The 57029-nt window shown below is 66.6% G+C and carries 49 protein-coding genes and 1 pseudogene; 33 read left to right on the plus strand and 17 right to left on the minus strand.

The genetic code is table 11. From position 1 onward, the window contains the following. Positions 1 to 83 precede the first annotated feature (83 nt). Positions 84 to 989 (minus strand): choline sulfate utilization transcriptional regulator, encoded by a 906-nt coding sequence (locus VK92_RS25275; RefSeq protein WP_042976344.1) that lies wholly within the window; start codon positions 987 to 989, stop codon positions 84 to 86. A gap of 299 nt (positions 990 to 1288) precedes the next feature. Between VK92_RS25275 and betC the strand changes: the two genes are divergently transcribed. From betC to VK92_RS25300, 5 genes are all read left to right on the plus strand, one after another. Then, positions 1289 to 2824, plus strand: coding sequence for a choline-sulfatase (betC, locus tag VK92_RS25280; protein WP_021161480.1), 1536 nt, complete (start codon positions 1289 to 1291; stop codon positions 2822 to 2824). 45 nt (positions 2825 to 2869) lie between these two features. After that, the gene (choX, locus tag VK92_RS25285) at positions 2870 to 3838 is read left to right on the plus strand and encodes a choline ABC transporter substrate-binding protein (RefSeq protein WP_048024814.1); all 969 of its coding nucleotides are present in this window, start codon (positions 2870 to 2872) and stop codon (positions 3836 to 3838) included. A 260-nt stretch (positions 3839 to 4098) separates the two neighbouring features. Beyond that, positions 4099 to 5238, plus strand: a complete 1140-nt coding sequence (locus VK92_RS25290; protein ID WP_021161478.1) for a porin — start codon at positions 4099 to 4101, stop codon at positions 5236 to 5238. A gap of 385 nt (positions 5239 to 5623) precedes the next feature. Continuing rightward, on the plus strand, positions 5624 to 7036 hold the full coding sequence (gene cysS, locus VK92_RS25295; protein ID WP_048024816.1) for a cysteine--tRNA ligase: 1413 nt from the start codon (positions 5624 to 5626) through the stop codon (positions 7034 to 7036). Positions 7037 to 7286: 250 nt separating this feature from the next. Further along, positions 7287 to 8537, plus strand: coding sequence for an MFS transporter (locus VK92_RS25300; protein ID WP_048024876.1), 1251 nt, complete (start codon positions 7287 to 7289; stop codon positions 8535 to 8537). A gap of 6 nt (positions 8538 to 8543) precedes the next feature. Here the strand turns inward: VK92_RS25300 and VK92_RS25305 are convergent, their stop codons facing one another. From VK92_RS25305 to VK92_RS25325, 5 genes are all read right to left on the minus strand, one after another. Next, positions 8544 to 8906 (minus strand): YbjQ family protein, encoded by a 363-nt coding sequence (locus tag VK92_RS25305; protein WP_048024817.1) that lies wholly within the window; start codon positions 8904 to 8906, stop codon positions 8544 to 8546. A gap of 175 nt (positions 8907 to 9081) precedes the next feature. Next, positions 9082 to 10335, minus strand: a complete 1254-nt coding sequence (locus VK92_RS25310; protein WP_048024819.1) for a M20/M25/M40 family metallo-hydrolase — start codon at positions 10333 to 10335, stop codon at positions 9082 to 9084. Between the two features lie 79 nt (positions 10336 to 10414). Next, positions 10415 to 12127, minus strand: a complete 1713-nt coding sequence (locus VK92_RS25315; protein WP_048024821.1) for a M36 family metallopeptidase — start codon at positions 12125 to 12127, stop codon at positions 10415 to 10417. 497 nt (positions 12128 to 12624) lie between these two features. Further along, on the minus strand, positions 12625 to 13569 hold the full coding sequence (locus VK92_RS25320) for a GlxA family transcriptional regulator (RefSeq protein ID WP_021161470.1): 945 nt from the start codon (positions 13567 to 13569) through the stop codon (positions 12625 to 12627). Positions 13570 to 13657: 88 nt separating this feature from the next. Then, positions 13658 to 14620, minus strand: a complete 963-nt coding sequence (locus tag VK92_RS25325) for a helix-turn-helix domain-containing protein (RefSeq protein ID WP_048024823.1) — start codon at positions 14618 to 14620, stop codon at positions 13658 to 13660. A gap of 244 nt (positions 14621 to 14864) precedes the next feature. Here VK92_RS25325 and VK92_RS25330 point away from each other — a divergent pair, with 244 nt between their 5' ends. From VK92_RS25330 to VK92_RS25360, 7 genes are all read left to right on the plus strand, one after another. Then, positions 14865 to 16022, plus strand: coding sequence for an amine dehydrogenase large subunit (locus VK92_RS25330; protein ID WP_048024824.1), 1158 nt, complete (start codon positions 14865 to 14867; stop codon positions 16020 to 16022). 7 nt (positions 16023 to 16029) lie between these two features. Beyond that, complete coding sequence (locus VK92_RS25335; RefSeq protein ID WP_048024826.1) at positions 16030 to 16584, plus strand: MauE/DoxX family redox-associated membrane protein; 555 nt, start codon at positions 16030 to 16032, stop codon at positions 16582 to 16584. Beyond that, positions 16581 to 17207, plus strand: a complete 627-nt coding sequence (gene mauD, locus VK92_RS25340) for a methylamine dehydrogenase accessory protein MauD (protein WP_021161465.1) — start codon at positions 16581 to 16583, stop codon at positions 17205 to 17207. The genes VK92_RS25335 and mauD overlap by 4 nt, the downstream gene beginning before the upstream one ends. Positions 17208 to 17246: 39 nt before the next feature. After that, positions 17247 to 17783 (plus strand): methylamine dehydrogenase light chain, encoded by a 537-nt coding sequence (locus VK92_RS25345; protein WP_021161464.1) that lies wholly within the window; start codon positions 17247 to 17249, stop codon positions 17781 to 17783. Then, positions 17780 to 18280: a c-type cytochrome gene (locus VK92_RS25350; protein ID WP_048024828.1), complete on the plus strand. Its 501-nt coding sequence runs from the start codon at positions 17780 to 17782 to the stop codon at positions 18278 to 18280. The genes VK92_RS25345 and VK92_RS25350 overlap by 4 nt, the downstream gene beginning before the upstream one ends. Positions 18281 to 18381: 101 nt before the next feature. Further along, positions 18382 to 18822, plus strand: coding sequence for a c-type cytochrome (locus tag VK92_RS25355; protein WP_205713655.1), 441 nt, complete (start codon positions 18382 to 18384; stop codon positions 18820 to 18822). A gap of 33 nt (positions 18823 to 18855) precedes the next feature. Then, complete coding sequence (locus tag VK92_RS25360) at positions 18856 to 20361, plus strand: aldehyde dehydrogenase family protein (RefSeq protein ID WP_048024833.1); 1506 nt, start codon at positions 18856 to 18858, stop codon at positions 20359 to 20361. A gap of 273 nt (positions 20362 to 20634) precedes the next feature. Here VK92_RS25360 and VK92_RS25370 read toward each other — a convergent pair whose 3' ends face one another. Next, positions 20635 to 21078: a DMT family transporter gene (locus VK92_RS25370; protein WP_048024836.1), complete on the minus strand. Its 444-nt coding sequence runs from the start codon at positions 21076 to 21078 to the stop codon at positions 20635 to 20637. Between the two features lie 121 nt (positions 21079 to 21199). On the opposite strand from VK92_RS25370, the gene VK92_RS25375 reads away from it, so the two are divergent. Beyond that, the gene (locus VK92_RS25375) at positions 21200 to 22099 is read left to right on the plus strand and encodes a LysR family transcriptional regulator (RefSeq protein WP_048024837.1); all 900 of its coding nucleotides are present in this window, start codon (positions 21200 to 21202) and stop codon (positions 22097 to 22099) included. An 86-nt stretch (positions 22100 to 22185) separates the two neighbouring features. Here the strand turns inward: VK92_RS25375 and VK92_RS25380 are convergent, their stop codons facing one another. Continuing rightward, positions 22186 to 23769: an isocitrate lyase gene (locus VK92_RS25380; RefSeq protein ID WP_048024839.1), complete on the minus strand. Its 1584-nt coding sequence runs from the start codon at positions 23767 to 23769 to the stop codon at positions 22186 to 22188. 611 nt (positions 23770 to 24380) lie between these two features. On the opposite strand from VK92_RS25380, the gene VK92_RS25385 reads away from it, so the two are divergent. From VK92_RS25385 to VK92_RS25410, 6 genes are all read left to right on the plus strand, one after another. Further along, on the plus strand, positions 24381 to 25334 hold the full coding sequence (locus tag VK92_RS25385) for a choline ABC transporter substrate-binding protein (RefSeq protein ID WP_021161455.1): 954 nt from the start codon (positions 24381 to 24383) through the stop codon (positions 25332 to 25334). Positions 25335 to 25413: 79 nt separating this feature from the next. Next, entirely contained in the window at positions 25414 to 26343 is a 930-nt protein-coding gene (locus VK92_RS25390; protein ID WP_021161454.1) for a 3-keto-5-aminohexanoate cleavage protein, read from the plus strand. Positions 26344 to 26431: 88 nt separating this feature from the next. After that, positions 26432 to 27397 (plus strand): L-carnitine dehydrogenase, encoded by a 966-nt coding sequence (locus VK92_RS25395; RefSeq protein ID WP_048024841.1) that lies wholly within the window; start codon positions 26432 to 26434, stop codon positions 27395 to 27397. A gap of 37 nt (positions 27398 to 27434) precedes the next feature. Next, a complete protein-coding gene (locus tag VK92_RS25400) occupies positions 27435 to 27923 on the plus strand; it encodes a thioesterase family protein (protein WP_048024843.1) in 489 nt (162 codons plus the stop codon). Between the two features lie 33 nt (positions 27924 to 27956). Beyond that, positions 27957 to 28913, plus strand: a complete 957-nt coding sequence (locus VK92_RS25405) for an alpha/beta hydrolase (RefSeq protein WP_048024844.1) — start codon at positions 27957 to 27959, stop codon at positions 28911 to 28913. Between the two features lie 22 nt (positions 28914 to 28935). Beyond that, positions 28936 to 30129 carry a TauD/TfdA family dioxygenase gene (locus tag VK92_RS25410; RefSeq protein WP_048024846.1) on the plus strand — a complete coding sequence of 398 codons (1194 nt, stop codon included), beginning with the start codon at positions 28936 to 28938 and terminating at the stop codon, positions 30127 to 30129. Between the two features lie 291 nt (positions 30130 to 30420). On the opposite strand, the gene VK92_RS25415 is transcribed toward VK92_RS25410, so the two are convergent. The 3 genes from VK92_RS25415 to VK92_RS25425 form a co-directional block, all read right to left on the minus strand. Continuing rightward, the gene (locus VK92_RS25415) at positions 30421 to 31482 is read right to left on the minus strand and encodes a porin (RefSeq protein WP_048024848.1); all 1062 of its coding nucleotides are present in this window, start codon (positions 31480 to 31482) and stop codon (positions 30421 to 30423) included. A 423-nt stretch (positions 31483 to 31905) separates the two neighbouring features. Then, positions 31906 to 33393, minus strand: coding sequence for a sulfatase family protein (locus tag VK92_RS25420; RefSeq protein ID WP_165589156.1), 1488 nt, complete (start codon positions 33391 to 33393; stop codon positions 31906 to 31908). A 187-nt stretch (positions 33394 to 33580) separates the two neighbouring features. After that, positions 33581 to 34960 carry a formylglycine-generating enzyme family protein gene (locus VK92_RS25425; RefSeq protein WP_231600659.1) on the minus strand — a complete coding sequence of 460 codons (1380 nt, stop codon included), beginning with the start codon at positions 34958 to 34960 and terminating at the stop codon, positions 33581 to 33583. A gap of 209 nt (positions 34961 to 35169) precedes the next feature. On the opposite strand from VK92_RS25425, the gene VK92_RS25430 reads away from it, so the two are divergent. After that, positions 35170 to 35523, plus strand: a complete 354-nt coding sequence (locus VK92_RS25430; protein WP_053076293.1) for a TetR family transcriptional regulator C-terminal domain-containing protein — start codon at positions 35170 to 35172, stop codon at positions 35521 to 35523. Between the two features lie 249 nt (positions 35524 to 35772). On the opposite strand, the gene VK92_RS25435 is transcribed toward VK92_RS25430, so the two are convergent. The 4 genes from VK92_RS25435 to VK92_RS25450 all read right to left on the minus strand — a co-directional run bounded on the left by VK92_RS25435 (position 35773) and on the right by VK92_RS25450 (position 40379). Beyond that, positions 35773 to 37725: an acyltransferase family protein gene (locus tag VK92_RS25435; protein ID WP_082160885.1), complete on the minus strand. Its 1953-nt coding sequence runs from the start codon at positions 37723 to 37725 to the stop codon at positions 35773 to 35775. A gap of 695 nt (positions 37726 to 38420) precedes the next feature. Then, positions 38421 to 38720: a DUF4148 domain-containing protein gene (locus VK92_RS25440; protein ID WP_021161448.1), complete on the minus strand. Its 300-nt coding sequence runs from the start codon at positions 38718 to 38720 to the stop codon at positions 38421 to 38423. Between the two features lie 214 nt (positions 38721 to 38934). After that, the gene (locus VK92_RS25445; RefSeq protein WP_048024883.1) at positions 38935 to 39921 is read right to left on the minus strand and encodes an oxidoreductase; all 987 of its coding nucleotides are present in this window, start codon (positions 39919 to 39921) and stop codon (positions 38935 to 38937) included. 167 nt (positions 39922 to 40088) lie between these two features. Further along, complete coding sequence (locus tag VK92_RS25450; protein WP_021161446.1) at positions 40089 to 40379, minus strand: DUF3331 domain-containing protein; 291 nt, start codon at positions 40377 to 40379, stop codon at positions 40089 to 40091. A 665-nt stretch (positions 40380 to 41044) separates the two neighbouring features. On the opposite strand from VK92_RS25450, the gene VK92_RS25455 reads away from it, so the two are divergent. The 9 genes from VK92_RS25455 (at position 41045) to VK92_RS25495 (ending at position 50311) form a co-directional block, all read left to right on the plus strand. Continuing rightward, positions 41045 to 41809, plus strand: a complete 765-nt coding sequence (locus tag VK92_RS25455) for an SDR family oxidoreductase (RefSeq protein ID WP_048024851.1) — start codon at positions 41045 to 41047, stop codon at positions 41807 to 41809. A 42-nt stretch (positions 41810 to 41851) separates the two neighbouring features. Then, the gene (locus VK92_RS25460; protein WP_027789693.1) at positions 41852 to 42694 is read left to right on the plus strand and encodes an ureidoglycolate lyase; all 843 of its coding nucleotides are present in this window, start codon (positions 41852 to 41854) and stop codon (positions 42692 to 42694) included. 23 nt (positions 42695 to 42717) lie between these two features. Then, a complete protein-coding gene (locus VK92_RS25465) occupies positions 42718 to 43995 on the plus strand; it encodes an L-fuconate dehydratase (protein ID WP_048024853.1) in 1278 nt (425 codons plus the stop codon). A 59-nt stretch (positions 43996 to 44054) separates the two neighbouring features. Beyond that, positions 44055 to 44831 (plus strand): SDR family oxidoreductase, encoded by a 777-nt coding sequence (locus VK92_RS25470; protein WP_048024854.1) that lies wholly within the window; start codon positions 44055 to 44057, stop codon positions 44829 to 44831. 12 nt (positions 44832 to 44843) lie between these two features. Further along, the gene (locus tag VK92_RS25475) at positions 44844 to 46382 is read left to right on the plus strand and encodes a sugar ABC transporter ATP-binding protein (RefSeq protein ID WP_048024856.1); all 1539 of its coding nucleotides are present in this window, start codon (positions 44844 to 44846) and stop codon (positions 46380 to 46382) included. Positions 46383 to 46413: 31 nt separating this feature from the next. Beyond that, positions 46414 to 47451 (plus strand): ABC transporter permease, encoded by a 1038-nt coding sequence (locus VK92_RS25480; RefSeq protein ID WP_021161440.1) that lies wholly within the window; start codon positions 46414 to 46416, stop codon positions 47449 to 47451. A gap of 100 nt (positions 47452 to 47551) precedes the next feature. Continuing rightward, positions 47552 to 48493, plus strand: a complete 942-nt coding sequence (locus VK92_RS25485; protein WP_021161439.1) for an ABC transporter substrate-binding protein — start codon at positions 47552 to 47554, stop codon at positions 48491 to 48493. Between the two features lie 91 nt (positions 48494 to 48584). Then, complete coding sequence (locus VK92_RS25490) at positions 48585 to 49475, plus strand: amidohydrolase family protein (RefSeq protein WP_048024859.1); 891 nt, start codon at positions 48585 to 48587, stop codon at positions 49473 to 49475. 68 nt (positions 49476 to 49543) lie between these two features. Then, positions 49544 to 50311, plus strand: a complete 768-nt coding sequence (locus VK92_RS25495; RefSeq protein WP_048024861.1) for a FadR/GntR family transcriptional regulator — start codon at positions 49544 to 49546, stop codon at positions 50309 to 50311. Between the two features lie 23 nt (positions 50312 to 50334). On the opposite strand, the gene VK92_RS25500 is transcribed toward VK92_RS25495, so the two are convergent. Both VK92_RS25500 and VK92_RS25505 read right to left on the minus strand, forming a co-directional pair. Beyond that, positions 50335 to 51576 carry an NAD(P)/FAD-dependent oxidoreductase gene (locus VK92_RS25500; RefSeq protein WP_048024863.1) on the minus strand — a complete coding sequence of 414 codons (1242 nt, stop codon included), beginning with the start codon at positions 51574 to 51576 and terminating at the stop codon, positions 50335 to 50337. A 142-nt stretch (positions 51577 to 51718) separates the two neighbouring features. Next, positions 51719 to 53080: a hypothetical protein gene (locus tag VK92_RS25505; RefSeq protein WP_231600661.1), complete on the minus strand. Its 1362-nt coding sequence runs from the start codon at positions 53078 to 53080 to the stop codon at positions 51719 to 51721. A 523-nt stretch (positions 53081 to 53603) separates the two neighbouring features. On the opposite strand from VK92_RS25505, the gene VK92_RS25510 reads away from it, so the two are divergent. From VK92_RS25510 to VK92_RS25525, 4 genes and pseudogenes are all read left to right on the plus strand, one after another. Then, positions 53604 to 54317, plus strand: coding sequence for a YfiR family protein (locus tag VK92_RS25510; RefSeq protein WP_048024867.1), 714 nt, complete (start codon positions 53604 to 53606; stop codon positions 54315 to 54317). A gap of 32 nt (positions 54318 to 54349) precedes the next feature. After that, complete coding sequence (locus VK92_RS25515; protein ID WP_225740334.1) at positions 54350 to 55582, plus strand: diguanylate cyclase domain-containing protein; 1233 nt, start codon at positions 54350 to 54352, stop codon at positions 55580 to 55582. 85 nt (positions 55583 to 55667) lie between these two features. Further along, positions 55668 to 56177, plus strand: coding sequence for an OmpA family protein (locus VK92_RS25520; RefSeq protein ID WP_048024871.1), 510 nt, complete (start codon positions 55668 to 55670; stop codon positions 56175 to 56177). Positions 56178 to 56570: 393 nt separating this feature from the next. Further along, positions 56571 to 57029 (plus strand): annotated as a pseudogene (locus tag VK92_RS25525) (phage late control D family protein); the annotation flags it as partial.

Genomic DNA, 57029 nt, shown 5'->3' on the forward strand with positions numbered 1-57029 from the left:
GCGTCAGGCGGGGCGGGCGCGGCCGGTCCAGCGGGCGTCAGGCGGGCATCAGGCCCGTAGCCGCCGGCCGGACGGACGGCCGTTCAGGCCGGCGCGCACGCGTCGAGCAGCCAGCGCCGGAACACGTGGGTCGCGTCCGGCTCGGGCCGCTGCGGCGGCCGCACGAGGAAGTAACCGCGCGGCGTGACGACCGGCGCGTCGACGAGCTTCACGAGCTGCCCGGACGCGACGAGTTCGTCGACGAGCGGCGCCCAGCCGAGCGCAACGCCTTCGCCGAGCAGCGCCGCATGGATCACGAGCGCATAGCTGTTGAAGGTCACGCCGCGCGCGGCGGCTGCCGTATCGAGGCCGTGCGCGTCGAACCAGCCGGACCACGACAGCCAGCGCTCGGGGCGCGTCGGCTGCACGTGCAGCAGCGGCAACGCGAGCAGGTGATCGGCCCGGGCGACGTGCGGGTGCGCGTCGCGGAACGCGGGCGAGCACACGGGCGTGACCGATTCCGGAAAGAGTCGCGCGGCCGTGCACGACGGCCAGTGGCCGTCGCCGAACAGGATCGCGATGTCGCCGTGGTCGCGCTGCGCGTCGTAATCCTGCGACGTGACGACCCGCACGTCGACATCCGGCATCACGCGCTTCAGCCCGGCCAGGCGCGGCATCAACCAGTAGGTGGCGAAGCCGAAGTCGGTGACGATCGTGAGCGCGCCGTGCTCGCGGCGCGCCCGCAGGGTCGCGGTGGCGCCGCGCAGCGTGTCGAGGCTCAGCCGCACCGCTTCGTACAGGCACTCGCCGTCGGCCGTCAGCGTGACACCGCGCGGGCTGCGCTCGAACAGCGGCACGCCCAGTTCGGCCTCGAGCTGGAACACCTGCTGGCTCACGGCCGGCTGGGTGGAGCCGAGCTCGCGCGCGGCGGCCGTGAAGCTCGCGAGCCGGGCAGCCGATTCGAACGCGCGCAGCGCCTGCATCGACGGTAACGGTTCGGATTTCGACATAAGTCCCTCTAATGGCCCCATAAGGGCCGGACGCCTTCCCGCGCGAATTCGGGCAGGCGATAGTGCATCGGACGGTGCGGCACACGTGCTGCACGGGCTGCTTCACAGGCTGCTACACAGGCTGCTTCACGCCCCGCTTCGCATTCCGCGCCACGGGTGGCACGCAACGCATTCCGCGATTCTAGCCAGCGCGGCGTGCCCGCGCGGCACTTTCGTCGGGCCGTTTCCGTCATGCCGGACGTCTCGCTGCGCGAGCGGCGTGCCGTTCCATTCGAACACCGTTTTCCCCACGACTGCCGATGACGAACCCGACACCCAACATCCTGATCCTGATGGCCGACCAGCTTACGCCGTTCGCGCTGCCGGCCTACGGCAACCGCGTCGCGCGCACGCCGACGCTGGACCGTCTCGCCGCGCAAGGCGTGGTGTTCGACGCCGCGTATTGCGCGAGCCCGCTGTGCGCGCCGTCGCGTTTTTCGCTGCTGACCGGCAAGCTGCCGTCGGGGATCGGCGCCTACGATAACGCCGCCGAATTGCCGGCGCAAACGCTGACGTTCGCGCACTACCTGCGCGCGGGCGGCTACCGGACGATGCTGTCCGGCAAGATGCACTTCTGCGGGCCCGACCAGTTGCACGGCTTCGAGGAGCGGCTCACGACCGACATCTATCCGGCCGATTTCGGCTGGGTGCCCGACTGGGACAGCCCGGCGGAGCGGCCGAGCTGGTATCACAACATGAGCTCGGTGCTCGACGCGGGCCCGTGCGTGCGCACCAACCAGCTCGATTTCGACGACGAGGTCACGTTCGCCGCGAAGCAGAAGCTGTACGACGTCGCGCGCGAGCGGGCGGCCGGGCACGATGCGCGGCCGTTCTGCATGGTCGTGTCGCTGACCCATCCGCACGACCCGTATGCGATCACGCGCGAATACTGGGATCTCTATCGCGACGACGAGATCGACCTGCCGGCCGTGCGCCTCGACGCGGCGGAAAGCGATCCGCATTCGCAGCGGCTGCGCTTCGTCTGCGAGAACGACCGGACGCCGCCCACCGACGCACAGATCCGCGCCGCACGTCGCGCGTACTACGGTGCAACCTCGTATGTCGACACGCAGTTCGGCAGTGTGCTGGCCGCGCTCGAACAGTGCGGATTCGCCGACGACACGATCGTGATCGTCACGTCCGACCACGGCGACATGCTCGGCGAACGCGGGCTCTGGTACAAGATGACGTTCTTCGAGGGCGGCTGCCGCGTGCCGCTGATCGTGCATGCGCCGGGCCGCTTCGGCGCCGCGCGCGTGCGCGGGCCGGTGTCGCACGTCGACCTGCTGCCGACGCTCGTCGACCTGGCCGGCGCCGCCCCCGCCGGCGGCTGGCCGGACCCCGTCGACGGGGCAAGCCTCGTGCCGCACCTGAACGGCACGCCGGCGCACGATGTTGCGCTCGGCGAATACCTCGCGGAAGGTGCGGTCGCGCCGGTCGTGATGATCCGCAGCGGCGACTGGAAGTACGTGCATTGCCCGGCCGATCCCGACCAGCTCTATCACCTCGGCGACGACCCGCGCGAGCTGACGAACCTCGCCGGCACGCCGGAAGCCGCGGACGTGCTGGCCGCGTTCCGTGCGCAAGCCGCGCAGCGCTGGAACCTGCCCGAACTGGACCGCCAGGTGCGTGCGAGTCAGCGGCGCCGGCGTTTCCATTACGCGGCGACGACGCAGGGCCGCATCCACGCGTGGGACTGGCAGCCGTTCACCGACGCGAGCCAGCGCTACATGCGCAATCACATCGAACTCGACACGCTCGAGGCGATGGCGCGCTTTCCGCGCATCGGGCGTTGAGCGCCCCGCATCGCGATCATTGAAGAACGACGGAGGAAGCGAACCATGAAACGGCAACGCAATGCAGCAATCCGAAGGATCGGCGCGGCGCTCGCCGCCGCCGCGTGCGTGGCGGCGACGCAGCCTGCGCACGCGGCCGACCCGCAGACGTGCGGCGACGTGAAGATGGCGGCGCCCGGCTGGACCGACATCGATGCGACGAATGCGATGGCGGGCGTCGTGCTGAAGGCGCTCGGCTATCGGCAGGACGTGGCGAACCTGTCGGTGCCGATCACGTACCAGGGGCTCAAGAAAGGGCAGGTCGACGTGTTCCTCGGCAACTGGATGCCCGCGCAGGCGCCGCTCGTGAAGCCGTTCGTCGACGAGAAGTCGATCGACGTGCTGCACGCGAACCTGAGCGGCGCGAAGTTCACGCTCGCGGTGCCCGACTACGTGGCCGCCGCCGGCGTGCATACGTTCGCCGATCTCGCGCGCTACGCCGACCGCTTCGGCGGCAAGATCTACGGGATCGAGCCCGGCGCGCCCGCGAACCAGAACATCAAGCGGATGCTCGCCGACCATGCGCTCGGCGCGGCAAACTGGTCGCTCGTCGAATCGAGCGAGACGGGCATGCTCACGCAGGTCGAGCGCGCGGTGCGCGACAAGCGGTGGATCGTGTTCCTGGCCTGGGAGCCGCATCTGATGAACACGAAGTTCCACCTGACCTACCTGTCGGGCGGCGATGCGTATTTCGGCCCGAACTACGGCGGGGCGACCGTCAATACCGTTACGCGCGCCGGGTTCGCCGGCCAGTGCGCGAACCTGGCGCGGCTGTTCCGGCAGATGACGTTCTCCGTCGACGTCGAGAACCGGATGATCGCCGACATGCTCGACCACAAGACGTCGCCCGCGCTCGCGGCGCAGCGTGCGCTGAAATCCGCCCCGGCGCTGGTTGCCGGCTGGCTGGACGGCGTGACGACGGCGGCCGGCGCACCGGGCCTGCCGGCCGTGCGCGCGGCCCTCGACGGGCGCTGATTCCCTCCTTCCGGGCGGCCGGTTTTTACCGGGCCGCCCGTCTACGTGTTTTCCCGAGCGGGTCGCATCGTGACCATTTGGTGTCGCCTTCAGACGGGTGACGCGAAATATGGGTTTGTATTTTTCGCCAATGGCTGCGTTATTGCGGAAAACGAAATGCCGAAGCCAGCGGGCGTACCGAATTCGAATCCACCGGCGCATCGCGGCACGCGCCGGGACGAGATTCTTTCCATCGAACGGTTCAGGGAGGGTGGTCGACAATGAAGCACACCAAAGTTGCCGTAGCCGCTGCGCTTGCATGCGCGGCCTGCGTGCCCGCCATCGGGCATGCGCAGAGCAGTGTGACGCTGTACGGGATTCTCGACGCAGGCATCACGTACGTGAACAACACTGGCGGCTCGCACGTGGTCAAGTTCGACGACGGCGTCGCGTACGGAAACCGTTTCGGCCTGAAGGGCACGGAAGACCTCGGCGGCGGCCTGAAGGCCGTGTTCACCCTCGAGAGCGGCTTCCGCCTCGGCACCGGGCAGCTCGGCTTCGGCGGCGCCGAATTCGGCCGGCAGGCGTATGTCGGCCTGCAGAACGACTGGGGCACGCTGTCGTTCGGCAACCAGCTCGACATCACGAACGAACTCGTGTCGATCTACAACATCTCCGCGTGGGGCAGCGGTTATGCGATCCACCAGGGCGACTTCGACCGCTTCAACGGCGACCGCCTGCCGAATTCGGTGAAGTTCCTGTCGAACGACCTCAGCGGCTTCAAGTTCGGCGCGATGTACTCGTTCGGCAACGTCGCCGGCAATTTCCACCGCAACAGCGCGTGGAGCGCGGGCGCGAGCTTCACGAAGGGCGACTTCTCGATCGGCGCCGCGTACACGCGCCTGAACAACCCGAACGGCATCTATGCGTTCGACCCGTACGCGATGATCGGCACGCACACGTTCCTCGGCCAGCAGACGGTGACCGTCGATCCGGCGACCGGCGCACGCACCGACCTGTTCGCGAACACGCCGATGGACGTCGACAGCCAGGGCACGTTCGGCATCGGCTCGAGCTACACGATCGGCAAGCTGACGCTCGACGCCAACTTCTCGTACACGACGATCAAGGGTTTCGGCCAGTCGTCGCACATGCAGGTGTATGAAGGCGGCGGCCTGTACCAGTTCACGCCGGCGCTGAGCCTGATCGCGGGCTACCAGCACACGCGCTTCGAAGGCCATCACTGGAACCAGGGCACGGCGGGCCTGCATTACCTGCTGTCGAAGCGTACCGACGTGTATATCTCCGGCGATTACCTGCGCGCGTCGCAAGGCGTCGATGCGGTGGTCGGCTACAGCTTCACGCCGTCGACGACGCAGACGCAGGCCGACGTGCGGATCGGGATGCGGCATTCGTTCTGAGCGGGGTGGTGTGAGGTTGTGACGTCTTCAGCGAGGTCTCTCTTTGGCGCGAACCGAGGTTCGCGCTTTTTTTTGCCTGACGGGGTTGAGCGGGCACGAGAGCCGTCCGGTCAAGGCCCGCTGCCGGGCCGCCGCACCGGGATCGTCGCCGGGCGACTGCCCGACGGTATTGACCGGTGCCGTCTATAGACGCTAGCATCGTCCCCATGCTTGATCGCGCCCATTTCCTCTCGTCGCTGCTCCGCGCATGTTGTCAGAACGTGCCAGGGGGAAGTTGCGTCCAGCGAACTCGCTGAACATTCAAGCAATCGCCTTCCGGCCGCCTGTGATGCAAGACAGGCGGCCTTTTTGTTTTTGGGCCGACACCTTCGGACGGAGAAACTCGATGCCGCTTGCGCTGTATGACACCTGGTCGCGTACCGTGCGCCCGTTCACGCCAATCCGGGCCGGGCAGGTCGGCATGTACTGCTGCGGCCCCACGGTCTACGACGACGCCCACATCGGCAACCTGAGAACCTACGTGTTCGAGGATCTCCTGCGCCGCGTACTGGTGCGCAACGGATACGAGGTGCGGCACGTCGTCAACATCACCGACGTCGGCCACCTGACTTCGGATGCGGACGAAGGCGAAGACAAGATGGAAAAGGGCAGCCGCCGGACCGGCGAATCGGCGTGGGCCATCGCCCGGCGCTACACCGACGCTTTCGTGCGGGACTGGCGCGCGCTCCACCTGCTCGAGCCGACGGTCTGGTGCCGCGCCACGGATCACATCGCCGAACAGATCGCGTTCATCGATACGCTCGACCGGGGCGGCTACGTCTATCGCACGGACGACGGCCTCTACTTCGACACCAGTCGGCAGGACGACTACGGTTATCTCGCGCGGCTCGACCGCGCGGGGTTGCAGGCGGGCAAGCGGGTCGCGCTGGGCGACAAGCGGAGCATCACGGATTTTGCGTTGTGGAAGTTCAGCCCGGCCGGCGTCAAGCGGCAGATGGAATGGGACAGCCCGTGGGGGCGCGGCTTTCCGGGCTGGCATATCGAATGCTCGGCGATGTCGGCGAAGTATCTCGGGACGTGGTTCGATATCCATTGCGGCGGCGAGGATCATATCGCCGTGCACCACAGCAACGAGATCGCGCAGACGCGGGCGGCCCACGGCACGAACCTCGCGAATTACTGGATGCACGGGCACTTCCTGACGCTCGATGCCGATACGAAGATGTCGAAGTCGAGCGGCGATTTCGTTCGTCTGCAGACCTTGCAGAGCAGGAATATCGACCCGCTCGCGTACCGTTACCTGTGCCTGACGGCCCATTACCGGAGCAAGCTGCATTTCACGTGGGCGTCGCTCGACGCCGCGCACACCGCGCTGAACCGGCTTCGGCACCTGTATGCCGGCTGGCCGGACGGAGGGCGCGTCGATGCGGATTTCGCCGCGCGATTCGACGCCGAAGTGAACGAGGACCTGAATCTGCCCAGGGCGCTCGCGGTGCTCTGGGATCTGGTCAGGAGCAACCTGCCCCCCGCGACGCTGAAAGCGACCGTGGACAGCTTCGACACCGTGCTGGGCCTCGGTTTGCGCGCATGGAGGCCGGTTGCACCCGACATTCCGGAACACGTTCGCGGGCTGCTCGCCGAACGCGAGCGCGCGAGAGCGGACAAGGACTGGGTGCAGGCCGACCGGATACGGGAAGCATTGAGCGCGCAGGGTTGGCGAGTCGAGGACACCCCGGAAGGTCAACGCCTGTTCGGCATCGCCGGCGGCGCGGCCGACGAGGGCGTTCCGCCCCGGTGAAGCCCGCGGCCGCCAGCATCGGAAAATCCCGTGCCCGAGCCGCCATCCGGCGGCCGCGATCGACGCGGCCGCCGGATGCGTTGCCCCCCGCGTCCGCTCGATGTTGCCGGCCACGTCCCCGGCCCGTTTTGCGCGCTTGGCATATCATCGCGATTTCGCCGCGTCCGTACCGTTGTCGCGCGCATGCGTCGGCGTGCGCCTTCGCTTTCCCGAACGGTGCCGGCGTGCCGCGCCGACCGCCGAGACCTCGATGACCGACTCCGTGCCCGATCCCAGTCCCTTATCCCCGTTGCCCGCCAACCTGTTCCGTCACGCACCGTTCCAGCGCTTCTGGGGCACGCGCGTGATGTCTTCCCTGGCTTTCCAGATCCTGTCGGTTGCAATCGGGTGGTACGTCTACGCGCTCACGCACAGCGCGTTCGCACTCGGTCTCGTCGGCCTCGCGCAGTTCGTGCCGATGTTCGCGCTGACGCTCGTCGTCGGGCAGGTGGCCGACCGCTACGACCGCCGGCGCATCGCGACGATCTGCCAGGCCGTCGAGGCGCTGGCCGCCGGCGTGTTCCTGCTCGGTGCCGCGCAAGGATGGCTGGCCGCGCCGGCCGTGTATGCGCTCGCGGCGATCGTCGGCACGGCCCGCGCGTTCGAGTCGCCGTCGGTGTCGTCGCTGCTGCCGGCCGTCGTGCCGCGCAGCGACCTGCCGCGCGCGACCGCGTTGTCGACCTCGGCGAACCAGGCCGCGCAGATTCTCGGGCCCGCGTTCGGCGGGCTGCTGTATGGCGTCGGCGCGCCCGTCGCGTTCGGCACGAGCGTCGTCGCGTTCGCGGTCGCGGCGGTGTTGAGCGGCACGATTCCGCTGCGCGGCGCGCCGCCCGCGCGCGAACCGGTGACGCTCCGTTCGGTGTTTTCAGGCATCGCATTCATCCGGCGCGAACCGGCGATCCTCGGCGCGCTGTCGCTCGACCTGTTCGCGGTGCTGTTCGGCGGCGCGACCGCGCTGCTGCCGATCTACGCACGCGACATCCTGCAGGTCGGGCCGTGGGGGCTCGGCGCGTTGCGCGCGGCGCCGGCGGTCGGCGCACTCGCGGGCACGCTGTGGCTCACGCGCTTTCCGCTCAAGGGGCGGCCCGGCCGCGCGATGTTCGGCGGCGTGATCGCGTTCGGCATCGCAACGATCGTGTTCGGGCTGTCGAGAAATTTCGTGTTGTCGCTCGTCGCGCTGGCGGCGCTCGGCGCATCGGACGTGGTGAGCGTCGTCGTGCGCCTGTCGCTCGTGCAGCTGCGCACGCCCGACGACATGCTCGGCCGTGTGAGTGCCGTCAACTCGCTGTTCATCGGCACGTCGAATCAACTCGGCGAATTCGAATCGGGTGTGACGGCTGCATGGTGGGGCGCGCCGGCCGCGATCGTCGTCGGCGGTGCGGCGACGATCGCCGTCGCGCTCACGTGGATGCGGCTGTTCCCGCAGCTCACGACGATGAAGTCGCTCGAGCGCGACGCGTGACGGGCGTCACGCGTCCTGCGTCACGCGCACGGCCGTGCCGTAGCAGATGACTTCCGTGACACCCGCGCCGATCTCGGTCGAGTCGTAGCGCATCGCGACGATCGCGTTCGCGCCGAGCTTGCCTGCGTCGGCGAGCATCTTGTCGAAGGCCTGCTGGCGGGCTTTTTCGCACAGCGACGTGTACAGCGTGATGTTGCCGCCGAAGATCGTCTGCAGCGATGCGCCGAACGAACCGACGATCGAGCGCGAGCGCACGACGATGCCCTGGACGACGCCGAGCGAGCGAACGGTCGTGTGGCCGGGCAGGTCGAACGCGGTCGTGACCCGGGTGGGCGACAGGTCGTCGACGGAGCGGGAGAAATCGGTCATGGCGGGAAGCGTGTAGCGAAGTGGTCGAACGGGGATTCTATCCGGACGACGCGGCGTACCGGGTTCGACGACGGGTCGGCGCCGCGACCGCGGAGAACGCTTCGCGACGCAAGCGTATGCAAGCCGCGAGCATACGCTTCCGTCATTTCCGGACGAACAGCCCGGCCGCGCGCCGTCAGCGCTTCACGGTCGCACTGCCGTTGCCGCCGAGATCGACCGCGTAGGCCAGCGCCAGCTTGCCGAACTTCAATGCATGGTTCGCCTGCCGATCCGAATTCTCCAGCGTGTCGTTCACGGTATGGATATACGGACTGTCGTTCTGATCGGCCTCGAACGGGAACGACGCCGGATACCCTTGCGCATTCCACGACGCATGATCCGAGCACGCATACCCGCACTGCGACGTGCCGATCGCGAGTTCCGGCAGGTAGGTCTTCGCTAGGTTCGTCAGGTAGGTGTTCTGCGACGCGTTCGTGTAGTCGGTGATCAGGTAGATGTCCTTCGGGTCGCCCTTGTAGTTCGTCATGTCGAGCTGCAGCACGCCGACCACGTTCACGTTTTGCGCACGAAACTGCTTCGCGATCGCCTTCGAGCCGAGCAGGCCGGCTTCCTCGGCCGCGTATCCGACGAACTTGATCGTCCGCTTCGGCCGATAGTTGTTCGCCAGCAGCACGCGCAGCGCTTCGGTGAGGCTGGCGATGCCTGACGCATCGTCGTCCGCGCCGGGCGAGCGCGTGTTTTCCGTCGTGCGCCCGACCGTCGAATCGAGGTGGCCGCCCAGCACGACGGTGCCCGCGGCCGGATCGCTGCCGCGGATCGTCAGGATCACGGATTTCTGCGGAAAGCCCGTGTGCGCGAACTGCTCGACGGTGATGTCGGCGCGCGAACCGGCCAGCTGCTTCCACTGCAGCGCGAGCCAGTCCGATGCGGCGACGCCGTGCGACGTCGTGTAGTAACGGTTCGTGAAGCCGGACAGCGACGTGATCGTGCCGACGATGTTGCTGGCCTGCAACTGCTGGATCCACGTGCCGATCTGCGGCGCGTTCGAAACCTGGTACGTGGAAGCCGCGGCCTGCTTCGCGAGCGGCGTCGGCAACGGCTGCAGTGCCTGGCGCGCGTCGTCGAACGAGTCGTGCACGACGTAGCCGGGCCCGTGGCCGCGCGTATGGTGGACGGCGTGGGCCAGCTCGCCGAGCCGCGAATCGTCGATCTCGACGACGTGTACGGTCTCGCGGCTCGCCGCGCCGTCGGCCGCCTTGCCGGCATCGAGGGTCGTGCTGTATTGCGCGGTGGCGCTTGCGTCGATGCGTTGCAACTGGCGGAATGCCGCGTCGCCGAGCGTGATCCACACCGGCGTCGCGTGCGCGGCGGCGGTCAGCAGCATCCCGCCCAGCGCGGCGCTCAGGCGGGTGAGTTTCAGAGTAGGCATGTTCGATCTCGTGAGGATGGCGATGTCGATGAAGGGGGCGCGTCACAGGTCGTGCGATGCGCCCCCGCCTGCTGCGGAATTACGACTTCTTCGGTACGGTCACGCCGTACGTGCAACTCTGGTTGTACGCATTGCCGATCGCGGTGAGCTGCGCGTTGCTGTAGCCGAGCGCGGACGCCGCCGTCAGCACCGCCTGCGCGGCGGCTTTCTGGTTGGTCGAGCTGTTGGTCATCGACAGCCCCTTCAGGAACGCCTTGTCCATCGCCTGCGCGCCGATCGCGTCGCGCGCGACGAGGTTGCACGAGGCCCAGTACTGGCCGGCCGTATGGATCTCCGCGCCGCGTGCCTGCGCATAGGTGCGCCCGACGTTCCAGTTGGTCACGCGGCCGCCCCAGAACTCGTTGTGGCCGTCCCAGTTGTAGACCCAGTGGTACTGCGCATCCGACGGGCTCCACTGGTTGAAGTCGCGGCTGTACGCGGCGGCGAGATAGTCGCCGGTGCCTTCCGACAACCCTTCCTGCTGCGACAGGCCGCCGTTCGTCACCCAGTCGTGGATGCCGTGGCCGAGTTCGTGGATCACGACGTCCGCATCCTCCGCGTCGTCGACGCCGCCTTGCCCGAAGGTCAGCCGGCCGCTGCTCGACGAGTACGACGAGTTGTCGTCGCCCGATTCGCCGTGCGGGTCGTACTGCACGCCGCCCGTGTACTGGTACGGCAGCGCCTTGATGCCGAGCGTCTGGTTCACGTAACGGAGGAACGTGTCGATGTGGTAGTACGCGTTCACCGCCTCGAAATACAGGTTGCCGCGCGTGAATTCGAATGCGGGGGTCGACTGCACGGGACACGCGTTGTCGCGCGGCGCGTCGAAATCGACGCATGCCGCATACGGGCCCGACAATGAATAACGCGCACCCGACTGCGCGAGATCCTTCAGCGTCACGCGCACGCGCGCGGCGGTGAGTTGCGACGAATCGGCGTCGTTGCTGTCCTTGTAGCCCGTGCTGCCGTAGCTGCTTTTGGTCGGCGACAGCGGGTCGGGCCGGAACACGAAGCCCGTGCCGTCGGTCGCGTAGAGCGCCTTGTCCTCGGCGCGCAGCACTTCGCCGCTGCCTGAGTCGATCAGCAGTTCCCAGTCGCCTTTCGGACCGTCGTTCGGGCGGCCGCGCACTTTCCACGCGGTATGCGTGCCGGCCTTGTCGACGAAGGCGACGAGCTGCGCATCCTGGTTCGTGAAGCCGCTCACGCCGAGATACGCGCGTGCGCGGTCGAGCGCCTGCTGCTGGTCGACGGCCTGCGCCTTGCCCGACTTCGCGACCACGCCGTTGATCGTGTTGCTCGCGACGTACAGGATGCGGCCGTCCTTCGCGACCGTCACCGCGATATCGCTGCCGTACACGGGCAATCCGGCTGCCTGCTGCTGCAGGCGCACGACGGTGAACTCGGCGTCGCTGCGCTCCGACGTGACGACGAGGCTCGCGAGCGCGGTCGCGTCGAGCCCGAGTTGCGCGGCCTGCGACGCGACGAAGTCGCGCGCGGTGGCGGCGGGCGTCGCGGCGGCCTTCTTCGCGCGATAGGCGGGGTTGTACAACGTGACCGCCACGCCGTCCGCGCGGAACTGCCCGGCGGCCGTATCCGCCTTGGCGGCCGGCGGCGCGACGCCGCGTGTCAGGCTTTCGCGCAGGCTCGTTGCTTGCGGATTCGAGACTTTCGTATCGGCCGCGGTGCCGCCGACGATGCCGAAACCGAGCGCGAGACCCAGGGCGAGCGGCAGTGCTTTGCGTGATGTCTGCATACGTGATCCTCATCTCAACGGTTGGACACGCCCGCGCGTTCGTGGCGCGCAGGCACGACACGGCCCGCGCGCCGGCTCGATCGAGCCGGTGCGGCGAAGCGGTGTGGGGAGCGTCGACTGACTAAGGAAACCTAAATGTCAGGTCGAAAAGAAACTGGCGGGATTGGACGGCGAGAAGCAGGAGGACGCGCGCGCGAAGCGGCGAACGAAGAATCGAACGGCAGGCAGGTGCGGCGACGGCGAATCGAGCATCGTCATGTCATACCCCTCGGATCGAATCGATATCGGTGGCAGCCTGCCGCGATGCGGCATGCAAGTTGTTAGGCTGCCTATCTAACTTTTTTTGGTATGTTACAGAATATTTTCAACGACATTCCAGTTTATTTTCGATGACCTCTTCAGTCCGTCGATCAATCGTCGGCATTGTTCAGCGAGCGGCGGGAAACGCTGCCGGAACGCGCAATTCCGCGCGGGATTGTGCTTGAAACCCGCGACGATCAGCGCGTCGCGCGACGGTCGCTGCGCGGGCTCAGGCCGAATCGCGCGCGATACGTGCGCGAGAAATGCGACGGCGATTCGAACCCGCACGCGACGCACACCGACGTGATGCTCATGTCGGTCTGCTGCAGCAGTTCACGCGCGCGATCGAGCCGCAGGTTCAGGTAGAAATGCGTCGGCGTGTCGTTCAGCGTCGCGCTGAACAGGCGTTCGAGCTGGCGCCGCGTGATCGACACCTCCTGCGCGAGCGCATCGGAGCCGAGCGGGTTTTCCATGTGCCGCTGCATCGTGCCGATCACCTGGATCAGCTTGCGGTTGTGCACGCCGTAGCGCGCGGCGATCTCGAGCCGCTGGCTGTCCGAGCGCTGCCGGATCCGGCTGACCACGAACTGCTCGGAGATCGCCGCCGCGAGATCGGCACCGTGCCGCCGCCCGATCAGGTCGAGCATCATGTCGATCGACGCGGTGCCGCCCGCGCACGTGATGCGCCGGTCGTCGATCTCGAACAGCTCCTGCGTCGCGTTCAGGCCGGGGTAGCGTTCCCGGAACGCGGCCAGTGCTTCCCAGTGCAGCGTGAGCGGCTGCGACGCGTCGAACAGCCCGGCTTCCGCGAGCACGAAGCTGCCCGTGTCGATGCCGCCGAGCGTTGCACCATGACGGTGCTGGCGGCGCAGCCAGTCGCCGATCGCGCGCGTGTAGCACACGAGCGGATCGAAGCCGGCGACGACGAACACCGTATCGACCGTTTCGACCTCCGCGCATGCGGCTTCGGCGGCGACCGGAATGCCGTTGCTCGCGGCGACGGGCGCGCCGTCGGCGCTGATCACGTGCCAGCGATAGAGCTCCGTGCGAAAGCGGTTCGCGACGCGCAGCGGTTCGACCGCGGACATGAAGCCGAGCGCGGAAAAGCCGGGCAGCAGCAGGAAGTGGAAATCCTCGGGCATCGGGGCAGGCAATGGAATCCGGTGGTCGTCGCGTGTCGCGCGGGGCGGCGAACGGTCAGCCGGAGATTATCGCGGGTTTTGCGCGGCCTCAGCGCGTTTTTGCGCCGCGCGCGGAACGGCGCGCGGTGGTCGACGGCAACTCGCCGAATTGCGCCTTGTAGGCGTTCGCGAAATGCCCGAGATGGATGAAGCCCCAGCGTGCGGCCGCGTCGCTGATCGGCAGGTCGGCCTGCCGCGTGTCGAGCAGCATCCGCCGCACTTGCGACAGGCGCAGCGATCGCACGTAATGCAACGGGCTGGTCTGCACGACCGACTGGAAACTGTTCTGCATCGTGCGCCGGCTCACGCGCAATTGCGTGCACAGGCTCAGCACGTCGACCGGTGCCTCGGGATGGTCGATCACGTAGTCGTGCACGCGGCGCACGATGTCGGCGCGGCATGCATGCGTGAGACGGTTCGGCGGCTCGGGAATCCGGTACGTGAGGAGATCGACGAGCACGTTGCCGATCTCGCCGCGCAGTTCGCGCTGCGCGCGTGCGTCGCGGAAGGTATCGGGTGCCGACAATACACGCTCGAGGTGCGTCGCGATCTGCACGCTCGCGCGCATCAGCACCGCGGTGGGCATGTCGACGACGCCGCGCCGCAACGTGACTTCGTCGAGGCGGACGTCGGCCGCATCCTCGATCTGCTGCATCAGTTCGCCATTGGCGACGACTCCGATCAGCGACATGTCGTCGGGCGAGTGCAGCTCGAACGGGGTGCCGCCGCGCGCCAGCACCATCGTGCCGCGTTCGATGCGCGCACCGCCGAATGCGAACGCACCCGCGCCGGTGAGCGGCATGCCGAACACCGTCTGGTCGTGCGGCAACCTTCCGCGCTGGATGATGCGAACGTTGGCGGCTTCCTGGAACAGCTGCACGCTGTCCAGCACCGCATGCTTGACCGCGCTGCGATACGCGCCGGAGCCGATCTGGTCGTAGCGCTGGTTCCAGCCGCGCAGCGCCTCGGCATGCCGGTCCGCGTTGTCGAACCTCTCGTGAAACACGAACACAGCGCCTCCAGGTGCGTCGATCAGGACCGCGCAAGATTAAACCGACCGCGCGGTCGGCGCAATAAGGGGCAGCGCTATTCCGGGCGCATCTGCCAGAGGGTCGGAAGCCTTCGGCCGGCGTGCCTTTCAGGCGGTTTTCCAATATCCCGAATCGGCACGCACGCGGTGCCGGTCCGGGTGCTGACCGGATTTATTGTCGAACTACAGTCGCCCCACGTTACGTGATTCCCCAACTGGAGGCGACATGAGGACAAGGCGACGAACCGCGGTGCTCGCGGCGACGCTGGCGTTCGCGGCGGCATGGGCCGGCGGCGCGAATGCGACGGAAAAGCCGGAAGAACTGGTCGTGCAGAAGATGCCGCCCTGGCATCCGCACGAGGTCTATATCGTCGACATCTCGATGCCGTCGATGACCGACGGACGCATCTACGTGTACGACGCCGATGCGAAGAAACTGCTCGGCCAGATCGACGGCGGCTTCGGCCCGGGCCTCGCGATCTCGCCGGACCGCAAGACGAGCTTCGTCGCGACGACGTACTTCTCGCGCGGCTCGCACGGCACGCGCACCGACGTCGTCGAGATCACCGACAACACGACGCTCGATCATGCGGGCGAGATCGTGATTCCGGCGAAGCATGCGCAGCATGTGCCGTCGCCGTACAACACCGCGCTCAGCGCGGACGGCAAGCGGCTGTACGTCGCGAACATCACGCCGGCCGCATCGGTGACGGTGATCGACGCGGTCTCGAAGAAGGTGCTGTCGGAGATCGACACGGCGGCCTGCGTGCTCGCGTATCCGTCGGGCAACGACCGCTTCACGGCGCTGTGCGAAAGCGGCAAGGCGCTGACCGTCACGCTCGATGCGAGCGGCAAGGAAACGAAACGCACGATGTCGGATGCGTTCATCGACGTCGACAAGGATCCGGCGTTCGTGAACGCGTCGCGCTACAAGGGCGACTATCTGTTTACGACCTACGGCGGCAACGTGCGCAGCGCGGATTTCAGCGGCGACAAGCCCGTGTTCGGCAAGCCGTGGCCGCTGCTGACGGACGCCGAACGCGCCGAAGGCTGGCGCCCGGGCGGCATGCAGCAGACGGCCGTGCAGGCGAAGCAGAACCGCTACTACGTGCTGATGCACAAGGGTACCGACGGCTCGCACAAGGACCCCGGCACGCAGGTGTGGGTGTTCGACCTGAAGTCGAAGCAGCGTGTCGCGCGCTGGGATCTCGCGCAGCAGAAGATCGATCCCCTCGTGTCGATCCAGGTCAGCGAGGACGACAAGCCGCTGTTCTACGGGCTGACGGCGACCTCCGACCTCGTCGTGATGGATGCGCGCACGGGCAAGCTGCAGAACGTCGAGAAGCAGATCGGCAATACGTCGTCGCTGCTCGTCAACCCGTGAGGCCGCGATGACGCTCGATCCCGTACTTGCCACCAGCGCGCAGGCCGGCGCTGCCGTCGTCGTGCTGCTCGGCGCCTTCGCGAAGATGCGCCGGCCCGCCGCGTTCAGCCAGGCACTCGCCGGCTACCGGCTGCTGCCCGACGCGCTGACCGCGCCCGTCGCGTTCGCGATTCCGCTCGCGGAAGCCGTCGGCGCGGCGGCACTGCTGTTTCCCGATACGCGCACGGCCGGCGCGATCGGCCTGATCGCGCTGCTCGTCGCCTTCGCGGCGGCAATCGCGATCAATCTGCTGCGCGGCCACACCGACATCGACTGCGGCTGTTCCGGCTTCGCGGCCGCGCGAGCGGATGCGCCGCGCGGCATCGGCTGGCTGCACGTCGGTCGCGCGCTGCTGCTCGCCGCGCTGGCCGCGACCGCGCTCGTCGAGCCGGGCGCGCGCGCGGTCGTGTGGTTCGACTACCTGACGCTGTTCTTCTCCGTGCTGCTGATCGTCTGCGCGCTGCTCACCGTCGACGTGCTGCTCGCCAACGTACCGCGCCTTTCCCATCTGAGGAATTCATGATGCAAACCGCTCTCACCGTTTCCACCGCCCTGCTGTGGGTGGCCGTCCTCGCGCTCGGCGCGATCTGTCTCGCGCTCGTGCGCCAGATCGGCATCCTGTACGAACGCATCATGCCGGCCGGCGCATTGATGATCGACAAGGGGCCGGCGGTCGGCGCGATCGCGCCGGCGTTCGAACTGACCGACATTCGCGGCTCGCAGGTGAAGGTCGGCGGCATCGATGCGTCGGGCAAGGCGACGCTGCTGTTCTTCCTGTCGCCGACGTGCCCCGTCTGCAAGAAGCTGCTGCCGCTGCTGCCGTCGCTGCAGGCGAGCGAATCGACGCCGGTGAACATCGTGCTCGCGAGCGACGGCGATATCGACGAACACACGCGCTTCGCGCGCAAGCACGACCTCGGGCGCTTCCCGTACGTGCTGTCGCAGGAGCTCGGCCTCGCGTACCAGATCGGCAAGCTGCCGTACGCGGTGCTGCTCGACGAAACCGGCACGGTGCGTGCGAAGGGCCTCGTCAATACGCGCGAGCATCTCGAGAGCCTGTTCGAAGCGAAGGAGCGCGGCGTCGCATCGCTGCAGCAGTTCGTGCACGGCGATCACAGCCACGACGCGCACGCGCAGCACGCATGACCGGCCGACCCTCTTTCAACGTCAAGGGAGAACAACGACATGGGCCTGTTTGATTCATGGTTCGAGCGGTCGGCGCGCGGCGTCGCGCAGCACAGTTCGCGGCGCAGCGCGATGGCGAAGCTCGGCAAGGTGCTGGTGGGATCGGCGATGCTGCCGCTGCTGCCCGTCGATCGCACCGCGTATGCGGCCGACGCGGCGTCGGGCGCATCCGGTGCCGCCGCGTCGGGGGCGAGCGACGACCCGATGAGCTGCGACTACTGGAAATACTGCGCGATCGACGGCTGGCTGTGCAGTTGCTGCGGCGGCACGTCGAGCAGTTGCCCGCCGGGCACGACGCCTTCGCCGATCACGTGGATCGGAACCTGCCGCAATCCGCACGACGGTTCGGACTACATCGTGTCGTACAACGATTGCTGCGGCAAGACGTCGTGCGGCAAGTGCTTCTGCAACCGCAACGAGCGCGAGAAGCCGCTGTACAAGCTGTCGTTGAACAACGACATCAACTGGTGCATGGCGAACGGCAATTCGAATTACCACTGTTCGGTTTCGGTTCTGTTGGGGGCGGCGAAGCAATGAAAGTGACGCAAGCAGGAAAGATCGCAGTCGCATGCATGACGGCCGTGGCGGCCTTCGCGTTGCCAGGCGCCGCCGGCGCGCAGGAAGCCGTGCATTACCCGGCCGGCAAGAGCCTGTTCGACGCGCAGTGCGCGGTGTGCCACCAGGCGGGCGGGAAAGGGCAGGACGGCCTCGCGCCGCCGCTGACCGAGTATCCGGGCAAGTATGCGACGGCCGAGGCGGGGCGTGCGCAGCTGGTCGCGACACTGCTGCACGGGATGTTCGGCGAGATCAAGGTGCACGACAAGCGCTACAACTTCAAGATGCCGTCGTTTGCGAGCGCCAGCGACGACGATATCGCGCACGTGCTCAACTACGTCGTGTTCGATCTCAACGCGCAGCACGGCGATGCGAAGCCGTTCACGGCGGCCGACATCCGCGCGGCGCGCGCGAAGGCGATGGACGGCACGGCCGTTCACGCGCAACGCGACGTCGTCATCAAGGGGCTCGGCCTGTGAAGGTTGCCCGTGCATCCCGCGTTTGCGACGTCGCGCCGCGCACGCGGTGCGCGGCGGCATCGTGGCTCGGCCACCTGTCGCGCCGCCTGTCGTCGCTGCTGATGCTTGCCGGGGCGGTCGTCGGCCTGACCGTGGCACCCGCGCATGCGGAAGGCGCGGCCGACGCGGCGCTCGCGCGGCAGCACTGGGTGCTCAACTGCATGGGCTGCCACACGGCCACGGGCGGCGGTATCGCCGGCAAGGTGCCGCCGCTCGCGAACTCGCTCGGCTATTTCACGCATCTGCCGGCCGGGCGCGAGTACGTGATGCGCGTGCCCGGCGCGTCGAACTCGGCCCTGTCGGACCAGGACCTGGCCGACGTGCTCAACTGGGTACTCACGACCATGAACCGCGACGCGTTGCCGCGCGACTTCAAGCCCTATACGGCCGCCGAAGTCGCCGCGCACCGCCGTCCTGCCTATTCCGACGTCGCGACCGTGCGCGCCGGCCTCGTTCGCGCGTTGCAAGCACGCGGGGTCGACGGCGTCGTGGATCGCTACTGACCGACCGATTCAGGAAATCGAGGAAGAACGAAGATGGAGACGAACCAGAACTTTCCGCTGCTCGACGCCACACGCGCGTTTCTCGCGAAGCCGAAGAAGATGTTGATCGGCGCCGAGTGGACCGACGCTGCGTCGGGCCGCCGGCTCGACGTCGTGAATCCGGCCGACGGCACAGTGCTCGCGCGCGTGCCCGAGGCGGACGAGCACGACGTGCAACAGGCCGTCGCGGCCGCGCGGCGCGCATTCGATGCGGGGCCGTGGCGCACCGCGAAGACCACCGACCGCGAGCGTCTGCTGCTGGCGCTCGCCGACCTGATCGAAGCGAATGCGCGCGAGCTGGCCGAGATCGAGTCGCTCGACAACGGCAAGCCCGTGATGGTGGCGCAGGGGCTCGATGTCGCGATGGCCGCGCAGTGCTTCCGCTACATGGCCGGCTGGGCGACGAAGATCGAAGGCAGCGTGATCGACGCGGGCATGCCGTACATGCCCGACAGCGAGATCTTCACCTACACGCGCAAGGAGCCGGTCGGTGTGGTCGGCGCGATCATTCCGTGGAATTTCCCGTTGCTGATGGCGGCGTGGAAGCTCGCGCCCGCGCTGGCCACGGGTTGCACCGTGGTGTTGAAACCCGCGGAAGATACGCCGCTGAGTGCGTTGCGCCTCGGCGAGCTGATCCAGGCGGCCGGTTTCCCGGACGGCGTCGTCAATATCGTCACCGGCTACGGTCATACGGCCGGCGCCGCGCTGTCGCGCGATCCGCGCATCGACAAGATCGCGTTCACGGGCTCGACGCAGACGGGCAAGACGATCGGCCACGCGGCGCTCGACAACATGACGCGGATGTCGCTGGAACTCGGCGGCAAGTCGCCGGTGATCGTGCTGCCCGACGTCGATCCGGACAAGGCCGCGCTCGGTGTGGCGAACGCGATCTTCTTCAACCAGGGGCAGGTGTGCACGGCCGGGTCGCGCGCGTACATCCACGCGAAGGTGTTCGACGACGTGATCGGGCGCGTCGCGAAGATCGCCGCGAGCCTGAAGATCGGCCCGGGGATGGATCCGTCGACGCAGATCGGCCCGCTCGTCTCGGCGAAGCAGCGCGAGCGCGTGTGCGGCTATATCGATTCGGGATTCGGCGAGGGCGCACGCGCCGCGGCGGGCGGCCGCGCGATCGACGGCCCGGGCTTCTTCGTCGAGCCGACCGTGCTGGTCGATACGACGCAGGCGATGCGCGTCGTGCGCGAGGAGATCTTCGGGCCGGTGCTCGTCGCGATGCCGTTCGACGACGTCGACACGGCCGTGCAGCTCGCCAACGACACGCCGTACGGCCTCGGCGCGAGCATCTGGTCGAACGACCTTTCCGCGATTCACAAGCTGATCCCGCGCATCGCCGCGGGCACGGTGTGGGTCAACTGCCACTCGCTGCTCGACAACGCGATGCCGTTCGGCGGGATGAAGCAGTCGGGTTTCGGCCGCGAACTCGGTCGCGCGGTGATCGACCAGTACACGGAAAGCAAGTCGGTGATGATGAACTACGCATGAGCGTAACGACGGGTGCGTGCGTCGCCGTCACGTCGGCCGCGCACGCATGCCGTTGGCGGGCACATCCGGATCGCGGCAACGCGGCCGGGCGCCGGCGGCGGACTGCAGCCGCGCGCCGATCCCGTTCGGCGCGGGCGCGCTCGACCTGAAGCATCCGCGCGATGCGGCACCGGGCGGTGCGCAAGGCCAGCCGGCCGGGTCGGAGCACGACGGGAGCACGACGAAGCACGACATCCGATCGCACGAACGAACGCAACGAACGCCACGAACGCGTCACGCACGAACCAGCACCACGCCGAGAATGAGGCACGCCGCACCGGCCAGGCGGATCGGGCTGGCCGAATGCTGCTGGATGCCGAGTACACCGAAATGATCGAACACGAGCGCGCCGGTCATCTGCCCGACGACGATCAGCGCGAGCGTCGTCGCGGCGCCCAGTCGCGGCACCATCAGGATCGCGATGCCGACGAACACCGCGCCGAAGAATCCGCCGGTCCAGCTGAACCACGATCCCGCCTCGGCGACGGTACCGCTCAGGCGAGCGTGCGGGGACAGGAGCGCGACGGCGAGCATCGCGGCCAGGCCGACGAGGTAGCTGACCGACCCGGCCCACCACGGCGAGCCGAGCTGCGCGCGGAGGTTGGCGTTGAGCACCTGCTGCAACGCCACGCTGATGCCGGCGGCGACGGCCAGCAGATACGACAGGAGAGTAGTCACGAAGAGGGCAGCTCCGGCGATGTGGCCGCGACGGCGGTTCCGGCACGGCAGGCTTCCATTCTGGGAAGCGCGACGGTATAACGCAAATATCAAATCTGGCGCTTGTCCATCTCGTTTCGGCATGCCTTCCCTGAGACAAATTCAGTACTTCCTGACCGTGGCCGATCTCGGCGGCTTCACGCCGGCCGCGAGCGCGCTCCACGTCGCGCAGTCGGCGCTGAGCCGGCAGATCGGTCAACTGGAAGACGAACTGGGGTTCCCGCTGTTCGACCGGGAGCCGAGGGGCGTGCGGCTCACGCCGGCCGGCGCGATCTATCGCGATCGCGTCGCGTCGATTCCGGCGACGCTGGCTGCCGCGGCCGAGGAGGGCGCACGGTTGTCGCGCGGTGAAGCCGGTGTATTGCGGCTCCTGCATTCGAGTACCGTTCCCGTCGGCAGCCTGATGCCCGTGCTCGAGCGTTTCATGGGCGCATGCCCGGGTGCGCGGATCGATCTCGACCGCGCGTCGTCCGAGGATCAGGTGCTGGAGATCGCGAACGGCAACGCCGATCTCGGGATCGTCCGTGTGCCGGTGCTGCGCCGTGATCCGCGCGTGCGTTTCGTCGAGCTCGCGGCCGAGCGCTTGTGCGTGGCGGTGCCGGCCGACCACCCGCTGGCGGGCCGCCGGCGCACCGCGATCTCGCGGCTGCGGCACGAGCCGTTCGTATCGGCCGTGCATCGGGAGCGGGGCGGGCTGGCGCGCGTCGTGATCGACCTTTGCCTGAAACGGGGATTCGTGCCGGCGACGGCCCGGATCGTGTCGCCGAAGACGTCGATGCTGAATCTCGTCGCGGCCGGGCAGGGCGTGGCGATCGTGCCGGAGCGGATGGCGAGCCTCGGTATCAACAGGGTCGTTTTCGTGCCGATCTCGGATGACGACGCAAAATCGGCGTGCGCGCTGGTGCTGCCGGTCGAGCCGACGGCGCTGGCGGACGCGTTCGTGCGCGTGATCGCGGCGGGAAGCACGCGGCACGATGCCTGAAGGGCACCCCGTGCGTCATCCCGCCGGATAAAAAAAACGCCAACCCGTCGAAACGGGCTGGCGTCGTGCTTCAGGTATGGCGACGATCAGAACTGGTTCATCGTGTTGTCCTTGCCTGCCGCCTTCAGCGCTGCTTCGCCGCTGAAGTATTCCTTGTGGTCGTCGCCGATGTCCGAGCCGGACATGTTCTGGTGCTTCACGCAGGCGATGCCCTGACGGATTTCCTTGCGCTGCACGCCGGCCACGTAGCCCAGCATGCCCTGGTCGCCGAAGTATTCCTTGGCCAGGTTGTCGGTCGACAGCGCGGCGGTGTGGTACGTCGGCAGCGTGATCAGGTGGTGGAAGATACCTGCTTCGCGCGATGCGTCCGCCTGGAACGTGCGGATCTTCTCGTCGGCCAGCGTGGCCAGTTCCGTCTCGTCGTACTCCACGCTCATCAGTTGCGCACGGTCGTATGCCGACACGTCCTTGCCTGCTGCCTTCATCGCGTCATACGCCTGCTGACGGAAGTTCAGCGTCCAGTTGAACGACGGGCTGTTGTTGTACACCAGCTTCGCGTTCGGGATGACCTTGCGGATCTCGCTGACCATGCCGCCGATCTGCGCGATATGCGGTTTTTCGGTTTCGATCCACAGCAGGTCGGCGCCGTTCTGCAGCGACGTGATGCAGTCGAGCACGCAACGCGCTTCGCCCGTGCCGGCGCGGAACTGGAACAGGTTGCTCGGCAGGCGCTTCGGACGCAGCAGCTTGCCGTCGCGCTTGATGACCACGTCACCGTTGCCCAGCTGGTCGGCCGACAGTTCTTCGCAGTCGAGGAACGCGTTGTACTGGTCGCCCAGGTCGCCCGGCGTGTTGGTCACGGCGATCTGCTTGGTCAGGCCGGCGCCCAGCGAGTCGGTACGGGCCACGATGATGCCGTCGTCCACGCCCAGTTCCAGGAACGCGTAGCGGATCGCGCGGATCTTGGCCAGGAAGTCCTCGTGCGGCACGGTGACCTTGCCGTCCTGGTGGCCGCACTGCTTCTCGTCGGACACCTGGTTTTCGATCTGGATACAGCATGCGCCCGCTTCGATGAACTGCTTGGCCAGCAGGTACGTGGCTTCCGCGTTGCCGAAACCGGCGTCGATGTCGGCGATGATCGGCACGACGTGCGTGACGTGGTTGTCGATCTTGTCCTGGATCGCGGCCTTCGTGGCAGCGTCCTTGGCGGCATCGAGTTCGCGGAACAGGCCGCCCAGTTCACGGGCGTCGGCCTGGCGCAGGAACGTGTAGAGCTCGCGAATCAGCGCGCTGACCGAGGTCTTTTCGTGCATCGACTGGTCCGGCAGCGGGCCGAACTCGGAGCGCAGCGCGGCGACCATCCAGCCGGACAGGTACAGGTAGCGGCGTTCGGTGCTGTTGAAGTGCTTCTTGATGGAGATCATCTTCTGCTGGCCGATGAAACCGTGCCAGCAACCCAGCGACTGCGTGTACTTGGACGGATCGGCGTCGTAGGCGGCCATGTCGGCACGCATGATCTTCGCGGTGTACTTGGCGATGTCCAGGCCCGTCTTGAACTTGTTCTGGGCACGCATGCGGGCGGCGTACTCGGGGCTGATCGCATTCCACGCGCTGCCGTGGTTTTCCTTCAAACCGGCAACTGCCTTGATGTCGTCTTGATACTGGGCCATGTCAATCTCCTGGGAGCAAAGCGCGTTTGAGTAACTGGTTGAGCGTGCCCGCCACGTCTGTCGCAGCGAACTGCATGGGATAAATAGTAACGCCGCCCGTTGAGCTTTTGGTGATGTCTTATATAAGACATAAGACATTATTTTTTGTTGTTTTTCAACGGGTTACGTTGCTGTTTTTGCGATGCAAAACAAGTTTTCAAGCGGCGAAAACGCGGCGGCGCGGGAAATCGGCGCGGATTCCGCAATACGAAACGCGCTTTCGGCTGCTGGAGGCCGGGCCAGCTTCACATGCGTCCATGACACCCGTTCGTCGGTGCGGCGTGTGCGTGCCGGGTCGGAAGCCGCACCGGCGCTCCGTTTCGTCCCGGCGGAACCCCAGGCATCGCGCCGCACGTGGACAAACTGAATTCCCCCGCAATACGCGCAAGAACCCCGTCCAACAAGCCTCCCAAGAAACCTAGTGGTTTCCACTCATAGTCGCAAACAGTCAAGAACAGGTCGCCGCCGGTCTTCTCGCGACCAATATGGCTCGTTACTTTTACTCCCACGATGCAGGTCGGCGCACACCCCGCGCACCGGCTGCCACGAGTCCAACAGGGAGGAACCGAACCATGAAGTCGACGAAGATTGCCGCGCTCGCCGCGGCCGTGCTGGCGACCGGCGCGTTCACGCATGCGGCATGGGCCGAAACGGAGGCCGCGACCTGCCGCACCGTGCGTTTCGCGGATATCGGCTGGACCGACATCACGTCGACCACGGCGCTCGCGTCGACCGTGTTCGAGGCGCTCGGCTACAAGCCGACCACGACGATCGCGTCGGTGCCGATCTCGTTCGCCGGCCTGAAGAGCAAGCAGCTCGACGTGTCGCTCGGCTACTGGTGGCCCGTGCAGCAGAAGCAGCTCCAGCCGTTCCTTGACAGCAAGTCGATCAACGTCGTCGAGCCGCCGAACCTGTCCGGCGCGAAGGCGACGCTCGCGGTGCCGAGCTACGAATACCAGGCCGGCCTGAAGACCTTCGAGGACATCGCGAAGCACCGTGCTGAACTCGACGGCAAGATCTACGGGATCGAGCCGGGCAGCAGCGCGAACGCGACGATCCAGAAGATGATCGACACGAACCAGTACGGGCTCGGCGGCTTCAAGCTCGTCGAATCGAGCGAGGCCGGGATGCTGGTGACGGTCGAGCGCGCGATCCGCGAGAAGAAGTGGGTCGTGTTCCTCGGCTGGGAACCGCATCCGATGAACATCCAGCTGAGCATGAACTACCTGTCCGGCGGCGACGCGTCGTTCGGCCCGAACTACGGCGAAGCGCGCGTGTACACGCTGACGGCGCCCGACTTCATCGCGCGCTGCCCGAACGCGGGCAAGCTCGTCACGAACCTGCGCTTCTCGACGCAGCTCGAGAACCAGCTGATGCAGTCGGTGATGAACAAGACGAAGCCGGCCGACGCCGCGAAGGCGTACCTGAAGAAGAACCCGCAGGTGCTCGATCCGTGGCTCGCGGGCGTCAAGACGTTCGACGGCAAGGACGGGCTGCCGGCCGTGAAGGCGTATCTCGGCCTGTGACGGCCCGCGCGCCGCCCGCGGCGCGCCCTGACGAAACACCCGCAATGCGACACAACCCGAGTCAAGCGAGGCAACCAGCATGAACCATGAAGTCATCATCACTTGCGCCGTCACCGGCGCGGGCGATACGGTCGGCAAGCATCCGGCGATTCCGGTCACGCCGAAGGAGATCGCGGCCGCCGCGATCGAGGCCGCGAAGGCCGGCGCGACCGTTGCGCACTGCCACGTGCGCGATCCGCAGACGGGGCGCGGCAGCCGCGACCCGAACCTGTACCGCGAAGTGGTCGACCGTATCCGCTCGGCCGACGTCGACGTGATCATCAACCTGACGGCCGGCATGGGTGGCGATCTCGAGATCGGCCCGGGCGAGGACCCGATGCGTTTCGGCAAGGGCACCGACCTGGTCGGCGGCCTCACGCGCCTCGCGCATGTCGAGGAGCTGCTGCCCGAAATCTGCACGCTCGACTGCGGCACGCTGAATTTCGGCGACGGCGACTACATCTACGTGTCGACACCCGCGCAATTGCGCGCCGGCGCGAAGCGCATCCAGGAACTCGGCGTGAAGCCGGAGCTGGAAATCTTCGACACGGGCCATCTGTGGTTCGCGAAGCAGTTGCTGAAGGAAGGGCTGCTCGACGATCCGCCGCTGTTCCAGCTGTGCCTCGGCATTCCCTGGGGCGCGCCGGCCGATACGGGCACGATGAAGGCGATGGTCGACAACCTGCCGCCGGGTGCGCACTGGGCGGGCTTCGGGATCGGCCGCATGCAGATGCCGATGGTCGCGCAGGCGATGCTGCTCGGCGGCCACGTGCGCGTCGGCCTCGAAGACAACATCTGGCTCGATCGCGGTGTGCATGCGACCAACGGCACGCTCGTCGAGCGCGCGCGAGAGATCGTCGAACGGCTCGGCGCCCGGGTGCTGACGCCGGCCGAAGGCCGCCGCAAGCTCGGCTTGCCCGCACGGGGCGAGCGTCCGCTCGAACGCCGGGCGGTCGCCGAGTTCGCGTGAGCCGTTGCGCCGACTGACCGACATGACGCGGCGGCCCGCACAGGCGCGGCCGCCCACCGATTTCCCCTGATTTGAAGGATGCGTTGACATGGCTGTGAAGACCGACATCAAGACGTTCGCCGCCATCGGCACCGGCGTGATCGGCAGCGGATGGATTTCCCGCGCGCTCGCGCACGGTCTCGACGTGGTCGTCTGGGACCCCGCGCCGGGCGCGGAGGAGCGGCTGCGCGCGAACGTCGCGAACGCGTGGCCCGCGCTCGAACGCGTCGGCCTCGCGCCGGGCGCCGATCCCGCGCGGCTGCGTTTCGTATCGACGATCGAGGCGTGCGTCGCCGATGCCGATTTCATCCAGGAAAGCGCGCCCGAGCGCGAGGCGCTGAAGCTCGAACTGCACGAGCAGATCAGCCGCGCGGCGAGACCCGACGCGATCATCGCGTCGTCGACGTCGGGCCTGCTGCCGACGGATTTCTACGCGCGGGCGACGCATCCGGAGCGCTGCGTGGTCGGCCACCCGTTCAATCCCGTCTACCTGCTGCCGCTCGTCGAGGTGCTCGGCGGCGCGCGCACGTCGCCGGAAGCGGTCGAAGGTGCGATGGAGATCTATCGCAAGCTCGGCATGCGGCCGCTGCACGTGCGCAAGGAAGTGCCGGGCTTCATCGCGGACCGGCTGCTCGAGGCGTTGTGGCGCGAGGCGCTGCACCTCGTCAACGAGGGCGTCGCGACGACCGGCGAGATCGACGACGCGATCCGCTTCGGCGCGGGCATCCGCTGGTCGTTCATGGGCACCTTCCTGACCTACACGCTCGCCGGCGGCGACGCGGGCATGCGACACTTCATGCAGCAATTCGGCCCCGCGCTCGAACTGCCGTGGACGAAGCTGGTCGCGCCCACGCTCACCGATGAGCTGATCGACAGCGTCGTCGAAGGCACGACCGAACAGCAGGGCACGCGCAGCATCAAGGAACTCGAGCGCTATCGCGACGAGTGCATCACCGAGGTGCTGAAGTCGATCGCCGCGGTGAAGGCGCGGCACGGGATGCGATTCGAGGACTAAGGGACTAAAGCACTAAAGCACTAAAGGACTGAAGGCGATGACCGGCGATACCCCGCTGACGATATACCGCGACGTGGTGCGGCCCGAATGGGTCGACTACAACGGCCACCTGCGCGATGCGTTCTACCTGCTGATCTTCAGCTTCGCGACCGATGCGCTGCTGGATCGCATCGGCCTCGACGACGCCGCGCGTCGCGAGCGGGGCCGCTCGGTCTACACGCTCGAAGCGCACGTGAACTACCTGCACGAGATCAAGGAGGGCACGCAGGTGCGTGTCGATGCGCGTGTGCTGGCGCATGACGCGAAGCGGCTGCACCTGTATCTCGAGCTGTTCGCGGACGGGCATGACGACGCGGTATCGGCGAGCGAGCAGATGCTGCTGCACGTCGATACGCGCGATGGCGCGAAATCGGCGCCGTTCGACGACGACGTGGCTGCGCGTGTGGCCGAGCTGCATGCGTTGCAGCGCGATTGCGCGGCACCCGCTTATGCGGGCCGCGTGATCGGGCTGCCGCCGCGCCGATAGCCGGCGCGAACCTTCAACCGCGGAGCGCACACGATGCTCGAACCGGAAATCGGGACGTTCGTTGCAGCCGTCGACGCGTGGTATCCGGCCGACGCGGCGGTGCGCTCGCCCGCCGAGCAGCGCCGCCTGTACGACCGCTTCGCGGCCGAATGGACCCCGGCCGCGCTGCCGGCCGGCATCGTGCAGCAGGACGCCGTCTGGCAAGCGCCCGACGGCCGCACGATCGCGCTGCGGCGCTACACATGCGCACACGGCACGCCGCGCGGCACGGTGCTGTTCTTTCATGGCGGCGGCTTCGTTGTCGGCTCGCTCGACAGTCACGCGCTGATCACCGCGCAACTGGCGGCCGATACGGGACTCGACGTGATCGCGGTCGACTACCGGCTGGCGCCCGAACATCGCGCGCCGGCCGCGCTTGAAGATTGCCTGGATGTCACGCGCGCCGCGCGCGACGGGTGCTGGCCGTTCGGGCCGTGCGCGCATCCGTTCACGCTCGCGGGCGACAGTGCGGGCGGGATGCTCGCGGCGGCCGTGGCCACCGCGCTGCGCGATGCGGGCGAACGCAGCGTCGACGGCGTTGCGCTCGTCTATCCGATGCTCGGCTTCGAACCGCAATCGCCCGCACGCGAAACGGAAGCGCACGCGCCGATGCTGACGCTCGACGACGTTCACCGCTATCGCGCGCTGTACTGGGAAGGCGGCCTGTCCGATGCGCTCGGACACGGCAACCCGCTGTTGCGCGCGTCGGTGCCGCTCGCGGCGGCGCGTTTCGACGGCCTGCCGCCCGTGCTCGCGATCGGCGCGGAACACGATCCGCTGCGCGACGACGCGCGCGTGTACGTTGAACGGATTCGCGCGGCCGGCGGTATCGCGCATTACTGGATGGGAGAGGGGCTGGTGCACGGCTGCTGGCGCGCGCTCGGAACGAGCCCGCAGGCGGCGCGGATGCACCGGACGGTCGGCGGGTTTCTGCTCGCACCACACGCGTAGCGGGCGTTTCCGGGAGGCAACGATGCAGGCAGCGCAACACCGTATCGAGGACTGGCGGACGTTTTCGGTCGACGCGACCATTGCGGCGGTCGCGATTGGCGACTCAGCGGTGGACGTCGAGTGGAGCGACACACGACGATCGCCGTTTCATTTCGACTGGCTGCGCGACAACTGCGCGTGCTCCGAATGCGTGCATGCCGTCACGCGTGAACAGGTATTCGAGATCGCCGACGCGCGCGAGGATCTCGCCGCGCGCGCGGTGCACATCGAAGCCGACGGCGCGCTGCATGTGGAGTGGAACGACGGACATCGCAGTGCGTGGTCGCCGGGATGGTTGCGCGCGCATGCGTACGACGATGCGTCGCGCGCCGAGCGCCAGGCCGCGCACGGGCGGCACGTGTGGGCCGGCGACGATGCGACGGCCATCGGCGTGTTCGCGTGGCGCGACGTGATGGAGGACGACGGCGCATTGCTCGCATGGCTCGCCGCGTTGCAGCGCACGGGGCTGACGCTCGTCGAAGGCGTGCCGGCCGAGCGCGGGCGCGTCGACGAGATCGCGCGCCGTATCGGCCTGATTCGCGAGAGCAATTTCGGCGTGCTGTTCGACGTCGAATCGAAGCCGCGCCCGGACAGCAACGCGTATACGTCGCTGAACCTGCCGCCGCATACCGATCTGCCGACCCGCGAGTTGCAGCCGGGCGTGCAGTTCCTGCATTGCCTCGCGAACGATGCGACCGGCGGCGACAGCGTGTTCCTCGACGGCTTCGCGCTTGCGGATGCACTGCGGCGCGAGCACCCGGCCGATTTCGAACAACTCGCGTCGACGCCGTTCGAGTTCTGGAACAAGAGTGCGAACAGCGATTACCGCTGCTCGGCACCGGTAATCGGGCTCGATGCGCGCGGCAACGTGACCGAGGTGCGGGTCGCGAACTTTCTGCGCGGGCCGCTCGATGCGCCGGCCGGCTCGGTCGCGGCCGTCTATCGCGCGTACCGGCGGTTTCTCGCGCTTGCGCGCGAGCCGCGCTTTCGCGTGCAGCGCCGGCTGCGGGCGGGCGACATGTGGGCGTTCGACAACCGGCGCGTGCTGCATGCGCGCACCGAGTTCGATCCGTCGACCGGCCGCCGGCATCTGCAGGGCTGCTACGTCGATCGTGACGAATTGCTGTCGCGGTGGCGGGTGTTGTCGCGTTCGGCGCCTGCCCTGACTCGTTGTTGAGACAACGGAGTCGTCAGGTTGTATCGGCGCGGTCCGGGAGGGTGTGTGAGCTGCTAGTGTCCTGTTCCGTTGTTAGCCGATCCATGTTCGCGTGGCATGTTGACGTTAACGGAACGGGAGGTGTCAGCATGCCAATGGGACGACCGAAGGCGGAATGGGGGCTGAGCGAAGACGAGCGCTCGCAGTCGATGTCGATAGCACGTTCTCGTTCGATTTCGGCCGCGCGGGTCGTGCGGGCACATCGTGCTATGTCAGGGTCTCTCGCATTGCAAGCCCAACGGTCCGCCGCGACTAGAACGAGGTACTCATGCCGACCGATACCCCGGTGACCGCTCGTCCATCCGGACGGAGATTGAGTGCGGCAACATTGGTTGGATCTTTTTTGTAGGCGCCAGAGAATCCGTTCCGGTCGAATTCGACATACAGCTCGGTGCGCTTCGACAGGAAATACTCGAGCATCGCGTAGGAGGTCAGCTTGCGTCCGTTCGCTTTCGGTACATTGCTCAGATTGCTGGCAATGTCCCAATACGTCGCCCCCGTGAATTGCAGGGTGGGCGAGATCTGATAGGTGAGTCCTGCTGCAGGAATCTCGTCGCGCCGTTTCGGCTTGCTGGGCGTGCTTCCTGTCACCGAAAGCGCGCTGTAGCTAAGATACACGCGCGCCCGACCGAGTTGCCACATGATGCCGCCCAACGCGGTCTGAGCCCATTGAGATGCATCCGCATTAAAGGATTTTTCGTACGCGCCGGAGATGAGCAGCGTCTGATACTGATAACTCGCTCCGATCGCGACATTCGACCCGGCCCGCACGTTGCCCGCGACTCCGCCGGGCGATGTGCTGACCCGAAACGTAAATCCGCCGCCTTTGCCGACATATTTGATGGTGTTATTGAAGCGGGCATCGAGCGTGAAGAAATTGCCGCCCCAAAGGATACCCGGCACGATCGTGAGCGATCCACCGTTGGCTCCGTTGGGATCGAGGGACACCGCGATATCCTCAGCCGCGTTGAGCTGACGCCCCATCGTGACGCGACCGAAACGTCCCTCGAGCCCGACATAGGCATTCTGTGAAAACAGGGTTCCCGACGCCTTCACGAGATTCCCGGTGCCTGTACTGAAACCGCTCTGGAGCTTGAAGACCGCACGCAGTCCTCCCCCCAGATCCTCCGTTCCCAACATGCCGAAGCTGTTGCCGGAAACGATATTGTTATCGAAGCCTATCTGGTGACCGCCTTTCACACCGTCGGTCCATCGAACGCCGCCACCGACGATACCGAACAGAGTCACGCTCGATTGCGCATTGACACTTCCCGCCGTCGCCGCCAACAGGGAAGCCAACAGGATATTTCTCATATTTTCCCCTCCATTATATTTAGTAGGCCTACTTTTATCGGATTATCCAACCTCATCTGTCGCAGATACCCGCGGCACGCTACGCCAACCGCACGTCGACAGCGCGGAAGTGTCATGCCGTCGGAGAATCATGAAGATTTTTTTTGCAGCACGATGCGGCGCGATAAAGACCGGCTACCGCCGATACGGATCTGGCCGTGACAGATCTCCGCGGAACACGTTCTCCGTTACCGACTACAAGAACGTCCTCGGTCTCGCACCATCCATTGGCGTACCCGCTCAAGCAATCTCGCCTCGGCCGAATTATCCGATTGGATAATTCGGCCTCGCGGCTTAACCTGCATCAAGCGAGAAATAATGCATTGCTTGTGACGTTTCCGGATATTTATTCGAATTCCAGAATTGTTCGGGAAATGGGTGCGTCTAGTAGACCCAAGTCGTTTTCTTGGTGCAGACCGGATACTGGCGAGCAAACCTGCGCGACCACATTGCCGGCGGCAACTGATTGCGCCACACGTCGATTTGCGCGGCAAGTCGTGAGGTTATGTCGGGATGCTCGGCCGAAACATCGTGGAGCTCGCCGGCATCGGTCTCGAGATCATAGAGTTCGGTTTCGTGCCGATCGACGTCCTGCCATAACTTCCAACGACCTTCGCGTGCAGCGTAGACGGGCGCCTGTCCCCATACCAGCGTGCGCGACGGGTCCTCTGGCTGGCGGTCAAGTGCCGCAATCATGTCTTGCCCGTCGAGCGCCATCGGCAGCGGTATGTTCGGAGATGTGGCCTTCAGCACGGTCGGAACGATGTCGAGCGTGGATACGGGCGTATCGTTCAGCCCCTTCGCATGTAATCCGTTAGGCCAGGAAAACAGGAACGGCACGCGGACGCCGCCCTCGACATAGGTGAATTTCCCTGCTCCCCAGGGATGCGAGCAGTCGCACGCCCCGAACTGGAACGGGCAGCCGTTATCCGATACGAACACGATCATCGTATCGTTGCGTATGCCTTTATTGTCGAGCGCGTCGAGTACACGCCCGATACCGTCGTCCAACTCCGAGATCATCGCGACGAGTGTCCGTCGGACCGGATCGTCGATATTCGCAAACCGGTCGTAGTAACGCTGCTCGACCTGAAGCGGCCAATGCGGTGCGTTATACGCGAGATAGAGGAAAAATGGCTGATTGTCGTTCGCGTTCCGGTCGATGTATTCGACGGCTTTGTCCGTGAAATCCTCGGTCAGATAGCGTGTGTGATTATCTACCGGCGTCGCGTCGGGCCCGGTGACGGTTTCCCCGGCAGTTCCGCGCTTATAGGATTTTCCGCGTTTCGTTCGCGTGGTCACGATGCCCGGCGTGTCAAGATCGGCATACATGGTCTCGCCGCCCAGAAATCCGTAGAACTCGTCGAAACCGCGCTTCGTGGGGTAATACTGCGGTGCAGAGCCCAGATGCCATTTGCCGATGGCGGCGGTCCGGTAGCCGCGCTCCTTCAGGCGCGCCGCAAGAAATGTCTCGGTGACCGGGACGCCCTGGTCCGGGTTTGCATCGTCGTCGATGTTGTACTGCAGGCCGAATCGTTGCGGCATGCGACCGGTAATCAGTCCGGCCCGCGACAACGAGCATACCGATGCCGCGACGTAGCCGCTGGTGAATGCCACGCCGCGATTCGCTATCCGATCGATATTTGGCGTCGGCACGGTTTTGCGTCCATACGTTGACACGTCGGGCCACGCCAGATCGTCCACGACGATCACCAGCACGTTGGGACGCTTCTGGACCGGCAGCACGGTTCTTGCAGCGGGCGGCGGCACAACCTGAGCGAACGACAGCGAAGCGTTGAACAACAATGCCAGCGCGATGCTCGGCATCACGCAATACCGCATCATGCGAAAAATGAAAATCTTCAGCTTCACGACCTTGTCTCCTTCGATACCTGTCTTGGTCATTCTTCAATAGCGAAGCTCGCAAAGGGGGCGCGCCAAACCTGCCGCCGCCGACTACTTTTCCCGACCTGCGGTACGAGCGCGAATCCACCATCGCCAGTTCGGGCGTCATTTTCGACGTGTGGGCGACGCCGCCTGTATCGATGCCGGGCGCCCCTCATTGCTGCGTGTGAGCCATTGCGAGCGTCGATTGCTGTTTCTGCGACGCCTGCCACGTTGCCTGATCCATCACCAGCCGGAAACCGATGTGAGACATGCTCGTATAGGGATCCGTCCCGCGCCGGGCACTTGGGCGATAGCTGATGCAGTATGTTTCGCTGCACAAAAAGGAGCCCCCGCGAATGACCCGCTTGGGGGCGTTCTCCGGAACGCCTGGCTCGGATGGATCCCAGCTGGCGGCCGGCCCCTGCGGATCGACCTCTTTCTGGTCCACGCGAGCGACGCGTGCGAACTGGTCCGCTCGATACCAGTCCGAGACCCACTGCCACACGTTACCGGCCATGTCGTAAAGGCCGTACCCGTTCGCCGGGAAAGTGCCGACTGCGCTTGGCCCGGGAGCGCCGCCGTGCGGCTTGCTCACCACGGGAAAGGCTTGGGACTGTTGCCCTTGCCAGGTATTGGCCATCTGTTTGCCGCCCGGCTTGAATTCATTGCCCCAGGCGTAATCCGCCTGCGTCAGACCACCGCGCGCCGCAAACTCCCATTCGGCCTCGGTCGGCAATCGCTTGCCTGCCCAGTGGGCGTAGGCTTGCGCATCTGCGTAGGAAACCTGAACGACGGGGTATGCATCCTTGCCCTCGATCGAACTCTCCGGGCCGGTCGGATGACGCCAGTCGGCACCCGGCACGAAACGCCACCAGCGCGAGTAATCGTCCAGCGGCACCTGTTCCCTGGTGCCGACGAAGACGAGCCCGCCCGGCACGAGGCTGCTCTCCGGGGGCCGAGGTGTATCCGGCGGAAGCTGGACTTTCAAGGTTGCCCAATCCGGCTTCCTTTCCGCAGTCGTCACATAGCCAGTCGCCGTCACGAACCGCCGGAACTCGGCATTGGTGACGTCGTGCCGGTCCATCCAGAAGGCGCGTACGCCCACCGTGTGCGCAGGACGTTCGTTAGGCTGTGCAAACTTTTGATCGCTGCCCATCAGGAATTCGCCGGCGGGAATCCACGCCATGTCGATCGGACCGTGCACGCCGTCTCCGACGACGATTCGCGGAGTGGGCGACACGCGCGCAGCGTGCGGCGACTCAATCGTCCAGACAAACGCCGCACCGATCGCGGCGGGCACGGCGACGAGTACGACGGCCCAGCGGGCGAGGCGCAGCGGAGCCGGCACGCGACTGCGCGGCCTGCTGCTTGTGACGGCAGGGTTCAGCCTCGTCCCCCGGTGTGTAGCGCGGCGTTTGTGGTCGCCGCTGTTTTTCGTCTCGACGGTCATTCCAAATGTCTCCTGTTCCCGGTCAATTGCCCGCGTGACTGGTTCACGCGAAACCGAACTTCGACAGATGTATTCGTTCTTGCCGTTGTTCTGGTCGGTCATGCGGGCTTCGGTTTCCCGGGTGTACGCATCCGGATCGCTGTTTGTCTCCAACGTGGGGGGATTCGTCGATCGGCCTCGCAAAACCGCAGTCATTCAATAACTATCCAAGTGGATAATTATTTTTGGGGATGCCCCATCCTGTCAAGCGATCGCCGCTGAAAACCGGTGCGGGGTTTTCCCGGACGGGGGCACGCAGATTCGACCGATTCATGGACGGCGTCGCGCTGCCGGATCCGGCGTCGGGTGCGTTTTCGATGGACGTCGTCAAGCGGTACATCCGCAACTACGTCCGCTATTGCGCGGCCCACCCCGAGCACGCGCGCCTGATGATGCAGGAAGCGAATCGGGATTCCGACCGGCTGGAATGGATGGCGGAAACGTTCGTGCGGGCGCGCCACGACCGCTCGGTCCCGTTGATCCGCTACGTCAGCAAAGCGACCCAGGGGCTCGCGTCGATCGATCCGGTGCAGTTGCTGTCCATGATCACCGCGATCACGCAGGTGCCTTACCTGCTGACGGCCGGCCGAAATGCGCTACGCGCACGGCATCGACGCGCTCGATGAAAAGGCGATCGACGCACATTACGAGGCCGTCGTCGCCTTCATCTTTTGTTGAAACACGACATACCGATCGGTGAGCAAATGACCGGGGCCCCAACGGTTCGTATGCAACGCTTGCCGAACGAAGGATCGTTTATCGTGATCGATTCAGGCGGTCCGGTCATTCAGCCGATGGAACGACCGGATTCCTTGTGCTTGAAATCGAATGTTGGCGCTCCGTCTCGAGTTTCGGCGAAACTTGCGCGGCGATGCCTATTTCCCGAACAAGGTTGACGCGATGTGATCGGACACTGCGACGGCGCCCTGCGGCGTCAAGTGCGAGTCATCAAACATGACGATGCTGCCCCGCCCGATGCCGGCGCGCGTAATGCATCCTCGGGCATCGCACATCGCATCGTAAGCCGAGACATACTCGATTCCGAGTTGCGATGCCATCGCCGCGCCTTCCCGATCGTAGCGCTTCGATGCCGGATCGAGCCCGAAGTCTGTCCGCGAGGGTAACGTCTGATGATGTTCACGCCAGTAAAGCCAGTACAACTTGGGCAGAGCGCTTTGCCAGGTGGCGACCTGGCCAATCAGCACGATCCGCTTGACGCCGGCGGCCCGTAAAGCGCCGATCGTACCTGGCAGCGCCTGCAGCCGGTCAGAGCTCCAGTTCGCCGTCAGCAGCACTGTCGCCGGCTTTACCGTATGCACGAGTTCAAGTACGCGCGCGTTCGAATCCCGGCATCTTTCACTGCCACCATCGATCAGCGGCGGACAACCCGACGTACTCAATTGCGCAAATCGAATGCCCCGCTCGGCGCTCGCACTGCGGAGCCCCGGAGACAGCGCCGCGGCACGCGAGTCGCCCCAAAGCATGACGACCGGCCCTGACCCGCCATCCACGCAAGCCGGGCTGAATCCTCGATCGTCACCCTCGAGATAGCATTGCCCTCGGCGCCAGATCCGGTCCCGGTCAAAATCAACACCATCGGCAAAGGCGCCAACCAACCTCGACATGCGGAATTCCAGGCCGCCTCGCGAATAATCGTTGTAGCCCGCAAAGGCGCACCCCGCCATCAGGACGATCAGCGTCGAGACAATCAGTCTCGGATAACGCGATTTTCTGATCGGCGTCTCGATATACCGATACGTCAGAAACGCCAGCGGAAAACAGGCCAGCAATGCGAGGGCACGCGACAACGCCGGCGTGGTGCCGCTACTCATGATCCGGAGCGCCGACAACAATGGCCAGTGAAACAGGTAGAGCGGATAGCTGATGAGACCGATCGTCACCAGCGGCCGGCCGCCTAGTGCGCGCTGCGCGAGCGGCGAGCGGGAACCGGCGTCGATCAACAGATACGCTGCAACGGTCGGGCCCAGCGCCAGCCCACCCGGAAATGGCAGGGATGGGTCGATGAGGGCGACGGACGCGGCCAACAACGCGATGCCGATACCCGCCTTCACGTTGGCCGAGGCGATCGATGGCAGCCGCTCGCCGGCAGTGTGGTGCCTGACCGCGAGGAATGCCCCGAGCATCGGCTCCCACGCACGCGTCAGTGGCGAATAGAATGCGCCGACCGGATCGTGCGACAGCGTGAGCACGCTCATCAGGAACGAGCCGAGGCCCACGATCGCAATCGGCCAGAAGGGCGAACTTCTCAGGCGCCACGCGCCGACCAGCAGCACGGGCCATACGAGATAGAACTGCTCCTCGACGCCGAGCGACCACAGGTGAAGGAGCGGCTTTTGTTCCGCGGAAACGTCGAAATAACCCGCCTCGTGCCAAAAGACCAGATTCGCGACGGAGGCGGCGCCGCCGGCGATGTGCTTGCCGAGTTGCTTGAACTCTTCCGGCAGCATGGTCTGCCAGCCGAATGCGTACAGCCCGAGGAAAACGAGCAGCAGTGCAGGGAAGATCCGCCGAATCCTTCGCGCGTAGAAACCGGAAAAACTGAATGTGCCGGCATCGAGTTCGCGCAACGCGTGTTTCGTGATGACGTAGCCCGATATCACGAAGAACACGTCAACGCCGACGAAGCCGCCCGGTAACAGCGCGGGAAATGCGTGGAACAGGAGAACGGCGAGAACGGAAACCGCGCGAAGCCCGTCGATGTCGCGCCGATAGTCGGCTGTGCTGTTCCGCGGAAACGAATGACTTTTGGACGCGTAAAGCGTCCCTGGCGTCGGTTCGCTGCCGACGCCACCCCGTAACAAATCCATATTGGTCGTTGTTGTTCTGATCCGATCTGCCCTGGCACGGGGAAGTCGGACTGGTATTGAATTGTCGAAATTCGCTCGCTCTGCGGCGAGGCACCCCGTCGTATCCAAGTCCTGCGGTTTTGCCCCGCGAAGTCGACGATCATTTGACTGAACGCGATCTCACGGTCGACCTCGGCCGCGGAAATGACTCACTACCTATCGGCAGCGACGCTGAAAACTTGAACGGAAAATTGCCGTACGTTGTGCGTTGGCTTTCGAGAGGGCTCGACGGGCAGCAGCGCCAGTTTTTTTATCGGCTCCAGCCGTGTGTCCCGAGTAATTCGGGTGCGCAGACGAAACTCGACACTTCGATTGGATGGCTGTCAGGTGCCGTGCGTGCCGGTCCGTCGGCCGGTGAAGCGACATTCTCGGTTGACGAGACGGGGCAATTGAGACGCGGGATACGTCGTTGAACAGTCTTCGGTTGCGGCCGGGCGCAGGGTGACCCGGATTCGCCCCGGCCTTGCTTCGGCGATCGTGCTCGCTGCGGGGCTTCGCAAACGAAAAAGCGCCCGGACGCGAGGCGCCCGGGCGAAGCCACCCGCTGCCGGGCGGCGGAGGTATGCGTTTCATAAAAAAGGACGAGCCCCGCAATGGGGCTCGTCCTGATGTTTCTTCATCGCGCTGCGCGCGGCGCCCGTCGGGGGCGCATCGGCTTACTGGCCGAAGAAGATCGAGTCGCGAGCGTTCGACGACGTTGCGGCCGGGGCGCCCGAGTGGACGGCCGGAGCCGGTTGCGCGCCGTAGCCGCTGGTGTCGGCACCATGAACACGCGCTTCGGCGCTCTGGATGTCGTTCGGGTAGTACGGGCTCGACAGGCCCGGCTTGTAGCCGGCTTGTTCGAGCTGAACCAGTTCGTTCTTCACTTGCGCGCGGGTCACGGTGCTTTGGGCGAATGCGCCGAACGAAGCGGACAGGGCGGCAGCGGCAACGACTGCGGAAACGAGCGATTTCATGATGACCTCCGGTGTTTTATTGAGTTCGCTCTCGACACCATGTCTTAAGCGATTGATCAAATCTTAGTCATCGGAAGGTTCAGGGTAAACGCTGATTTTGACGATAGATTGTTTCCTGGGCAGTAACAGTGGCGCGTCGCCTCAGGCTTTCAACGGGCTTTCTTATCGGTTGGTGCAACAAGTATGAAGAATGTTGCGGAGGCCGGCACGCATTTCAGCGCGCCTCGGCCGCGGTGTCGAACGGCCGGCCCGGAGAACGTCCGGCCGGCGCGCCCGAGCTGAGGAAGCGCACGCCCGTCGCGGCTTCCGATGCCTCCCACAGCAACGCCGCCGATCCCACGTCGCGGGCCGCGCGTGGCACGCTCGCGGGCGCCGGCAGCCCGCGCGACTCGAACCAGCCGGACGGCCCGATATACGCGCCGCCCGCGAGATCGGGCGCGGTCGCCGCATGAATCGCGGGCAGTGCCCCCTGGTCGGCCGGCTGCGCGAGATAACAGTTCGCGGCCCGCATCAGCGCCGCACGCGCGGGCGAGCTGTCCATCGCCGGGCCCGCGAACTGCAGGTTGGTTGCCGCGTAGCCCGGGTGCGCGGCCACGCTGATCCCGGCGAACGCCGCGCGCTCGAAACGGCGCTGCAGTTCGATCGCGAACACGAGGTTCGCGAGCTTGCTGTCGCAATAGGCGAGATAACGGTTGTAGCGGCGCTCGGCGCGCAGGTCGTCGACGCGGATTCGCCCGCCGCGGTTGAGGCCGCTCGACATCGTCACGACCCGCGGCCGGCGCGCGGCGCGCAGCGCGGGCAGCAGATGGCCGGTCAGCGCGAAATGGCCGAGGTGGTTGGTGCCGAACTGCATCTCGAAGCCGTCGCGCGTATGGCGCAGCGGCAGGAACATCACGCCGGCGTTGTTGCAGAGGATATCGACGCGGCCATGGCGTTCGGCCACATCGGCCGCGAAGCGTGCGATCGAGGCGAGATCGGCGAGGTCGAGCGCGTCGACTTCGACGCGGGCATCGGGATGGAGCCGGCGGATCGCGTCGGCGGCCTGCGCGGCGCGGGCCGCGTCGCGGCAGCCCATCACGACGGTCGCGCCTTTCGCGGCCAGCGTTTCCGCGAGTTGCCAGCCGAGCCCGCTGTTGGCACCGGTCACGACCGCGACCTTGCCGCCCTGCGCCGGGACGTGGCGCGCACTCCATGCATGCATGTCTGCCTCCATCGGCGCGACCGGGTGGCCGCGGCACGTAATCGTTACATCGAGTGGTGTAACGATAGTGCGCGTGGTCGTGGCAGGCAAGCAGGGGAATTAGACCGGCGCTTCTAGGGCTTGCGCATCGTGTGGCACCGCATGCCGCGATGCGCGGCCGGCAGGATTTACCTGCCGCCGGCCAGCGCGAGCACTTCGGCGGCGGAGATCATCGCGGCCGCGTTCGCGGGCGCCGGGCGTTCGGCCGGGCGGAAGACTTCGTCGCCGCGCTGGATGACCTGGCGCGACAGCGCGCACGTGCCGGTGCGTTGCGCGAAGCGGCGGCGCCAGCGCTGTTCACCGTAGTGACAGCGGCCGGGCTCGACCCAGCGGACGACGAGCAGCGTATCGGAGCGTTCGAGAATTTCGACGTGGACGTCGGCGGGATCGAGCACAGGCAGGGATTTGGAGGCCTTCATTTTGCCGTTTCCTAAAGCTCGTGCGGTTCGGCCGTGGCAGTGGATGTCACTACCCGATGACGAATCCGTAGCGGTTTCCATGAGTGGTGCGCTAAATGTAAGCGTCTGTGACCGGAAAAAACATCCTGTCTGGCTCAAATTACCTTTTGCCGATTTAGAAACAATCCACGCTTATTTTCTTGGAAAACCAAAGACAAAAACGCCCCGGACATGAAGTCCGGGGCGGGAAATCGGCCTGCGCGCCGTGTCTGCTCGCCCAGTCACGGAGCCCATCGCCGGGGGACGGAGGTGCCCGCAGGGATCGAACGCGGGCGGGGAGGCGATGGACCGGTAGCGCAGTCCGGTACGTCATGATGGCGCGCGCATCCCGTTGAGACCCTGACGCGAACATGACTTTTTCGCCAGTTTGGCGCGGCGCCGCGCCGGGCGTGTCTGGATAAACGGCTGGACGGCCCGCCGGTATTGGGTGTGCGCGGATCCCGGGACGGGCGCTCGCGGGCCGTCGAATGCCGGACGCTTGCTCGACCGCCCGATTTCCACGCCCGGGTAAATACTGAATTCCGATTTCGTGACAAACGCAAAGTCGGCTCCTATTATTGGTTGGACCTTTAGTCCTTTGTGCCAATCGGCCGACGGGTGGCCGGTTTTTTTCGGGAGAGTCGCTCATGAGATTGCAGGGCAAACGCGCGCTGGTGACGGCGGCCGGGCAGGGTATCGGCCGCGCGACCGCGCTGCGGTTCGCGAGCGAGGGCGCCGACGTGCTGGCGACCGACATCAACGAAGCCGCGCTCGTGCGGCTCGAGGCCGACGCCGAACGCGCGGGCAGCCGGCTGGCCACGCGGCGGCTCGACGTCACCGATGCGCAGGACGTCGCGGCGCTTGCCGCGAACGAGCGCGCGTTCGACGTGCTGTTCAACTGCGCGGGCTATGTCCACCACGGCTCGATCCTCGACTGCGACGACGACGCATGGGCGTTCTCGCTGAACCTGAACGTCACGTCGATGTACCGGCTGATTCGCGCGCTGCTGCCCGCGATGCTCGAAGCGGGCGGCGCGTCGATCATCAACATGGCGTCGGCCGCGTCCAGCGTGAAGGGCGTGCCGAACCGCTTCGTCTACGGCACGACCAAGGCGGCCGTGATCGGCCTGACCAAGGCGGTGGCCGCCGATTTCGTCGAGCGCGGCATCCGCTGCAACGCGATCTGCCCGGGCACGATCGAATCGCCGTCGCTGGAGCAGCGGATCGCGGACCAGGCGCGCATGCGCGACGTGCCGGCCGACGAGGTGCGCCAGGCGTTCGTCGCGCGCCAGCCGATCGGCCGCATCGGCACCGCGGACGAAGTGGCCGCGCTCGCGCTGTACCTCGCGTCCGACGAAGCGTCGTTCACGACCGGCGCGATTCATTTGATCGACGGCGGCTGGTCGAACTGACCGCGCCTTTCCCGTTCACTTTCCATTTCCGTTCAAGACGACATGAAACTGCTGAGATTTGGCGACAAACACCATGAAAAACCGGGCCTGCTCGATGCGCAAGGCCACATCCGCGACCTGTCGGGCGTGATCGACGATCTCGCCGGCGATGCACTGGCGCCGGCCTCGCTCGCGCGGCTGCGCGACATTCCGCCGTCGTCGCTGCCACGGGTCGAAGGCACGCCGCGGCTCGGTGCGTGCGTCGGGCGCGTCGGCAAGTTCATCTGCATCGGGCTCAACTATTCCGACCACGCGGCCGAATCGGGGATGGAAGTGCCGAAGGAGCCCGTCGTGTTCGGCAAGTGGACGAGCGCGATCTCGGGGCCGAACGACGACGTCGAGATTCCGCGCGGCTCGGAGAAGACCGACTGGGAGGTCGAGCTCGGCGTGGTGATCGGCCAGGGCGGTCGTTATATCGCGGAAGCCGACGCACTGTCGCACGTGGCGGGCTACTGCGTCGTCAACGACGTGTCGGAGCGTGAATTCCAGCTCGAACGCGGCGGCACGTGGGACAAGGGCAAGGGCAACGACACGTTCGGGCCGCTCGGCCCGTGGCTCGTGACGGCCGACGAAGTGCCCGATCCGCATGCGCTGCGGCTGTGGCTCGACGTCGACGGCCATCGCTACCAGAACGGCACGACCGCGACGATGGTGTTCCGCGTGCCGCACCTGATCAGCTACCTGAGCCGCTTCATGAGCCTGCAGCCGGGCGACGTGATCTCGACCGGCACGCCGCCGGGTGTCGGCCTCGGGCAGAAGCCGCCCGTCTATCTGCGCGCCGGGCAGGTGATCACGCTCGGTATCGACGGGCTCGGCGAGCAACGCCAGCGCACCGTGCAGGCCTGATTCCCTTTCGCGGACGATTCGTCATGCCTATCATTCGATCGATGCGCGTCCTCGACGTGCGCTTCCCGACCTCGCGCCAGCTCGACGGCTCCGATGCGATGAACCCGGACCCCGATTATTCGGCCGCGTACGTCGTGCTCGAAACCGACCGCGACGGGCTCGAAGGTCACGGCCTCACGTTCACCATCGGGCGCGGCAACGAGATCTGCTGCGCGGCGATCGACGCGATGCGTCACCTCGTCGTCGGCCTCGACCTCGACTGGATTCGCGCGGACATGGGCCGCTTCTGGCGGCACGTCACGTCGGACAGCCAGTTGCGCTGGATCGGCCCCGACAAGGGGGCGATTCACCTGGCGACGGGGGCCGTCGTCAACGCGGTGTGGGATCTGTGGGCGAAAGCCGAACGCAAGCCGTTATGGCGGCTCGTTGCCGACCTGAGCCCCGAGGAACTGGTGCGCACGATCGACTTCCGCTACCTGACGGACTGCCTGACGCCGGACGAAGCGCTCGACCTGCTGCGCAGGCAGGCGCCGGGCAAGGCCGAACGGATCGCGATTCTCGAGCGCGACGGTTACCCGTGCTACACGACGTCGGCCGGGTGGCTCGGCTACAGCGACGACAAGCTGCGGCGGCTGTGCCGCGAAGCCGTCGAAGCCGGGTTCGACCACGTGAAGCTGAAAGTCGGCGCGAACCTGGAGGACGATATCCGCCGCGTGACGATCGCGCGCGAAGTGATCGGCCCGGACCGCAAGCTGATGATCGACGCGAACCAGGTGTGGGAAGTGGACGAGGCGATCGACTGGGTGCGCGAGCTGGCGTTCGCGCGGCCGTGGTTCATCGAGGAGCCGACGAGCCCCGACGATGTCGAAGGGCATCGCACGATCCGCGAAGCGATCGCGCCCGTGCAGGTCGCGACCGGCGAGATGTGCCAGAACCGCGTCCTGTTCAAGCAGTTCATCGCGCGCGGTGCGATCGACGTCGTGCAGATCGATGCGTGCCGGCTCGGCGGCGTGAACGAGATTCTCGCGGTGATGCTGATGGCCGCGAAGTACCGGCTGCCCGTCTGCCCGCATGCGGGCGGCGTCGGGTTGTGCGAATACGTGCAGCATCTGTCGATGATCGACTACGTGTGCATTTCCGGCACGAAGGAAGGGCGCGTGACGGAGTACGTCGATCACCTGCACGAGCATTTCGTCGAACCGTGCATCGTGCGCGGCGCGGCCTACATGCCGCCGATGGCGCCCGGTTTCTCGATCGAGATGAAACCCGAATCGCTGGAGCGATACCGGTTCCGGGGCTGAGGCACGGCGCGCACGACGCGCGTCGTGCGCGCCGACAACTTGAACGACGGAGACGCGAAGTGGATTTGAATCTGCAACACAAGGTCGTGATCGTGACCGGCGGCGCATCGGGCATCGGTGCCGCGATCTCGATGCGGCTTGCCGAAGAAGGCGCGATTCCGGTGGTGTTCGCGCGCCACGCGCCCGACGATGCGTTCTGGCGCGCACTCGTGCAGACGCAGCCGCAGGCCGCGTGCATGTCGGTCGAGCTGCAGGACGACGCACAGTGCCGCGACGCGGTTGCGCAGACCGTCGCGCGCTTCGGTCGTCTCGACGGCCTCGTCAACAACGCGGGCGTCAACGACGGCGTCGGGCTCGATGCCGGTCGCGATGCGTTCGTCGCGTCGCTCGAGCGCAACCTGATCCACTACTACGTGATGGCGCACTACTGCGTGCCGCACCTGAAGGCGACGCGCGGCGCGATCGTCAACGTCTCGTCGAAGACGGCCGTGACCGGCCAGGGCAACACGAGCGGCTATTGCGCGTCGAAGGGCGCGCAACTCGCGCTGACACGCGAATGGGCCGTCGCGTTGCGCGACGACGGCGTGCGCGTGAACGCGGTGATTCCGGCCGAGGTGATGACGCCGCTTTACCGCAACTGGCTCGCCGGTTTCGACGACCCCGACGCGAAGCTGGCGGGCATCGCGGGCAAGGTGCCGCTCGGCAAACGCTTCACGACGGCCGACGAGATCGCCGATACGGCCGTATTCCTGCTGTCGGCACGCGCATCGCACACGACGGGCCAGTGGCTGTTCGTCGACGGCGGTTATACGCATCTCGACCGTGCGATCAGCTGAGGGCCGCGCTCCATGCAACTCGACCCGAACCTGACTGCCGCGCCGCCGCTGATCGCCTTGACCGGCATCGGCAAGCGCTTCCCGGGCGTGCAGGCGCTCGACGATTGCCGTTTCGACCTGCGTGCCGGCGAAGTGCATGCGCTGATGGGCGAGAACGGCGCCGGCAAGTCGACGTTGATGAAGATCCTCGCGGGCGTGTACCAGCGCGACGGCGGCGAGATCCGGATGGACGGCCGTGCGGTGGAGATCGCCGATCCACGCGCCGCGCAGGCGCTCGGGATCGGCATCATCCATCAGGAACTGAACCTGATGAACCACCTGAGCGTCGCGCAGAACATCTTCATCGGCCGCGAGCCGCGCGGCCGCTTCGGCGTGTTCGTCGACGAAGACACGCTGAATCGCGATGCCGCCGCGATCTTCCGGCGGATGCGGCTCGATCTCGACCCGCGCACGCCGGTCGGCCGGCTGACGGTCGCGAAGCAGCAGATGGTCGAGATCGCGAAGGCACTGTCGTTCGACTCGCGCGTGCTGATCATGGACGAGCCGACCGCCGCGCTCAACAACGCGGAGATCGCCGAGCTGTTCCGCATCATCCGCGACCTGCGCGCGCACGGCGTCGGCATCGTCTACATCTCGCACAAGATGGACGAGCTGCGCCAGATCGCCGATCGCGTGACCGTGATGCGCGACGGCAAGTACGTCGCGACCGTGCCGATGGCGGATACGTCGATGGACGCGATCATCGCGATGATGGTCGGCCGCCAGCTCGCGACGGAATTCCGCACGCCGCCCGATACGTCCGCGAACGACGTCGCGCTCGAAGTGCGCGGGCTGTCGCGCGGCCGCGCGATTCGCGACGTTGGCTTCACGCTGCGGCGCGGCGAGATTCTCGGCTTCGCGGGGCTGATGGGCGCGGGCCGCACCGAGGTCGCGCGCGCGGTGTTCGGCGCCGACCCGATCGACGCGGGCGAGATCCGCGTGCACGGCAAGACCGTGACGATCCGCACGCCGGCCGATGCGGTGAAGCACGGCATCGGCTATCTGTCCGAGGATCGCAAGCACTTCGGGCTCGCGGTCGGGATGGACGTGCAGAACAACATCGCCATGTCGAGCATGCGTCGTTTCGTGCACCGTGGCGTGTTTCTCGACGCGCGCGCGATGCGCGACACCGCACACGCGTATGTGCGGCAGCTCGCGATCCGCACGCCGTCGGTCGCGCAGCCCGCACGCCTTTTGTCGGGCGGCAACCAGCAGAAGATCGTGATCGCGAAGTGGCTGCTGCGCGACTGCGACATCCTGTTCTTCGACGAGCCGACGCGCGGCATCGACGTCGGCGCGAAGAGCGAGATCTACAAGCTGCTCGACGCGCTGGCCGCCGACGGCAAGGCGATCGTGATGATCTCGTCGGAACTGCCCGAGGTGCTGCGCATGAGCCACCGGATTCTCGTGATGTGCGAGGGGCGCGTGACCGGCGAGCTGCGCGCGGCCGACGCCACGCAGGAAAAGATCATGCAGCTCGCGACGCAGCGCGAGTCGACCGTGTTGTCCTGATTCAGACGCCGATCCATACGCCTATCCGATCATGTCCAACGATACGCATCCTGTCCCGCCCCTCGCGTCCGGCGATACGCCTGCCGGCGCATCGAGCCTGAAGTCGCGCTTCTTCAACCCTGCCGCGCGCCAGAAGCTGCTCGCGTTCGCGAGCCTCGTGCTGCTGATCGTGTTCTTCAGCTTCGCGTCACCGAACTTCCTCGAAGTCGACAACCTCGTCACGATCCTGCAGGCCACCGCCGTGAACGGCGTGCTGGCGGTTGCGTGTACCTACGTGATCATCACGTCGGGCATCGACCTGTCGGTCGGCACGCTGATGACGTTCTGCGCGGTGATGGCCGGCGTCGTGCTGACGAAGTGGGGCATGCCGCTGCCGCTCGGGATCCTGGCGGCGCTGTTTTTCGGCGCGCTGTCGGGTTGCGTATCGGGCTTCGTGATCGCGAAGATGAAGGTGCCGCCGTTCATCGCGACGCTCGGCATGATGATGCTGCTCAAGGGGCTGTCGCTCGTGATCTCGGGCACGCGGCCGATCTACTTCAACGACACGCCGGGCTTCACGTCGATCGCGCAGGATTCGCTGATCGGCAACCTCATTCCGGCGCTGCCGATTCCGAATGCGGTGCTGATCCTGTTCCTCGTCGCGATCGGTGCGTCGATCGTGCTGAACCGCACGATCTTCGGCCGCTACACGTTCGCGCTCGGCAGCAACGAGGAGGCGCTGCGGCTGTCCGGCGTGAACGTCGACGCGTGGAAGATCGCGGTGTACACGTTCAGCGGCGCGGTGTGCGGGATCGCCGGGCTGCTGATCGCGTCGCGGCTGAACTCCGCGCAGCCGGCGCTCGGGCAGGGCTACGAGCTCGATGCGATCGCGGCCGTCGTGATCGGCGGCACGTCGCTGTCGGGCGGCGCGGGCAGCATCGTCGGCACCATCATCGGCGCGTTCATCATGAGCGTGCTGACCAACGGCCTGCGCATCATGTCGGTCGCGCAGGAATGGCAGACGGTCGTGACGGGCGTGATCATCATCCTGGCCGTCTACGTCGACATCCTGCGCCGGCGGCGCCGCTGATGCACGCAGGCACGCACGCATCCACGCAGGCATGTGCTTCACCGCCGGTTCCGGCCGGCGTTCCAGTCGTTCCAGTCGATACGAAAAAAGGAGACGCGAAGTGATCAGGAGCAAGGTGTTGAACGCGATCGTCGGGCTGACGTTCGCCGTCGGCGTCACGGCCGGTGCGCACGCGCAGGAAGCCTACATCCCGCTGATCTCGAAGGGCTTCCAGCATCAGTTCTGGCAGGCCGTGAAATCGGGCGCGACGCAGGCCGCGAAGGACTACAAGGTGAAGGTGACGTTCGAAGGGCCCGAAACCGAGGCGATGGTCGACAAGCAGATCGACATGCTGTCGGCCGCGATCGCGAAGAAGCCGGCCGCGCTCGGCTTCGCGGCGCTCGACAGCAAGGCCGCGCTGCCGCTCCTGAAGAAGGCGCAGGCCGAGAAAATCCCGGTGATCGCATTCGACTCGGGCGTCGACAGCGACATCCCGGTGACGACGGCCGCGACCAACAACAAGGCCGCCGCCGCGCTGGCCGCCGACAAGCTCGCCGCGCTGATCGGCGACGAGGGCGAAGTCGCCGTGGTCGCGCACGACCAGACGAGCCGCACCGGCATCGACCGCCGCGACGGTTTTCTCGAGCGGATGAAGGCGGCGCACCCGAAGGTGCAGGTCGTGACCGTGCAGTACGGCGAAGGCGACCAGCTGAAGTCGACCGAGGTGACGAAGTCGATCCTGCAGGGGTACCCGAAGCTCAAGGGGCTGTTCGGCACCAACGAAGGCTCGGCGATCGGCGTGGTCAACGGCGTGCGTGAAATGAAGCGCAAGGTCGTGATCGTCGGCTACGATTCGGGCAAGCAGCAGAAGGACGCGATCCGCAGCGGGCTGATGGCCGGCGCGATCACGCAGAACCCGATCGGGATCGGCTACAAGACGGTCGAGGCGGCCGTGAAGGCGATCAAGGGCGAGAAGCTGCCGAAGGTCATCGATACCGGTTTCTACTGGTACGACAAGACCAATATCGACGATCCGAAGATCGCGGCGGTGCTGTACGACTGAACGCCGTGCCACGGCGCCGCCGCGCGCGGCGCGTAGCATGCGCGGCGGCGCGGCGGCGCGGGCGGCCGCCTGAGCAGAACACGAGGACACCATGGGCGCAGTGCGTATCGATTCCCATCAGCACTTCTGGCGTTATCGCGCGGCCGACTATCCGTGGATCGGCCCCGGCATGGAGGTGCTCGCGCACGACTACCTGCCCGACGCGTTGCGGCCGCTGATGCATGCGCAGGCGCTCGGCGCATCGATCGCGGTGCAGGCGCGCGCCGGGCGCGACGAGACCGCGTTCCTGCTCGATCTCGCCCGTGACGACGCGTACATCGCGGCGGTGGTCGGCTGGGAGGATCTCGCCGCGCCGCAGCTTGCCGAGCGCGTCGCCGAATGGCGCAGCCCGAAGCTGCGCGGCTTCCGGCACCAGGTGCAGGACGAAGCCGACGCCGGCGCGTTCGTCGCCGATCCCGGCTTCAACCGCGGCATCGCGTGGCTGCAGGCGAACGGTTACGTGTACGACGTCCTCGTGTTCGAGCGCCAGTTGCCGGACGTGCAGGCGTTCTGCGCACGGCACGACGCGCACTGGCTCGTGCTGGATCACGCCGGCAAGCCCGCGCTGGCCGAATTCGAGCGTGACGAATCGGCGCTCGCGCGCTGGCGCGCCGCGTTGCGCGAGCTGGGCGCGCTGCCGCACGTCGCGTGCAAGCTGTCGGGGCTCGTGACGGAAGCGGACTGGAAGCGCGGCCTGCGCGGGAAGGACGTCCGGCATATCGAGCAGTGCCTCGACGCGGCGCTCGACGCGTTCGGCCCGCAGCGGCTGATGTTCGGGTCGGACTGGCCGGTGTGCCTGCTGGCCGCGTCGTATGACGAAGTCGCGTCGATCGTCGAGCGCTGGGCCGAATCGCGGCTGTCGGCGGCCGAGCGCGGCGCGCTGTGGGGCGGGACGGCGGCGCGTTGTTACGCGGTGCCGGGCGATGCGAAGCGCGGCATATAAAATAGGCGCGAACGGCCCGTGCGCTTCGCCGGGCCGTCCGCAATGCAACCGATCACCAGCATCAACGTATGTCCATCCAGCCGATCCAGAACCGCCGCCTGTACCAGCAGATCGCCGACAAGCTCAGTGCGATGATCGAGTCCGGCGATTTTCCGCCGGGCAGTTACCTGCCGCCCGAGCGCGAACTGGCCGAACAGTTCGGCGTGTCGCGCACGTCGGTGCGTGAAGCGCTGATCGCGCTCGAAGTGAGCGGGCTCGTCAGCGTGCGCGTCGGCGACGGCGTGAAGGTGCGCCACCCCGAAACGGCCGCCGTACCCGAACCCACGCCCGGCCTGGCAGGGAAGGCCGCGCCGTTCACGGTCATCGAGATCGATCCCGAACTCGGCATCGCACTCGATCTCGATACCGAAATCCCGCCGTTCGCGCTGTTGCAGGCGCGCCGGCTGATCGAGCCGGAAGCCGCGTCGCTTGCCGCGAAGCACGGCTCCGACGAGCAGATCGAAGGCATCCACGAGGCGTTCCTGCGCAACCAGGAAGACAACCGCAGCGGCTCGCTCACGCATCCGGGCGACCGGCTGTTTCATATCCGCATCGCGGAAGCGAGCGACAACGCCGCGTATGCGCTGATGATCAAGCAGCTGCTCGCGCACAAGTACGACCTGATGTTCCAGCGGCTGCAGTCGTTGTACATGCCGAACGACATGCCGCACCGATCGGAACTGGAACACCGCGCGATCCTCGATGCGATCCGTGCGCGCGACCCGGACGCCGCGCGCCGCGCGATGGCCGAGCACCTCGACGAAGTGATCCGCATCTTCGGGCGCGCGCTCGACTGAGCGCGCGTCGACGCGCTGCGCGGTCAGAAGCGATCCGCGCGATACGGCGCCGGATCGGTGAACGGCGCTTCGCCCGTCATCATCTCGGCCAGCAGACGGCCCGTGACGGGGCCGAGCGTCAGCCCGTGATGGTTGTGCCCGAACGCGAACCACAGCCCGCGATGTGCGGGCGCGGGGCCGATCACCGGGCGCATGTCGGGCGTGCACGGCCGAAAGCCGAGCCACGGTTGCGGGTCGAGCCGCTCGCCGAAACCGAACACGGGGCGCGCGACACGTTCCGCGCGTTCCAGTTGCACGCCCGTTGGGGGAAGCCCGCGCCGCGCGATCTCGACGCCGGTCGTCAGCCGCAGCCCGCGCTTCATCGGTGCGATCACGTAGCCGTATTCGCGATCGACGATCGGCGCCGACGGCACGCCGCGCGCGGACGGCGCGTAATGCATGTGATAACCGCGCTTCTCGCGCAGCGGGATCTTGTAGCCGAACTTGCCGAACACCGTGTCGGACCACGGGCCGAGCGCGACGACGACAGCCGGCGCGGCGGCCGTGCCGTCCTGCGTGTTCACTTGCCAGCCGGGCGAGAGTGCGTCGAGGCTCGCGGCGTCGCCGGTCAGCAGCGTGCCGCCGCCTTGCACGAACAGATGCGCATATGCTTTGACGAGCGCGGCCGGATCGACGACGCTTTTCGGATCGAGCCAGTGCAACGCGCCGCAGAAGCCGGGGGCGAGGCTCGGCTCGTGCGCGAGCAGCGCGGCGGCATCGAGCGGCGTGATGCCGAGCCCGTGGCGGCGTGCGGTGAGGCCGGCCTCGGCCACGCCGCGTTCGAATGCGGCGGGCGTGCGGAACGCTTCCAGCCAGCCGTTCGCGCGGATCAGTTCTCCGGCACCGGCCCGTGCGATCAGCGCGTCGTGCTCGACGATGCAGCGTTCGATCAGCGGCAGCATGTCGCGTGAAGCTGCCGCGTGGCGCAGCGGCGCCGATTCCCACCAGAAACGCGCGAGCCACGGCGCGAACGCGGGCAGCGACGCGCTGTGCCAGTAGAGATCGGTCGAGCGGTTCAGCGCGTAGCGCATCAGCGTGTACGGGCTGCGCGGGAACGGATACGGTTCGACCGACGAGCGCTCGATCAGCCCCGCGTTGCCGAAGCTCGTGCCTTCGCCTGGCGCGCCGCGATCGACGAGGGCGACCTTGCGTCCGCGATCCTGCAGGTGCAGTGCGACGGAGACGCCGACGATGCCGGCGCCGAGAACGATGACGTCGAAGTCCATCTGTGGTGGTGAGTGACGGTTAGCCGGGCGAGCGCGAGATCGTGGCGGTTGTTTCGCCCGAACGGGAATTCGTTCGAACTGCAAGCATACTCGCGACGGCGCGAGGCGTGTTGCGGGCGGCGAGTTGTCGGCCGCTCGCGCGTCAGATCTCGATTCCGTGTTCCAGGAGCCGGGTGCGCAGCTCCTCGCGATGATCGCGTGCAACCCTCGCCAGCAGGCGTGTTGCTTGCGGCGTGTCGAGCATCGCGCGCTGCGCCGCGCCGGGGCGCGTCCACATCGAGACGGGATTGCGCAGCCACGTTTGCAGGTCGCGCGTCAGCGCGTCGTCCGGATCGTCCGGTTGCTCATTGCGTGCGGCAATCAGCACGATGCACACGAGACTGTCCCACTGATCCCGTGAGCAGATCGCACGTGCGGCATGGCGATCGCCGTATCGCTCGAGCACCTGTTCAATTTGCGCGAGCGAGACGAATGCGCCTTGCTCGCACAGGCGCACCGCGGTTTTGCGAATCCTGCGGGCGGGGTCCAGCAGCGCGCGCGCGGCCACCTCGTCCCGGATCGATGGCGACAAGCGAGCCAGCAGCACGAGTGCGTGTGCACGAACCGGGCTGCGCGCATCCGTCGAGAACCGCTCCATCGTCGCTATCGCGGCGGGCGCACGCAGTTCGGCGAGCAACGACAGCGCCGCGCGAACCCGAGTTCCGGACAACGAGCCCGTATCGAGCAGCGCAACGCAGCGGTCCGCGACATTCCGGCCGAGTTCGGTGAGCAACCGGGCCGCCGCGGCGCGCAAGCTGCCTTGCGAATCGAGCGTTGACCGCCACAGGAACGCCTCGGCGGCGTCGTCGATGCCCTGGTCGATCACGTGAACGAGTGCGGCGCGGCGAACCGGGCCGAACGGGGAGTCGGCCGCGAGATCGATGCAGCGCATGCGATCGCTTGCCGGCACGTCGTCGAGCATCGCCACCGCACGTCGGGCGAGCACGATGTCGCCGGAGGTCAGGCCGTGCGTGACCAGTTCGGCAGCCGGCAGGATCCGGTGATCGAATGCCACGAGGCAGGCGACGCGGCGCAGCCAGAAGTCCGGGGCGTGCATCGCGTCGGCGATCGTATCGACGCCGCCTGCCTGCACCAGCCGCTGTTCGAATGCGTGCAGCCATGGGCCGTGATCTTCGCGCGTGGCCGACGTGAGCTGGCGCAACGACGGAAGCAGGGCGGCGAAGTGCGCGGCCGGCACGGTCGCGAGCAGTGTGACAAGTGCGTTCGTCGCGGCGCGCCGCACTTCGGGCACCCAGTCGTTGATGCGCGCGGCGATCGGTTCGAGCAGTGCGCTGTCGCCAAGCTCGACCGCTCGGGCGATCGCCGCTTCGCGAACATAGCCGGAGTAATGACCGATCGCCTGCGTGAGCAGCGCAACGTCGCGGCTCGCGGCGACCTTCTGCAGCGCGTCGGCGAGCGGCATCGCCTGGCCTTGCTGCAAGTAGACCGTGTGCGCGGGCGCCATGGATGGTGGCCGCGCGCCGAAAATCCTGGCGATGAGGTTCATTGGAATCAGCGAGGTGAGATGGCGTGCAGTTTCGTCGTAAGAATCGACGGTGCCGGCCATTCTACGTCAGTGGCTTTCTCGGCAGCGGGCCGTCACCGGATGCGACGGACCGCGTTCGAGGGAATGCGCGGCAGCGTGCATCGGGTGGTCGCCACGCCATTGCGAACGGCGCATCGCAAGACATCCTGCTGCGATCGATCCGTTCGTACCGAGGCAATCCAAGATGCAACCGGTGCGCCAATCCGCCGATCAATACTGCGGCGCCGACGCTGGATCGAAGACGATGTTCGCAATCACGCGCGGCGTTGCGAGCAAGGCGGATTCAGCGTGCTTGCTCCCCCTTCCCAGCGGGTGTTTCCCACTGGTGGATCACGCGGATTTTTACCTAAGATGAAGCAATCGTGCGCGTGATACGGTGCCTGCTCGCGCACGGAGGGAGGCGGGAGGCAGCGCCGGAGCGACGCCAGCGGATGTTGCCATCATGGATGCGAAAGTGTGCGCGGCGGCTGCCGGTTTTGCGACGGCAACGACGCCAACGTGCGCGGCGGCGATTGCCGCGCGGAAGACGGGCCGGCCCGGCCGTACCGCTTCACTGCGCCACGCACTTCTCGCAATCGTTTGCGTTCTGGGAGCGGCGCCGGCCGTGCTCGCGGGGGTACCCGCCGACACGGACGGTCCGTCCGACACCATGCACATCGCCGCCGCCGCAAGCCCTGCCGATTCCGTGGCGACACCCGATCGCGCCGTTTCGTCACACGACTCCGCCGTGCGTCAGGTCGTGCTCGGCATCGTCAGCTTCACGCGCTGGCCGACCATGCCCGTTCGTCTGCACCTGTGTGTCACCGGCCGCCCCGACTACGCGCGCGGCCTGACCGATACGCTGCAGGCCGGCTCGACGCTGCTCGACGTGCAGCACGTCCGCTTCGACGATCCGTCGCTCGGCATCGCGTGCGACGTCGTGTATCTCGGCACCTTGAACAACGACGAGAGAACGCGCGTCAGGAGCGCGCTGGCCGGCCATCCCGTCCTGACGATCGCGGAACACGATCCGTCCTGCACCGCGGGCGGCATGTTCTGTCTCAATGTCGATGGCGAGCGCGTGTCGTTCGACATCAATCTCGATGCGGTGGCGCGCAGCGGCGTGCGCGTGCACCCGAACGTGCTGAATCTCGCACGACGGCCGGGGGCGCCATGATGCGGCCGTTGCTCCACCTGCCCCCTTCGCGCATGCCGCGCCCCACGCTGCAAAGCGTGCTGCGCCGCGCGCACCTGCGCCTCGCGTTCGTCGCCGTCGCGATGGCGGCCGTGTCGTTGATCGTCGTCGCCGTGATCGCGTTGCGTGCGTATGCCGGCAACAACCTGAACCTGCTGGCCCGCTCGCTCGGTTATACGGTCGAGGCGGCGCTCGTGTTCGGCGATCGCGTCGCGGCGAACGAGGCGATCGGGATGATCGCGAGCGAGGAAGACGTCGCGCAGGTCGTCGTCACCGACAGCAACGGCCAGCCGTTCGCGACGTGGCAGTTGCCAGCCGGCAACGGGATCGCGCGGCTCGAGCGCATCGTGGCCGACGTCGCGCTGCCCGGGCCCGTCGCGGTGCCGGTCGTGCATGACGGCATCGTCGTCGGGAAGGTCGTCGTGCGCGGCCGCGGGCACCAGTTCTTCGGCTTCCTGCTCGGCGGCATCGGCGGCATTCTCGGTTGTCTGGCCGTCAGCGTGTTCGGCGCGTATGTGAGCTCGAAACGCCTGCTGCGCAACATCGTCGCACCGCTGCGTGCGCTCGCCGGCGTCGCGCACGCGGTGCGGCGCGAACGGGCATTCGCACGGCGCGTCGAGCCGGCGGCGATCGCGGAACTGAACGAGCTCGGCGACGACTTCAATGCGCTGCTCGACGAATTCGAAGACTGGCAGAACACGCTGCGCGACGAAAACGCGTCGCTCGAACACAAGGCGACGCACGATGCGCTCACCGGGCTGCCCAATCGCGTGCAGTTCGAGTCGCGCCTGACGCGCGCGCTCGGCGACGCGAATGCGACGGGCCAGCGGGTCGCGATCCTGTATCTCGACTGCGATCGCTTCAAGGAGATCAACGATTGTCTCGGTCACGATGCCGGCGACGCGGTGCTGATCGGCGTCGCGTCGCGGCTGCGCACGCAGGTGCGCGAGACCGATCTGGTCGCCCGCCTCGGCGGCGACGAATTTGCGGTGATGCTGGCGGCAGTGCCCGAAGCGGGCAGCGTGTGCCGGATCGCCGACGAGATATTGTCCGGTATGGCGCCGTCGATCGAGCTGTCCGACGGCCGCATGGTGGCCACCATGATGAGTGCCGGCGTAGCGCTGTATCCCGACCACGCATCGGACGCGAGCGGTTTGCTGCGCGCGGCGGATGCAGCGATGTACCGGGCCAAGCGCGCCCGGCCAGGCTCGTGGCAGCTGGCCGAAGGTGTCGCGGGACCGGTTTGATCGATTGCTTCGCGCTGCGGGCGAGGCCGCAGCCGCGGATGACAACAAGCGCGCCCGGCGCGGGCGCACTCGAAGGGGATGCGACATGAACCACTCGTTTCCGGTGGGCATCGGGCGTACGTGCGTCTGGGGCGCGCTGCTGCTGTGCATGGCACTGGGCGGCTGCAAGACGCCACCGCTTCATCGCGGGCTGACGCAGACGCAGGTCACGGCGCTCAAGTCGGCCGGTTTCCAGGAAACCCAGCAGGGTTTCGAATTCGGCTCGACCGGACCGATCCTGTTCGATTTCGATCGCTACAACCTCAAGCCCGATGTGCGGCGGATCGTCGAGCGGATCGGGCGCACGCTCCATTCGGCCGGGATCAACGGGGTGCGGGTCTACGGTTATACGGACGAAGAGGGCGTGGACGACTACGACGTCGAGTTGTCGCGTCGGCGTGCCGAGGTGGTGGCGATCGAGCTCGTCGATCTCGGGCTGGACCCGAAGCGCATCGCGGTCGTCGGGAAAGGGAAGCTCGACCCGGTGGGCGACAACCGGACACCGGCGGGCCGCGCGCAGAACCGGCGGGCGGCGATCGTGGTCTCGCCGCGGTGAGGTTTCGTTTCGGCGGGGCGGCGCGGCGCGGAATCCCGGGCGTTTGCTCTCCGCGAGCAGCCGATCGTCATGCCCCTGACATGCTGACGTGGCGCATTACCGGGTGAAGCAGTCTTCGACGCCCGGATGGCGTTGCTCGACGCATTCGAGCCCGGGGCTTTCACCTGCCCGGACGAAATCGCCCCGCCGGCTCCTTGAGTACTTCCTCACCGTGGGGGCGCCGAGGGCGATCCTGCCCCGGAATCCCGCTGCCAGCCTGGTTTACCGGTTTTCGGGGCGCGAGCGTAAACGTTTGCGAGTGGCTTCCGCGCTGTCGGAATTTGTCCTACATTATCGGGGCTTCGGGCCGGCCAGCCGGCCTACGGAACCTGAGATCATACGCAAGGAACAAGAATGAGTTTCGCTCCGAACGGGGGTATTCCCAATGGTTTGGGCGGCGGCGGGCTGGGCTCGTTGAGCGCGCTCGGCGGCCTGGCCGGCCCGGTTGCGTCGAGTGTCGCCGGCAGCCTCGGGCCGCTCGCGGGGCTGGCCGGGCACGTCGACACCGTCCAGCGCGCGATGCAGCTCGCGCAGACCGGCTTCTCGCTGATGGACAAGACGCCCGGCGCGATCGCCGAGGCGATCAACGGCGCCGCCAACCCCGCGCGCCTGACCCAGCTCAATCGCTACGTGACGCTCGATACGCCGCTCGGCCCGGATGTGCTGCTGGTCAGCGCCGCCGTCGTCGACGAGCACGTGAACCGGTTGCCCGAGATCCACCTCGACCTGCTGTCCCATCGCCACGACCTTCGCCCGGAAGACCTGATCGGCCAGCAGGTCAAGATCCGGTTCGACCAGCAGGCGCGCCTGTCG

It is taken from the genome of Burkholderia sp. LK4 (genome assembly GCF_001043615.1).
Classification (GTDB): domain Bacteria; phylum Pseudomonadota; class Gammaproteobacteria; order Burkholderiales; family Burkholderiaceae; genus Burkholderia; species Burkholderia cepacia.

Excerpts from the sequence above, each read along its gene's own strand:
- VK92_RS25400 (WP_048024843.1), top strand. The coding sequence starts at position 27,435 with ATGACCGGCGATACCCCGCTGACGATATACCGCGACGTGGTGCGGCCC.
- VK92_RS25310 (WP_048024819.1), bottom strand. The coding sequence starts at position 10,335 with ATGCCTACTCTGAAACTCACCCGCCTGAGCGCCGCGCTGGGCGGGATG.
- VK92_RS25500 (WP_048024863.1), bottom strand. The coding sequence starts at position 51,576 with ATGGACTTCGACGTCATCGTTCTCGGCGCCGGCATCGTCGGCGTCTCC.
- VK92_RS25375 (WP_048024837.1), top strand. The coding sequence starts at position 21,200 with ATGCCTTCCCTGAGACAAATTCAGTACTTCCTGACCGTGGCCGATCTC.
- VK92_RS25480 (WP_021161440.1), top strand. The coding sequence starts at position 46,414 with ATGTCCAACGATACGCATCCTGTCCCGCCCCTCGCGTCCGGCGATACG.
- VK92_RS25460 (WP_027789693.1), top strand. The coding sequence starts at position 41,852 with ATGAAACTGCTGAGATTTGGCGACAAACACCATGAAAAACCGGGCCTG.
- VK92_RS25395 (WP_048024841.1), top strand. The coding sequence starts at position 26,432 with ATGGCTGTGAAGACCGACATCAAGACGTTCGCCGCCATCGGCACCGGC.
- VK92_RS25380 (WP_048024839.1), bottom strand. The coding sequence starts at position 23,769 with ATGGCCCAGTATCAAGACGACATCAAGGCAGTTGCCGGTTTGAAGGAA.
- VK92_RS25355 (WP_205713655.1), top strand. The coding sequence starts at position 18,382 with ATGCTTGCCGGGGCGGTCGTCGGCCTGACCGTGGCACCCGCGCATGCG.
- VK92_RS25305 (WP_048024817.1), bottom strand. The coding sequence starts at position 8,906 with ATGACCGATTTCTCCCGCTCCGTCGACGACCTGTCGCCCACCCGGGTC.
- VK92_RS25315 (WP_048024821.1), bottom strand. The coding sequence starts at position 12,127 with ATGCAGACATCACGCAAAGCACTGCCGCTCGCCCTGGGTCTCGCGCTC.
- choX (WP_048024814.1), top strand. The coding sequence starts at position 2,870 with ATGAAACGGCAACGCAATGCAGCAATCCGAAGGATCGGCGCGGCGCTC.
- VK92_RS25300 (WP_048024876.1), top strand. The coding sequence starts at position 7,287 with ATGACCGACTCCGTGCCCGATCCCAGTCCCTTATCCCCGTTGCCCGCC.
- mauD (WP_021161465.1), top strand. The coding sequence starts at position 16,581 with ATGATGCAAACCGCTCTCACCGTTTCCACCGCCCTGCTGTGGGTGGCC.
- VK92_RS25450 (WP_021161446.1), bottom strand. The coding sequence starts at position 40,379 with ATGAAGGCCTCCAAATCCCTGCCTGTGCTCGATCCCGCCGACGTCCAC.
- VK92_RS25430 (WP_053076293.1), top strand. The coding sequence starts at position 35,170 with ATGGACGGCGTCGCGCTGCCGGATCCGGCGTCGGGTGCGTTTTCGATG.
- VK92_RS25390 (WP_021161454.1), top strand. The coding sequence starts at position 25,414 with ATGAACCATGAAGTCATCATCACTTGCGCCGTCACCGGCGCGGGCGAT.
- betC (WP_021161480.1), top strand. The coding sequence starts at position 1,289 with ATGACGAACCCGACACCCAACATCCTGATCCTGATGGCCGACCAGCTT.
- VK92_RS25410 (WP_048024846.1), top strand. The coding sequence starts at position 28,936 with ATGCAGGCAGCGCAACACCGTATCGAGGACTGGCGGACGTTTTCGGTC.
- VK92_RS25350 (WP_048024828.1), top strand. The coding sequence starts at position 17,780 with ATGAAAGTGACGCAAGCAGGAAAGATCGCAGTCGCATGCATGACGGCC.
- VK92_RS25505 (WP_231600661.1), bottom strand. The coding sequence starts at position 53,080 with ATGGCGCCCGCGCACACGGTCTACTTGCAGCAAGGCCAGGCGATGCCG.
- VK92_RS25290 (WP_021161478.1), top strand. The coding sequence starts at position 4,099 with ATGAAGCACACCAAAGTTGCCGTAGCCGCTGCGCTTGCATGCGCGGCC.
- VK92_RS25345 (WP_021161464.1), top strand. The coding sequence starts at position 17,247 with ATGGGCCTGTTTGATTCATGGTTCGAGCGGTCGGCGCGCGGCGTCGCG.
- VK92_RS25475 (WP_048024856.1), top strand. The coding sequence starts at position 44,844 with ATGCAACTCGACCCGAACCTGACTGCCGCGCCGCCGCTGATCGCCTTG.
- VK92_RS25465 (WP_048024853.1), top strand. The coding sequence starts at position 42,718 with ATGCCTATCATTCGATCGATGCGCGTCCTCGACGTGCGCTTCCCGACC.
- VK92_RS25495 (WP_048024861.1), top strand. The coding sequence starts at position 49,544 with ATGTCCATCCAGCCGATCCAGAACCGCCGCCTGTACCAGCAGATCGCC.
- VK92_RS25405 (WP_048024844.1), top strand. The coding sequence starts at position 27,957 with ATGCTCGAACCGGAAATCGGGACGTTCGTTGCAGCCGTCGACGCGTGG.
- VK92_RS25320 (WP_021161470.1), bottom strand. The coding sequence starts at position 13,569 with ATGCCCGAGGATTTCCACTTCCTGCTGCTGCCCGGCTTTTCCGCGCTC.
- VK92_RS25440 (WP_021161448.1), bottom strand. The coding sequence starts at position 38,720 with ATGAAATCGCTCGTTTCCGCAGTCGTTGCCGCTGCCGCCCTGTCCGCT.
- VK92_RS25520 (WP_048024871.1), top strand. The coding sequence starts at position 55,668 with ATGAACCACTCGTTTCCGGTGGGCATCGGGCGTACGTGCGTCTGGGGC.
- VK92_RS25490 (WP_048024859.1), top strand. The coding sequence starts at position 48,585 with ATGGGCGCAGTGCGTATCGATTCCCATCAGCACTTCTGGCGTTATCGC.
- VK92_RS25515 (WP_225740334.1), top strand. The coding sequence starts at position 54,350 with ATGCCGCGCCCCACGCTGCAAAGCGTGCTGCGCCGCGCGCACCTGCGC.
- VK92_RS25360 (WP_048024833.1), top strand. The coding sequence starts at position 18,856 with ATGGAGACGAACCAGAACTTTCCGCTGCTCGACGCCACACGCGCGTTT.
- VK92_RS25435 (WP_082160885.1), bottom strand. The coding sequence starts at position 37,725 with ATGGATTTGTTACGGGGTGGCGTCGGCAGCGAACCGACGCCAGGGACG.
- VK92_RS25335 (WP_048024826.1), top strand. The coding sequence starts at position 16,030 with ATGACGCTCGATCCCGTACTTGCCACCAGCGCGCAGGCCGGCGCTGCC.
- VK92_RS25415 (WP_048024848.1), bottom strand. The coding sequence starts at position 31,482 with ATGAGAAATATCCTGTTGGCTTCCCTGTTGGCGGCGACGGCGGGAAGT.
- VK92_RS25425 (WP_231600659.1), bottom strand. The coding sequence starts at position 34,960 with ATGACCGACCAGAACAACGGCAAGAACGAATACATCTGTCGAAGTTCG.
- VK92_RS25510 (WP_048024867.1), top strand. The coding sequence starts at position 53,604 with ATGGATGCGAAAGTGTGCGCGGCGGCTGCCGGTTTTGCGACGGCAACG.
- VK92_RS25455 (WP_048024851.1), top strand. The coding sequence starts at position 41,045 with ATGAGATTGCAGGGCAAACGCGCGCTGGTGACGGCGGCCGGGCAGGGT.
- VK92_RS25445 (WP_048024883.1), bottom strand. The coding sequence starts at position 39,921 with ATGCATGCATGGAGTGCGCGCCACGTCCCGGCGCAGGGCGGCAAGGTC.
- VK92_RS25330 (WP_048024824.1), top strand. The coding sequence starts at position 14,865 with ATGAGGACAAGGCGACGAACCGCGGTGCTCGCGGCGACGCTGGCGTTC.
- VK92_RS25275 (WP_042976344.1), bottom strand. The coding sequence starts at position 989 with ATGTCGAAATCCGAACCGTTACCGTCGATGCAGGCGCTGCGCGCGTTC.
- VK92_RS25385 (WP_021161455.1), top strand. The coding sequence starts at position 24,381 with ATGAAGTCGACGAAGATTGCCGCGCTCGCCGCGGCCGTGCTGGCGACC.
- cysS (WP_048024816.1), top strand. The coding sequence starts at position 5,624 with ATGCCGCTTGCGCTGTATGACACCTGGTCGCGTACCGTGCGCCCGTTC.